The organism is Halobacillus salinus, from assembly GCF_004684905.1.
Lineage (GTDB): Bacteria > Bacillota > Bacilli > Bacillales > Halobacillaceae > Halobacillus > Halobacillus salinus.
Genome location: NZ_SRJC01000005.1, coordinates 115,344 through 160,766, shown reverse-complemented (window position 1 = coordinate 160,766; position 45,423 = coordinate 115,344). Strand labels below are relative to the sequence as shown.

The window sequence follows — 45,423 nt, the reverse complement described above, 5'->3', positions numbered from 1 at the left end:
TAGGAAATAATAGCTAGGGAAGGCAATTCAACTGCTATCAATAATTTATTGGTGTTATAGAGTTTTGATAAAGGAGTGGTAGTACAGAAGTATATTGGTATGATTGGGATTCACTAGATCTATTCTAATGAATCCCTTAAATCATTGGTTACCGTAATATTTGTAATAGTCATTCGTTTTTATTTCTCTGTCATTCAAAACGGCACCGAGAATATTAGCATTCGATTGAGTTAATAGTTCTTTTGCCTTAACAACGGCATCATTCTCTGTTTGTTTACTTCTAACCACCAAAAGAGTACCATCAACTTCAGATGAGAGCACCTGCGAGTCAGTCACTGCAAGTACTGGAGGTGAATCAAAAATTACCATATCATAAATTTGATTTGATTCTTTGATAAAGCGTGACATTGCTTTAGAGCCTAACAATTCGGATGGGTTTGGCGGAACTGGACCACTACTAACAAGATCCAAGTTATTCACTGAAGATTGCTGAACAATCGTTTTCAGATGCTGGCTACTTGATAAATAGCTGCTCAGCCCCATAGTGTTATCTAAACGAAAAGTATAATGAATGGTCGGTTTTCGCAAATCTGCATCTACCAAAAGAACTTTTTTCCCCTGTTGAGCGAACACCACTGCAAGATTTGCAGTCGTTAGCGATTTCCCTTCTGAAGGTCCCGCAGAAGTTACCATCATAGAACTTAAGGTTTCATCGACAGATGCGAACTGCAAATTAGTCCGAATGGTTCGGTACTGCTCAGCTATTGGCGATTTTGGGTTGTCACTGGCAATTAATATCCTCGGTTGTGACTGAATTGCAGCTTTTTTCTTACGTTTAAGAACCAAGAGATTCCCTCCTTATATCATTACGTCTGGCCCCTTTGCTATTCATGTATGCCAATTCAACTTCTTCTTTGCTATACGTAGACACAACGCCCATCACTGGAAGTCCTGTTGCATTTTCAATATCCTGTTCAGACTTGACAGTGTTATCAAAGTAATCAATTAACAGCGCAAGAGCGATGCCTACCATTAATCCAACTAAAATTGCAACTGAGATATTAAGAACGAGATTTGGACTTACAGGAGACGGATCTGCTGTGAGAACAGCAGGAGAAAGAATGCGTACGTTGTCTGCATTCATCAATGTTGAGATTTCATCTTGGAAAATCTCAACAGTTGTATTAGCGATTTGCACAGCTTTTGAAGGGTCAGCATCAATTACGGTTACGTCCACTACCTGTGATTGACCAGAATTGACAACCGAGATTTGATCTGATAGTTCTGCGGTAGATGTGTTTAATTCTAACTCTTCAATGACACGATCTAATATAGCTGGACTTTTAATAATCACATTATATGTATTAATAAGTTCCACGTTCGTCCTTATGTCATTGATATCATACGCAGCAGATTGCTGCTGATTGGATGATTGATTAACTATAAACTGTGTCGAGGACTGATACATAGGTGTCAACACAAAAAATGTCACCAACCCGCTTATTAAGGCCGCGCCCAAAGCAAGGGAGATGATCATGACCACCCGTTTCTTCAACACCTCGAAAACCTCTTGAAGTGATATGGTTTCTTCCATATTTGGATTTCCCTCTCTTTCCTGTCGATTTTTAATAGAGTCAGTCACATTATAGCATATGGCTACATTGTGAACATAGGTTTTCTTAACTTTAACAAAGTTTAACACGATTCCACAAAAAATCAATAGATAGCCCTGATTATTTCAACCTAAGTGTCTTGATTAATCTTCCGCTATAACACTTCACTCTTAACCACTTTAGAAACTACTATTATACAATATCATCGTTGAATTTTTATATTTCTTTAAATAATAGTAAACTACCTAACCATATTATTACTCGAAACATGTATAATAGAGTCATTAAGTAATGGAGGGAAGGTGTGTGTTGAATGAATAAATTATACGTCCTAATAGCTACACTAGGACTCGCAGCCATCTCTGCCACAATATTCTTTTCAATGAATAACGTCAAGGCAGATACTGTAGATGAAGTGTACGAAGATGCAAAAAAGGCATTCGAACAAAAGGATTACCAAGAAAGCATTAAATTATATGAACGAGTACTAGAAATGGAAGCGACCTATCCAGAGGCTCGTTTTGAGCTGGCTCAATCCTACATAGCGATCTCAAAGCGAGAGAATGCCATTAAGTTATTAAAAGAAGGAATCAATGTTCTCCCAAAGGTGTCTTCTCACTATTTGCTATTATCAGACATGTACATAGAAGAAAATCAACCAGCAGAAGCATTAGATACATTGGAAAGAGGAGAACAGTTTAATACGGATGGGGATTTCGAGAGAAAAAAGGATGATATATATAGTAAAGTCCATATTAACCTCAAACAACCCTTGGTCCAAAAAGGATACAATAGGGAGTTGTCTCTTATCTGGGAGAATGAAGAAGGGGATCAAATCAAATTGAACGGAAACTGGCGAATTGAAGATACTGATATTGGTACCCTTAGTGAATCAGAAACGGCTAATACTTGGTTGTTTTCTGCTACTAAAATCGGAACAACCGATATTACTGTACAGCGCGATTCATTCTCTAAAACTATTGAAATCGAAGTAGCGAATCAAGTGCTAAACGAGGTCATCTTTACGCCGAAGAAACTTGAGCCCCTCTCTGCTGGTGAATCGGTTACTTTAACTTATGTAGGTAAAGATGCATCTGGTAGAGAGATGGACGTTTCGCCAGAGTGGACAACAGAAGAAGGCTTAGTGGAAATCACTCCTTCTTCAACAGAGAACAAAGTTACATTAGATGCTCAGGAAGAAGGTATCGATACTCTGTTGTTCGTCTACCAGGGACTAGAGAAACAACTCAAGGTAAAAATACAAGGTCAAGAAAACATCATTGAGACGAGCGCTCAAGGGAATGGGACTGCTACCGTATTCCCAAAGAAAGATTCATATGAAACTGGAGAAAAAGTTACTTTTGAAGCAGTAGCTGATGATGGCTGGGAATTCGTGCGTTGGGAAGGTGACGTTGACATCAACGAGACGGACGACTCGATCAACAGTACTGTAGAAGGGTCCATGACAGTTACAGCAGTCTTTCAACCACTTACTTATGATTTGAACTTGTCTGTTCGCGGAGAAGGACGGATTGTACGCGACTCACTTGCAACCAGCTATGACAAAGGATCGAATGTATCCCTACGCGCACGTGCTGATGAAGGATGGCGATTTGTACGTTGGGAAGGATCTTACTCAGATTCAGAAACCGACATCCGATTAACTATGGACGCAGACAAATCCATCACGGCAATATTTGAACCCATCGAAGAAGTGGAAGATGAGGACTCTACAACAGAAACAGAACCATTCAAATACCGTTTATACCTAAGTAAAAACGGTAAAGGTAGTATCCAAAAAAGCAAATCAGGCAGTTCTTTTGAATCAGGTACGTCTATTAATATGTCAGCCATTCCGTCAGATGGTTGGATATTCAAAAAATGGAGCACTGGCAGCACATCAAGAAATATAACCATAACAATGAACGGAAACCGCTCATTGTCCGCTACTTTCGAGAAAAAGCCTGAGCCTGAACCAGAGCCTGAACCAGAGCCTGAACCAAAGCCTGAACCAAAGCCTGAACCAAAGCCTGAACCAAAGCCTGAACCAAAGCCTGAACCGAATCCTGTTACCTATTCCCTTTCCACTTCTGTCGTAGGAAAAGGAAGTGTACAAGTTTCTTCTTCTAGTGCAAAATCGGGGGACTCAATTTCAGTTCAAGCCGTTCCCTCACAAGGGTGGAAATTTACTGGATGGCATGGCGCAATTAATGGCGGTGCATCATCATCGGTTGTAATGGACCGGAATAAAAGTATTACTGCTGTATTTGAAGAGATAAACGAATAATAAGTATTTTATACTATGAGAAGGGAGCACATAATACGTGCTCTCTTTTTTTAAAGTTAATTGTATTTACATGTGTAATAAAGAAAACACCATATGCAACGTACTATAGACGAAGGCCAGCTTCATGTTTGTAGTATATAAGTTCCCGGAATGAACGTAGTTGTTTTCAACAAAATCTATAATTTATAAGTTTTCCACCGCTGTCCCCCCTTTGATATCACACTAGTTCTATAAATTACCATTAGATTGTGAAGTAATTCACAATCTAAATATTGACTTCCAGATCTGTAGAGTTCATAATATAATTGTGAAGTAATTCACAATTTATTCAGATTATTGGAGGGATTGTCATGACGAAGAAAAATGCTAATCGAGTAGCACTTATTGGTGCCGGTGCTGTTGGTAGCAGCTATGCATTTGCGATGTTGAACCAGTCTATTGCAGAAGAATTTGTTATCATCGACTTGAATGAAGATAAAGCGATGGGCGACGCGATGGATTTGAACCATGGTAAAGTCTTTGCTCCGAATCCTACAAAGACATGGTATGGACAGTATGAGGATTGCCGAGATGCGGATATCGTGGTAATCAGTGCCGGTGCGAACCAGAAACCTGGCGAAACGCGATTGGATCTTGTGCAGAAGAACTTGAAGATTTTCCACAGCATCGTTACAAAAGTGATGGATAATGGATTCAACGGTATTTTCTTAGTTGCGACAAACCCTGTTGATATATTAACTTATGCCACTTGGAAATTCAGTGGGCTCCCTAAAGAACGTGTTATCGGTAGTGGTACCATCCTTGATTCTGGACGCTTCCGCTTCTTATTAGGAGAGTACTTCGATGTCGCTCCAGGTAATATTCATGCCAACATCATCGGTGAGCATGGCGACACGGAGCTTCCCGTTTGGAGTCATGCGACGGTTGGAGGAGTGCCAGTGATGGATATGGTAGACAGAAATCCCGTGTATAGCCGGGAGGACTTGGATGAGATTTTCACTAACGTTAGGGATGCAGCTTATCACATTATTGAGAAGAAAGGTGCAACGTATTATGGTATTGCGATGGGATTGGCTAGGATTACAAGGGCTATTCTTCATAATGAAAACAGCATCTTAACGGTGAGCGCTTATTTGAATGGTGAGTATGGAGCTGATGATGTGTATATCGGTGTTCCCGCCGTGATAAACCGTCAGGGAATCCGTAATGTGGTGGAAGTTCGTTTGGATGACACGGAACAAGGGCAGTTTGATCATAGTGCGGGTGTGTTAAAAGATATTTTGAAAGATAATTTTAGTGTGATGCAATAATGGAGTTGGGGGGGACAGGGCATCTGTCCCTCTTTTTTCTGTGACGTTTCGTTAGTGTAGGGTTCTGTTTTCGTCAGATAGAAGGCGCCTCACTTACATATTGAATGAGATTAAAGGCAATTTTGGCAGATAGAAGGTCTATATCGGACATTTTGCAATTAATCACCCTGACTTTTGTCACTGAGAGAGGGGATATTTGACCTTTCAAGAATAGATAGCCACCAATTCGTCACTTATAAGTCTGGCCTAGCACTTTGTCCCTTCTTCGCTTCCCTATAAAACATCAAAAAACGGGTGACTCTATAGTAGAGTCACCCGTTTGATTACGCAGCTGGGACAAGGTGCCTGTCCCCTTATCTCAATTCAGGATCAACTGTTTTAGATAGGATGGTAGAGAATTCAGCTCTTGTAATCGGATCTTCCGGTTTGAATTCTTCTCCTCCTCGATATCCTGTTAATATTTCCTCTTTTGCTAACGACTGAATCGCTTCTGAGTAATAACGGGAATCTATGACGTCTTTGAAATCCTGCCCTTCTGATTTCTCAACATCAAATGCACGGTAGATGATCAAGGCTACATCACCTCGTGTAATGGACTCATTCGGTCGGAATGTACCGTCTGGGTATCCTGTCAGGATTCCTTCGTCTTCAGCGGAATCTATGAATCCCGAGCCATAGTTCCACGCATGAACGTCTTCGAAATTTGCACCTCTCTTCTTCCCGTCCAAATCAAGAGAACGTCCTACAAGCGTTACAACTTCCTGTCTTGTAATCTCTTTCTCTGGGCGGAAAGTATCGTCCGGGTAACCCGTAATCCATTCTTTCTCGCTCAGGTCATTAACGAAATCCAAGTACCAATCACTGTATGTTATATCTGTGAAATAACTTGTCGGGGAGTGGACAAGTCCGTCTCCGTAACTGTCATCTCGTCCCTCTTTACCAAGGTCCTCAGCTTGTTCGATCAACAACCCTTTGATTTCTTCATCAGTATATTCAGGATAAAGTTCCTGATAAAGGGCAAGTGCACCTGCTACATATGGGGAGGACATCGATGTTCCGCTCAAATATGTATAAGCGCTACTGTTTTCCCCGATGTATGTACTGTAGATTTGGTCTCCTGGGGCAACAAAATCCAAAGACTCTCCTTGGTAAGAGTAACTCGCCTTCTTTTTTTCCTCCGTCACCGCTCCGACACTGATGACATTGTCATACCTTCCTGGGAACATGACGTCATCTGTCAGTTGACCGTCACCTGTTCGATCGTTTCCAGAAGCCGCCACGATGAAAACCCCTGCATCGTGAGCTTTGTCGACCATAGTCTTTAGCGTTTTCGAAGGATACGGGGACGTCAGGCTTAAGTTGATGATGTCTACGTCATGATCGATCGCCCACTCTATTCCGGCTATGACATCCGTTTGGTTTCCTATTCCATCCGCATCAAGAGACTTAACAGCGTACAACTGAGCCGCAGGTGCTACTCCGACAGTTCCGATTCCGTTGTCTTGAGCATTAATGATACCAGCCACATGGGTTCCATGGCCATTGTCATCTTCATATGACTTTCCATCCTCAACGAAGTTGACGCCTCCAGCTATATTCAAGTCTGGGTGGTCCTGATGGATACCGGTATCAATAACAGCTACCTTCACACCATCCCCACTCAAAGAAAGCGAGTTCGATGTTGTTACTCCTGTTGCTTCATACCCCCAACTCTTTTTTTGTTGGGTCGCGTTCACTTTTCGATCTTTTTCCACCCACGCAACCTTAGGGGTGTTTCTCAACTCATTTATGTAGGAAGTATCCATGTTCACAGAAATTGCATTAATATTGTCATATGTATGTATTAATTGATGAGGCTTTCCTTCAAGAACGGTAAGGTCTATTGAATTTTCAAAACCAATCATCATTCGCTCTTCCTTCTCACCTGCAAAAGTGGCTAGTGGAAAGCTGACCACCGCAAGTAGGACGATAATGATAAAATGTCCGGTGTACTTCTTCACTGACTTCATCTCCTAAAGTATTGAATTTTACTGTGCATTCTTTAACGAACACTTCTGTTGTATTCTCTTTTAACATGCCCGTTAAACCCTTTAATAGAAAAACACTCTTATGAAACCACTTCTTCTTATTAACTACATTTCCAATTATAGTAATCCATCATCACTAAGTAAATAGATTTGTCGGTTCTTAGACTTTATCTGACTAGAATAGTTAACAGTATAAAAAAGAACTGAGGTCGGAATACATCCGACCTCAGCTTAATTGTTTCTTATTCAAGATTAGAATTTAATCTTATTTGAAACGGTCATCCTCTGCACGAACTAGGAACATCGCGAACTCTGAACGAGTCGTTTTGTTATTCGGCTTGAACGTACCATCCGGATATCCGATGGTAACCTTGTTCGCAGCCAGAGTATTGATATACTCTTGCGCCCAGTGGTCTAGTGGCACATCTTTGAATCGATCGTCTTGGCCTCCAGTAAGGTCGTAAGCTTCGACCACAATCTTAGCCATTTCGGAACGTTTCAAGTTGTCCTTCGAACCGAATGTGCCATCAGGAGAACCATTCATGATACCGGCTTCCTTGATTGCTGCAATCTCTTCGTACATGTAGTCACCTTTCTTCACGTCTTTAAATCCTGGATCTTTAGGATTGTCCGTGTCAAGGTCCAAGGCACGTACGATCATCGCAGCCGCATCAGCACGTTTGATCTTATCGTTGATTCCGAAGTCTCCGTTCGGATAACCGTTGATGACACCAGCGACATTTAATTTCTCAATCGCTTCTTTGCCCCAAAAATTATTGGAGACGTCATCAAAGTCTTTCGGTGCTTCCTCAGAACGGTAGATCGTGATCATTTTCTTCGTAACATTTCCACCAAAGTCGACGAGCTCGATCTCGAAAGTATTGCGTCCGTCTTTCAATTTGACGGTATGCTCATACGTCTTATCGATGTTTCTCATCTTGAATGGCTCTTTGAATACATGCTTGTATGCTTCATCGCCATTAACGAACAAGCGAAGGTCATCAAAGTTGTCCATCATAGAGAAGTCGAGTGTCGCTTCCGCTTTATCCGTTACATGAGGTCCTTCAACGGAAAGCTCAGGCCCTGTTGAATCTACCATGAACTTACGTTTGAAGGAAATCTCATTTCCTTGATCATCAACAGCATAGAACTCGATCTGTTTCACGCCATCTTTCTTGAACTTAAGCGTCTCTGAGAAGTTGTAACGTTTGTTTGCTTCATCCCAGTTCAGCTTCGCTTCTTTTCCATCAATTGTAAGTTTTTCTACATTCGAGTCATCTTGAACGTAACCTAGTACTTCTACTTCTTTTTCATTGGTTACCGTCAACGCTTCAGGAGTCAGCGCTGTAATAGCAGGAATCGTATCGTCTTCGCCTTGGAAAGCAGAAGCCGTTACAGCATTTCCAGCATAGTCATGCGCAACAACTTTCACATTCTTGACACCGTCCAGTTTATCGAACTTGTAAGAATCAGCGTCAGGCCCTAGAGGCTTGTCCAGAACACTGTCTCCGTTCACTACAATATCGAAGTGAGATAATCCCACACCAGAATCGATTGCATCCCATTCTACTTCGCCTTTATCAGCATTGTAGGATACTTCCAGCTCAGGTGTTTTCGTATCGACTTGGACAGGAATTGTCTTAGACTGCCATTCGGCATCTGGATAGTCGATGACGGATTTGATTTCATAGAAATATTGCCCGTCTTCTACTACTTCTCCGTCCACTTTACCATCCCATGATGCTTGAACGTATGCGTCACTTGCTGGTGCTGCTCCAGAATCATAGTAATTCTTACGCACTTCATCCATTGTGTAGATTGTACGTAGTTCATTACCGTCTTTATCCAACACATTGAATTCTACTTCCTTCGCATTACGAAGTAAGGACATGTTAGGGAATGTTTCATCGTATGATTCGTCTCCATTAGGAGAGAAAGCGATATGATCTTCTTCCCCTTCAAGCAGTGCCTCTTCACCTAGGAATGGATCGACACCAAGAATCTGACCGCTCAAAGTTAATAGAGCTGTTTGGCCATAGAATGACGTGTTTGTATCTTCATAAATCGTTCCATCTACGACAGGAGCATCGTCCCAATCGCCGTGGAATCCGACATATGGCACATTCAGTGCAGGGTTGGTATCATTCGGATCTGTGAACGTTACGAACCCTTCCACGAAGTGACCATTTTCGAATACTTCTTCTAGAGGAACATTGTACGCCCACTCAACTGTATTAGACAGGTCGATAGAAACTTCAACATCTACCTTGGAGTTCGCTGGCACAATCACTTGATAGTCATCCTTCACTTTAGAACCGTTAGTTGAAGTGACTTCTATCGGAAATTCGCCCGTAAAAGGTGCCTCTTCTGATATTGTTCCAGCTTTATAGATTCCTTGTGCTTCTCCTTGAATAGCAACCGGTAGGCCGTCATCCGGAGAGAAAGCCAAGTCTGTCTGAACCGTACCGTCTACGTTATAAACGGCACTTTCGTCACTTACGTTCTCAAGCGTCACAGTAAACGATTCTTTGTCTCCCATTTCTTTCAGAGCGACTTTACCTACGCCTGTTTCATTATCCGTTGCGATAACTGGTGTATCCATCGCTGCGTGTAAATCCATCAGTCCAGCTCCCGCTCTACGAGGAGAGTAAGGAAGACCAAACTTGAGACCGTCATTGTAGGTACCCTTGTCCATTTGAAGAGCAGATGTGTTCATCATAATATTCTTCGCGACTTGAACACGTTCTGAACCAGTCACTCCAAACTCTTCGTCAACACGTTGTAGAACGAGGGCAGAACCACCTGCGACGTGCGGAGCCGCCATAGATGTACCACTCATCAATCCGTACTCGTCATCTTGTAATGTGGAAAGGATGTTTCCACCTGGTGCTGTAATTTCAGGTTTGAAATTCAAGTTCGGCGTCACTCCCCATGAAGTGAAGCTGGACATTTTTCCGCTCTCAGGGTTTTTAGATTTCACTTCGTTACCCTGGAACGCAATTTCAACCTTTTTATCAGCTTGAATATCTTCCATCAGCTTAGTTCCTGGTTGTTCTAGAACGAATAGCTGTGGAATTTTAACGTCTGAAGTCGAAGCCATACTCACATAACCATCACGATTGTTGAAAATAATGACGCCAATTGCACCGCGTTCTTGAGCATTCAACGTTTTTGCAACGAAAGGTGCTTCTCCACGCTGGATCAGTGCAATCTTTCCATCAACGTCTACCCCTTCGAAGTCGTTTGCGTCTGGATTATCAGGTGAGTCACCAGGCACTCGACCAAGACCAGCATAAACGACTTCATTGTATCCTTCTAGTGTAGTTGGTGAGACATCACTTGCTGATAAGAATGCGACAGGGTCTCCCATTTCTCCATCGATCTTCGTATCAAAAGCACTTAGCATCAAGTATTCATTCTCAAGTGATGCCACTTGCAAAGATTCAGGTGTCAAACCTGGTGCGCCTACGACACCAGTATCCGGGTTAGAGGCAAGAGGATTCGCCCAGCCTTCACCTAATTTCGCAGAGTTACCAGCGGAAATGGCCATCATGACGCCATTATCTACCGCATTGGCAATTGCTTGTTGTTCTGGGTCATTCTCATTAACGAAGCTAGCCGTAGAGCCAAGACTCATGTTGATGACGTCCGCTCCAAGCTGAATCGCATCATCAAGAGCTTTGATATAGATGTCTCCATAAGTCGATGGCATTTCAGGATCGTTACCGAAAACCTTCATCCCGAGGATTTGAGCTTCCGGTGCCACACCTTTAATTCCACCGTTGTCCTCGTCCCCGTTCGCTCCAACAGTACCTGATACGTGCATACCGTGTTCACTAGCATCCGGGCCAAGGTCTAGGACAGTATCGTTTTCATCCGCATAGTTAAAGCCATACGGAACTTTTTCTGTGAAATACTTACCGCCTAAATCGTTAACTTTGATATACTCGTTAACTTCCTCTTTCGTTAGTTCAGGTTCCGTCTCATCACTCAAGATCATATCTCTATGATCCGGATCGATGCCGGTATCGATTACCGCGACAGTCATCCCTTCCCCTTTATAGCCATAGTCCTGCCAAGTTTGCTGGGCATTGACCAGCTCTTTACTATAGCGCATCTCAGGTTTTTCTGTCGGACGCTCATATTCATTTGTAATATGTACTTTTCCGACGTTTGATAGATTTTCGATCGCTTTAATGGATTTGTAAGGTATAGTACCGCTGAATCCATTAAAAATCGTTGTGAAGTTTTCTTCATAATCCATTGAAATCGCTGTATCTTCTATGGATTCCTTTACTTTCTCTTGAGCATCTAATGCCGCTGTACGGAGTTTCTTTTTGTTAGATTCAGATAGTTCGTTGTAGCTTTTTCCTAAGCTTTGTGCAGAATAAATAGTCGGTTTGTCTTCCAATTCGACAATGACTCGAACTTTATCGTTCGGAGCATATGTTTTTTCGTTCTCGCCCTTTTGAATGTCACCTTTTGTCACCTTGACGGCTTGCTTAGGTTCTGAATCCTGGACTTTTTTGTCGCTGATTGTACCTACTGCTGCAAACGCCGAGTTTGAAAAGGCTAAAAGAAAAATAAACATCAGGATTAAGGTCTTCTTAAAGTTCAAACTTTTTTCCTCCTCTTTTCTTCTTAGAAAAACTACGAATCTACAATTTCCACTCCTTTCCACTAGTCTCTAATCAATTTTATTCATATTTTTCTCATAATTCAATCATTTCGACATTCTTTTCAAAAAAATATGTACATAGATTGATATTTTCACAGAAAGATGACTCATTATGAATAAATATTTTTCCTATGAATCGGGTAGCTTTCAGCACTTATTTGATTTATTCCAGGTGCAAGGAACTATTCTGATTGTCACCTCATTCTATGTGACATTTTTTTCGATCTTGCGTTTGAATATGTAATGTAAGAGAGTTCTCTTTGACCTTTTGAGCACCACTGAATACGATAATGGCAGCGATACTCACTATCAGTGACCTTCCGTAGTCTAGTTCAGTGTCACATGTCAGTGAGAGAGCTTATAAGTGACCATTCTAGACTAAGCAATAACCAAATTGTAAGAGAGGAAATCTGGGAGATCTCCGGGGACAGGGACTCTGTCCCGCCACCAAACCATATAAATGAGCACAAAAAAAGGATGACTCCTTAGCGAAGTCATCCTTTCTATATCTAGGTGGGACAAAGTCCCTGTCCCCAATCTTATTTCGTCCATTCAGTGTGGAAGGTACCTTCTTTGTCGATGCGTTGGTACGTGTGTGCACCGAAGTAGTCACGTTGAGCTTGCAGCAAGTTAGCTGGAAGCTTCGCTGTACGGTAGCTGTCGAAGTATGCAAGAGCGCTTGATAGCGCTGGAACCGGTACGCCATTTTGTATAGCTAGGCTCAGCGTGTTACGAAGGTCTTGCTGGTATTTGTGTGCGATGTCCTTGAAGTAGTCATCAAGAAGCAGGTTGTCGATATCCGGTGTACGGTCGTATGCTGCTTTGATGTCGTTCAGGAACTGGGCACGGATGATGCAACCGCCTCGGAAGATGGATGCGATGTTACCGTAAGCAAGTTCCCAGCCTTTTTCTGCGGACATAGCTTGCATTTGTGCGAACCCTTGAGCGTAAGAGCAGATTTTGCTCATGTACAACGCTTTGCGGATAGATTCAATTGCTTCTTGCTTGTCGCCTTCGAACTTCATTTCTGGTCCTTGCAATACTTCGCTTGCTCGTTCGCGCTCTTCTTTCATTGCTGATACGAAGCGTGCGAATACGGACTCTGTAATGATCGGAAGTGGTGTACCAAGTTCAAGCGCGCTGATGCTTGTCCATTTACCAGTTCCTTTTTGTCCGGCTGTATCAAGAATAACTTCGACAAGCGGCTTACCAGTTTCTTCGTCCACTTTCGTGAAGATATCCGCTGTGATTTCGATTAAGTAACTGTTCAGTTCACCTTCGTTCCACTCTTTGAAGACTTCGTGAAGTTCTTCTGCAGATAGGCCAAGTACGTTCTTCATCATGAAGTACGCTTCACAAATAAGCTGCATGTCACCGTACTCGATACCGTTGTGTACCATTTTCACATAGTGACCAGCACCGCCAAGACCGATGTGCGTGCTGCAAGGTTCGCCGTCAACTTTCGCAGAAATTGCATCGAAAATTGGCTGAACTTCCTTGTATGCCTCAGCTGGGCCACCAGGCATGATAGATGGGCCGGTACGAGCGCCGACTTCTCCACCTGAGAATCCAGTACCGATGAAATGGATTCCAGTGTCTTTCAGCTCTTCAGCACGGCGTTCTGTATCTTCATAGTAAGTGTTTCCACCGTCGATGAGGATGTCGCCTTCTTCAAGGTGAGGAACAAGAGACTGGATGACCTTGTCCGTTACGTCTCCTGCTTTGACCATCATCAAAATTTTTCTCGGTTTTTCAAGGGAGTCGATGAATTCTTCGACAGTATGAGCACCTTGAATATTCTTACCTTCATTTTCTTTTACAAGTTCGTCTACACGGTCTGTCCAGTAGTCATGAATTGCTACGGTATAACCGCTGTCTTCCATATTGAGGGCGAGATTGGCACCCATAACGCCGAGGCCAATCACACCCATGTTCTGTTTTGCCATTAAACTTTCGCCCCTCTCATCTTAGTTCCATTCAAAGCCGTCGCGCTCAATCAGTTCGTGGGACGCATCTGGTCCTGTTGAACCGGCTGGATACGTATGAAGCGGTGCTTCATCGTTCGCGAAAGCATCCAATATCGGTTGTACCCATTCCCATGATAATTCAACTTCATGCCAGTGTGCAAAGAAGGTTGAATCACCGATCATGCCATCATAAAGGAGACGTTCGTACGCTTCCGGCTGATGACCTGGATGTTTGGAAAATCCGATATAGGTCGGTTCGAACTTCTCGCTGGAGTGATCGGCTACGTTCACTCTTAAGGATACACTCTCATTCGGGTTGATCTCGATTACCAACAAATTGGAAACGATACCAACATCTTTCTCCGCATCGGAGTCTTGTTTAAACTCGATGACGATACGAGTGGATTTCTGATCCATTCGTTTACCTGTACGGATGTAGAACGGGATGCCACTCCAGTGTTCATTATTGATGCATAACTTAGCTGCAAAGAACGTGTCATTTGTAGAGTCGTCTTCTACACCATCCTCATCTTGATAGCCTTTTACAGCCTTGCCAGAAACGACACCAGCTTGATACTGACCACGGATGATATTGTTCTGCAAATCTTCATCGGAGACAGGATTGATTGATTCCATGATCTCACGCTTCTTCTGCTCGATCTGATCAGATGTCAATTTACGTTCATGGTGTACAGCCGTCATCATGACTAATTGTAACAAATGGTTTTGCACCATATCACGGATAGCTCCGGCTTTGTCGTAATAAGAAGCGCGGGATCCGACTCCGACAGTTTCACTTGCTGTGATTTGTACATTGGAGATTTGTTTATGATCCCATAGTGCCTGCAGGATAGGGTTCGGACGAATCAGAGATTCGATGTTCTGCACCATCGGTTTACCGAGATAGTGATCTATACGATAAATTTCTTCTTCTACAAAGACTTCTTTCAAAGATGCGTTCAGTTCGCGAGCTGAAGCCAAGTCCGTTCCGAACGGTTTCTCGACGATCAGACGACGCCAGCCTCCCGTACGGCTGATTCCACTTGCATCAAGTTGTTTGACGATGTTGTCAATCAAGCGAGGCGCAACAGATAGGTAGAATAGACGGTTATCCGGAATTCCTAGTTCTGCTTCACGCTCTTCCATAAATGCTCTCAAGTTCTCGTACGACTCTTCTTTCATCGCATCGAAAATGAAGTAACGGAATTTATTAAGGAAGTCCTGCACATTGTCACGCAGCACGTCTCTTCTAGAGAATTCATTCAGCGCTTCGTGAATTTGTGCCTGAAGATCCTCACTTGATAATGGCGTGCGTCCAAGCCCGATGACAGAAATGGACTGTGGCAGTTTGCCATCTAAGTATAGGTTATATAAAGCAGGATAGATTTTCCGTTTGGCCAAATCACCTGTTGCTCCAAATAATACGAACGTCATGTTCTCCATGGAATGGATTCCACTCACATCTTGAAAATCTAAAGGTTTCACGGTGTTACCTCCTGTTTTTGTACACTTGTTCAATCCTTTATTAGTATAAACGATATGGATTAAATATGTAAGTAATCGACTCGGTATTTGTCGAACCTAAATAAGCGAGGTCGGGTTCACTCCCGACCTCGCTTATTATATAACTATTTCTTTATTTTTAAAACAGACCGAAAACCTTAGAATTTCTAATGTGTCGAGGTGGCTCTAAAATTAGCGGGTCACCATCCACGACGGCTTGAGCATTTTCCATCAGCATGTATTGGAATTCAGAACCTAATTTCTTCTCCACTTTTGAATAGGCTTCAGACAAACGAAAGCTCTTCTTGTCTACCCGGTGCGCATCAGATGCCACTAAATGGGCTAAGTTGTGCTCGATTAATTGATAGGACAACTTCTTCACTTTACTTCCGTGATCTCCACACAAACTTCCAGCATTCACTTGAGCGAATGCACCTTTCTTCACCAATGAATAAAGAACGTCTGGCTGTTCAAGGATTTCTTGGTTTCGTTCAGGGTGTGCAATGATTGGACGATAACCCTCAATTTGAAGGTCATACAACATTTGGTTCGCATATCGCGGCACATGGCTTGTCGGAAATTCGATCAATAAAAAGTTCGAATCACCACCAAGCGATATGATTTCGTCTTCTTTGATTCCTGTCATTAACTCTCCGTGGAGATGGATTTCTTGTCCAGGCAACACCTTCACTGGAACATTCTCTTCTTTAAGCTTCCGATTTAACTCAGAAACTTGAAGTTTTATATCATTTTTATAATTATCATACAATTCATTCCGGTGATGAGGCGTCGCTACAATTGTATCGATTCCGTCTTCCAATGCCTTCTTCGCCATTTCTATGCTTTCATTGAAGGTTTCGGAGCCATCATCGACACCTGGTAACAGATGACTATGAATATCAATCATAACTTCCCTCCTTATCTAGTAATTATTTCTGAATAATAAGCCTATTTTATCACTATTCCCAATATATTTATACTAAAACTTTTATATATAATTAGTATTAATTCGACAGAATATAACAAAAAAAGACATACTTGGGTAGTATGTCTTAGTTAATGATTATTCTAGAATGAGAATCGTCCCAGACGGAAATTTCCGACTCATATTTATCGGAGCACCGGCTCTTTAGTGGCGCGCGAAAGATCGTTGAGTCTTTTCACTTCTTTCATTGCTGTCTGGTAGCGCAGCATGAGGCCTGGATGGTTTTGGAGTTCGTCTACTTGTATTTGCACATTCAGTTTTTTCAATTGGCTTAAGAGCGCTGGGTTGACGACGTTCTTCTCTTTCATTTTAGTGATGATATATTCCATTTGTTTAATCCACTTTTCTTCCTGTGGAGGAGCAGACGGTTCCTCCTCAATTTTTTCAGTATGTACTTCTTCGTAAAATTGCTTGGCATCATGGAAGTCTTCGGCCTGGCAGGTTTCAAAGTATCGCTCTGCCACCTGTTTACTTTGGTCCAGTTTCCTTTGATCGATAGAGTTTTCTTCAGAAATCTCTCGGAATACTTCTATAAACGGTCGGTGGTTGGGATATTTATGTAGAGCACTTAAGACGGCATCCCACTTGTCTTGCCATTGCAGTTTTTTCGATTTAATGAGACGCAGCCATTGCTCTTTCTTCACTTCAATGCTGTCTTCGTCTAAATGATTCTGAGGAATAGAGGTTTCTTCCAGTACTCCCTCCAATACTTCTTTCAACTCATCAGCAGATTCAGACCAGTCTCTCTTTAATGACTGTACGAGCGTTTCATGGTTGCGGTTCTGTTTGAAAACAAACTCGTCATAACTCTCCTGCTGTATCTCATTCTTAAAGTTATTCACGTTCTCATGTAGTTTTTTTACTTGTCGAAAATGTCGAATGCTCAGCAATAGAATAATCAAGTGCAATAATGCAACATAAGCGATAATGCCTAGTTGTATGTATGACAATGTCAATTTGTTCATCCTTCCTCCATATAGAAGTTCACTTGCAATCAAACCATTCTATTCTATTTTATAAAGCATCCACTGAAAAAACAATATATCTTCTCTGATTCAACTAATAAAAAAGCCCCCATTCGCTGGCACGACTGAGGACTTCATGTTGTTCATTTATGCTTTTACAGAATTCTTCTTTTGATAATACTCCACATACCATTTCGCGAACTTAGTCAATCCTTCTTCGATGGATGTCTGTGGTTTGAAGCCAACAGCCTCTTGAAGCAAATCAGTCGATGCGTATGTTGCAGGAACATCGCCTGGCTTGATCGGCTCATACACTTTCTCAAATTCAATGTTTTCCTCAAGTGCTGTAGATAAGGCTTTTTCCAGAGTGAAGATGAAATCCATCAGTTTCTCTGGGTTGTTATTTCCTATATTGTAGACAGCATGCTGTACATCACCAGTCGGTTTAGTGCTCAATAACCTCTCAATACCAATTACGATATCATCAATGTACGTGAAGTCGCGATATAAATCATTTTCGAAGTCTCCGTTGTTGAATATCTTTATCGGTTCTTCAGCGAAATACTTGTCTGTGAAACCAAAATAGGCCATATCAGGACGCCCCATCGGGCCATAAACTGTAAAGAAGCGTAGCCCTGTCGCCGGGATATCATAAAGATGACTGTACGTGTGAGCCATCAACTCATTAGATTTCTTCGTCGAAGCATACAGAGAAACCGGATGGTCTACAAAGTCCGATTCTTCGAATGGTACTTTCTTGTTGGCGCCATAAACAGAACTGGACGATGCATAAACAAGATGGTCGACTGGATAATGGCGACAAGCTTCTAGGATGTTATAGAATCCAATTACATTGCTCTGCATATATGCATCCGGATTCTCAATAGAGTATCTTACTCCTGCTTGAGCAGCCAGATTGATGACAATATCCGGCACATTCTCTTTAAAGAGGTTTTCGATTAGCGTTTTATCAGCTAAATCCCCTTTTATAAACTTGAAAGAATCATATGGAGTCAGTTGGTCTAAACGATCATGCTTCAACTGCACATCATAATATTCATTCATATTATCCAGACCAATAACTCGGCACCCTTGATCAAGAAGTTTCTTGGATAGATAAAAACCTATAAAGCCTGCTGCACCAGTAACTAGGTATGTTTTATTTACATCTAAAGGTAGGTTACTCATTGTGAAACACCACTTCTTAGCTGACTTTTAACAGTTTTTCTTCCAATGGAATGATACTCCACTCCACTGTTCTCCATTTCCTCAATCGGATGAATATTTCGTCCATCAAATACGAGTGGTGTGCGCATCAATTCGTTGAACTGTTCCGGTTGAATTGCTTTCACTTCTCCCCACTCCGTAAAGATGAAGCATACATTCGCATCTTTTAACGCTTCTTCTACATCATTTACATAAGTAATGGATCCACGATCATTTGGACCCTCCGGATAGAGTTTGGCAAAGTTGTCAGCACCTACTGGATCATAGGCATAAATGTCGGCACCTTTCGATAACAAAAGAGGCACGTTATCTAGTGAAGGAGCCTCTCGCAAATCATCTGTACCCGGCTTGAATGTGAGCCCGAGCACAGCGACTTTCAATCCACTAAAGGTGATCAGACGATTACTCGCTTTTCTGAATAATGCGGTTTTCTGCTTGGTATTGACACCAATTGCAGCTTTAACGGTCTGAAGTTCGTAACCGTTCTGGTCAGCCAAGTAATCCAACGCCTTGGTATCTTTCGGGAAACAAGAACCACCAAAACCAATTCCTGCGTTAAGGAATTTCGAGCCGATGCGCTCGTCATAGCTCATTCCTTCTGCTACATCCTGAATATCCGCACCTACTAATTCACATAGGTTAGCAATGTCGTTCATATAAGAAATCTTTAATGCTAAGAAATCGTTGGAAGCATATTTGATCATTTCTGCCGAACGACGGTTAACAGAAACAATTGGAAGGTTGAAAGGCTCGTAAATAGCTTTCAAACGATCTTCTGCCCATGCCGTTTCAGTACCGATAATAACTCGCTCAGCGTGGAGTGTATCGTAAACGGCAGATCCCTGCGCTAGGAACTCAGGGTTTGAAGCCACTTCGACATGAACGTCGTGAACTAAGAAGTCTTGGATGAATTGATCTACTTTGTCATTTGTACCAACTGGTACTGTAGACTTCACGACTACAAGAGAGTCTTTTTCAACGTTCTCCGCCACTTGTCTGGCTGCTGTCGCAATATAAGACAAATCAGCTGAACCGTCTGGAAGTTCCGGTGTACCGACTCCAAGGAAGACAGCATCCGCATCTTTGTACGCTGAAGCATAATCCGTTGTATAATCAATCCGACCCGCAGCGTAGTTCTTGCGCATTAAATCCTGAAGTCCTTCCTCATAAATAGGGGAGACTCCAGACTTCATAACTTCCACCTTTTTTTCATCTATATCAACACAGACAACTTGGTGTCCCATTTCTGCGAAACACACACCTGCTACCAGTCCTACATAACCGGTTCCGGCTACAGCAATCTTCATAAATAAATCCTCCTCGACTTTTACTACTTTCATAAAAAAACTAGTGCCATTATAGCATATTTATACCAATTTTATCTCTTAATTTTAGGAATTGGTACGATAAATGTCGATTTAGGCAAAAATGATATACCTCTAATTATCAAAACACTAATTAACATTGCTAGTGCGAATGCAGTCGAGATGCCAAGCGCTCTTACGAAAAGATTCGGAAAGAGCTTCTCAATGAAAATCAGGACGAGCGGGTGAACCAAGTAAATTCCCATTGAGTAGTCACCAATCAACTTGAACGGTTTGAACAACATCGGCTGCTTGATGACATATGTCGATACCAAGAGTAGGAAAATCACAAACACTGGGATATAGAATAGGTTCTCGACTCTTGAAGAACTGAGTACGACACCTGGTTGGATTTCCATGAATACGAAAATGAATAGGACGAAAGCCATTCCATACACAATCCATTCGTATTTCTTGATCAATTTCAGTACGTCTTTCCAGAAGTAAGCAAGTACCATGCCGAACATGAAGAAGCTGATCCAGTTGAAGATGAACGAACGGTTCGTGATGATATAGGTCCACTCGCCGAAGATGACGCTTAAATCAGGATACATATCTTTCAACCAGAAATAGTTCAAGACGGTGCTCAATAGAAATAGCACAATCAATGCCATTCGGTTCCGTATCAACTGAAGGAACGGAAACAGAATGTAAAAGTGGATAACCGTTACGATGAAATATAAGTGGGTTCTGGCATCTCCTAGCAGGAAATAGTCAAGCGTCTGCTTCCAGTTCGGAAAGACCTCAGCACCCAAAATGATTTTGTTATAAGCAAGGTAGACGAACGACCAAATGATATATGGAGACAGAATCTTCACTGCTCTGGAGGTAACGAATTTCTTCAGTGAGAACCCTCTTTTGATGACAGAACTGGTTAGTAAAAAGGCACTTATGACAGCGAATATCGGTGTACCTAGTCTCGCTATTTGGTTGAAATACATGCCGATGTCGCTGATAAAGTGATCGACATCATAGTTCCGAGCGGACGTATGCACGAGAACGACGAGCATACAGGCAATTGCCCTGACAAAAGGTATCTCTTCAAAGAAATTTTGTTTTTTGATTTGTTCATTCATATGGTTTGACTCCCTATTGAATAGTTTTACGGAAGAATCATAGCACTATTCATGGTGTAATTCTACTAATCATGTAAATCTCATTCGAACGGATTAGTTCATTAGGTTGGAGATAGGTTGCAAAAAAGCCTGGAACGATAACAGTTCCAGGCTTTTTGTTTAAGAGTTATAGTCAGTGATCATCTTATGGACATCATTGACTTCTTGTTCAGGAATTTGCAAGTAATAGATTCCACCGATTTTCGTTCCCGAACCGGACATCTGATACGTTGTCATACTCTTTCTAGCATCGCTGTAGTTGAGAGCAAGATTTCTCATCGTTTCGAAGTCCATGTTTGTTTTCACGTTACTTCCGAGAACGTTCATAATATCTCCGATTTTATTCACGGCACCGATGTTCGCGCCTTTTTCCATGATGCCTTGAATAGCTTCACGTTGACGCCCGTTACGTCCTAGATCTCCTTTAGGGTCTTGTTTCCTCATTCGGACGAATTGCATCGTCTCTTCTCCGTTAAGCGTCAATTCACCTTCAGGGAAGTTAAAACCGGCACGGGACCATTGGAAGTCGTTTGTGACAGTGATTCCACCTAAGGCATCGACCATATCGGCTAACCCTTCCATATTGACCTTCGCATAATAGTCGAGTTCGATATCTAGGAAGTTCTCTACTGTTTGAACAGCCATATCCGTGCCCCCGAAGGCATAGGCGTGGTTGATCTTATCCAAGTTACCAGATTGAGGGTCGTTCCCTACCATTTCTGTACGGGTATCCCGTGGAATACTGATCAACTGACTGCGTTCATTCTCAGGGTCAACGGTCATGACCATTAAAGCATCAGAACGACCGACGTCCCCATCACGCTCATCTACCCCCATCAAGAGGATGTTAAGCGGTTCTCTCTTGTCGATCTTTGCTTTCGTTTGGGTTACATCTATAGAGGATACTTGCTCATGCATTTCTTTATTGACAGTCTGCTTAGCACCACTATAAACCGAGAACCCGTAAGCAAGCGTTGCTCCACCGATTACTAGGACAATCAATAACAGAATCTTCCACCAACGACCGCGTTTTTTCTTTTTTCTCTTTTCTACTCTACTCATATCTCTATTCACTCCAAATATACAAACTTATAATATGCTCTTACTTAGATGTCGTATTTTGTAATGTAAAGTATTCAAAACTACAAAATATATGAAAGCTCACAAATTCCATTTTATCATACTACTAGGCAGACGAAATAAAAAAATTGTCGGATAACATACATTCTATGGAAAATTATAACGCACTACCTTCTATTTGGCACTATTATTCTCTTACTTTCATTAAATTCATATATTTCGTGTAAAAACTATGAAATGCGAGGAAATATTCTTTTAATAGAATGCGTTTTTTCCCGGTGCGACGCTATTCTAAACCCTCGTAATCTATTTGTTACATAAATGTAAACTCATGTCGTATTATGGTGTGATATGATTTTAAACAGATTGAAAAACAGAAATTATTACACAGGAGGAACTTACGTTAATGAGGAAATTTACTTCAGTTGTTGTTGCATTTGCCACGGTCTTTCTACTATTTACACCTACATCTTTTGCTGGCGGAGGCCAAGGGGTTGGGGACCAAGTAGTAGATATTGCATATAAGTATTCGGACGCACCTTATGTATACGGTGGAACGACGCCATCAGGATTCGATTGCTCAGGTTATACACGTTATGTATTCAGTAAAGTCGGCATCGACCTGAACCGCACTTCCCGCTCCCAGTATCACCAAGGTCACTCGGTCAGCCGTTCTAATCTACAACCTGGAGATCTATTATTCTTCAACTACTCAGATGGCGGCAGTATTAGCCATGTAGGGATATACATAGGCAACAACAAAATGATTTCAGCTGAAAATCCTCGCGATGACGTAACCGTTGCTTCTATTGCACCGAACCGTTACTGGGGTGGACGTCTTGTCGGAGCGAAGCGTGTCATTCCTGATCAAGTAGAAACAGAAGCAGCAGATCCTGAACTACCAACTGGACAGTATCACGATGTACCATCTGGTCACTGGGCTGCATCTTACATCGAAAAGATGAGTAAAGACAGCATCATCAACGGTTACCAAGGTGATGTATTCAAACCAGATAACAATGTTACACGCGGTCAAGTTGCGAAAATGATGTCCGTTGCTCTTGGGTTGAACACTACGAACAACCACCAATTCAATGATATCTCAGGTCACTGGTCAGCTAAGTACGTTAACGCTATGGCAAACAAAGGTTACCTTACTGGTTACGATGATGGATCATTCAAACCTGAACAAGCTATGACTCGTCAAGAAATTGCTGTTGTATTCGAACGTGCTTTCAATCTTAGCGGTTCTGGAGCTAACTTCAAAGACGTACCATCTGATCACTGGTCAGCTGATGAAATTGAAGCAATGGCAGCGAACGATATTACAACCGGTTACGGTGACAATACGTTCCGTCCTAAAAACAACACAAAACGAAGTGAATTCTCAGCGTTCCTATACAGAGCTTTATACTAAAAAGAAAGGCGGATATCCGCCTTTCTTTTTTTGTGTGCCGAGTTTCTTCCTATTATATATAATGATTAAAGTTACACTTTGTGGATTTCAAATTCAAACACGAGAACCGTCCCCAACTTAAACCGCTCACCCCAATGACCACACACATATGCACATAGAAAAAGCGGAGGGGTTTGCCCCTCCGCTTTACTCTATTTATCTTAAATTCTCATATAAGACTTTCGACAAGACCGCTGCAAGTTCCGAGCGTTTGATTGGCTGGTCTGGTTTGTATAAGCCGTCTGCATAACCTGTTATGATCTCTTCTTCTGCGAGAGCCGATACCTCATCTGCATAGTAAGCATCTGCGTCTACATCAGAGAACGTAGCCTTCTTATTACTGTCGAATGGTCCGAATGCATTCTCGATGATGACAGCTACTTCTCCGCGAGTAATCGACTGTTTAGGTTTGAATCTATCTGACGGATACCCTTGGATAATGCCTTTGTCTGTTGCAGAAGCAACATAACCTGAGCTGTATAAGTCAGATGGAACATCCTCGAACTTCGTTTTACGTTTCGTACCATCGAGTCCTAGCGTTCTACCTACAACCGTAACGACTTCCTGACGCGTAATATCATTGGTAGGACGGAATGTCTTATCCTGATACCCTTCTAGGGAGCCGTCCTTAGCCAGTCGGTTCACATAGTCGATATACCACCTTTTACGATCGACATCCGAGAAATAGCTGGCCGGAGCTAACAGAAATCCATGTCCATAACTTGAATCGTTTCCTTTAGAACCTAAATCCTTTGCATTGTCGAATAACAATTCTTCAATTTGTTTAAATGAGTAGTTCGGATAAAGCTCTTTATAAAGAGCGATGGATCCTGCTACGAATGGGGATGACATGGATGTACCGCTCAAGTATCCATATGTACTTTCCCCTTCATCACCTACATACGTACTGCGGATCCGCTCACCAGGAGCGACGAAATCAATTGACTTTCCACCATAAGAGAAGTAAGAGCGCTCTAAATCTTGATCGACAGATCCGACACTGTAGACGAAATCGTATCGGCCAGGATACATGACGTCATCTGTCTTCTGCCCCTCTCCACTCTTATCATTGCCGGAAGCAGCTACAACGAAGATTCCTTGACTGTGTGCTTCTTTGATGATGTCCGCTAACGTTTTCGAATTGACGGTCACCTCTGATGCATAAGGTGACGTGAAGCTGAGATTAATGATATCCATGTCTTTGGCAATCGCCCATTGGATGGCTGCGATGACATCGATCTGGTTTCCTTTACCGCCTTGGTCCAATGCTTTCACTGCATACAGCTTAGCATCCGGAGCGACACCGATGGTTCCGATGTCATTCGGCTGGGCGTTGATGATTCCTGCGACATGGGTACCGTGGCCGTTCTGGTCATCGTAATCGGAACTTCCTTCCACAAAGTTCTTACCACCCGCAATATTCAAATCTGGATGATCTTTGTCGACGCCCGTATCGATGACTGCTACTTTGACACCTTCACCTGTCAGACCCAGTGACTTTGATACATCAGCATCTACTTCTGAGTACCCCCAATTGGATTGTTCCACTGAGACTTTCAGAGATCGTTCCTTCTCCACGTACTGAACCGAATTGAGAGCTTCTACGTCATCGATTTCCTCTTGTGCGATTTCCACTGCAACGGCGTGGATGGATGGATACTCATGGATGACTTCGTAATCGATGTCTTGAAGCTCCTCCAGTTGAATTGCACCGTCAAAACTGATGATCACCTTTTGTTGATCTGATGCAAACGCAATACCCGGAAGACCCAAGATGAAAACGAGAACGAGAATAGGAATCAATTTCTTCACTTTTTTCATCTCCCCATAGAATAAAAAAGCGGACGAAATGTCCGCTTTTTTTACTGTGATTGTTTCCAAGTATAATAGTCTCGTATGCCTAAAGCAATAGCTTTGCCTGCTTTATCTCGATAATAGCTTGATCCAAGCTTCGAGGCATCCGAGTCATTTGTCAGAAATCCTAGTTCTACTAGTGAAGATGGAAGAGGCGTTGCGTGAATGACACGGAACGGCGCTTCTTTAACACCTCGGTCCTTTGAACCCATAGCCGCTACAAGACGGTCTTGGATGAATTGAGCCAGCTTCTTACTCTTGTAAGCACGATCGCTCAATGCAGCGGAAGAATAGTAGGTTTCAACACCTTCTGCATATTCTGATCCAGAAGCATTTGCGTGGATACTGACGAACGTATCCGCGTTACGATCTACTGCGTAATCCACACGCTCGTTCAATTCTAGGAATGTATCATCAGATCGTGTCATGATGACGTTCAATCCGAATTGTTTCAAGTAATCTCGTGTTTCTCTTGCTACTGCTAAGTTGACATCTTTCTCAACTAGTCCGTTATCAGAAGCTCCGCCGTCATGATCACCATGACCAGCGTCGATTGCTATGAGTTGTGGAGCATTCTCATCTCTTTTCTCCATAATATAGTCCGTGTGTACCCAGGCGGTTGAACCGTTGTAAGCGATCTTCGCCCAGCTTCCTTGGTACTTATAAATCTTGACGACATTTCCTTCATACAATTTACCAACCTTATTGTAGTCCGTACTTGGCCCGGAACGTACATTTAGTACTCCAGTAGATACGACTTTCTCTGCAATTACTTCGGATTGGCTATCGACGTTGAAGTCCGGGTTCATCGCTCTTGCGACGAGGACCGCAAAGTGTTCACGGCTGATCGCTTCTTTCGGATGGTAGGTTCCGTCCCCATATCCTTCGGCAATCCCAGCTGTTGAAAGCTTATCAATGACTGTCTCCAGACTTGTATTATTCGGTACGTCTGAATAATTGATTCCACTTTCCGCATTCAGAGAGAATGCGTTGACAATTAAGTAGGCCATTTCACCACGCGTCATGTTGTTATCTGGCTTATAAGTATTATCAGGGTAACCTGAAATGACGCCTTTTTCGTACGCAGACTGTATGTATCCTGAAGCATAGAGGCTTTTACTTACATCTGGGAATGATGTACTCCTCTTCGTACCATTCAAATCCAAAGCTTTTCCGATCATAGTGGCTGCTTCTTTACGTGTCACCTTATTCTTAGGTTTGAACGTATTATCGGTATATCCAGTGACAATACCTTGGTCGATTAAGTATTCTACTTCATCGGCATAAGCATCAGGGACATCTGATAGAGAAGCTGCTGAAACGGACACAGGCAAGACGGTCAGCGCTAGGAAACTTACTAACGCAACGGCAAGAACCCTCCATTTTCCTTTAAACATATTTTTCGACACTCTTCCTTTCCTATTAAACTTCTTATTCTTACTATCGACATTATACGTGGAATTTCAACCATAAAAAAGGATTCGTTCGTACTATTTTGAAAAAGGTTTGTAAATTAGTCATTATATCCCTAGCTTACCACTGCACTATTGTCCTATTTATCATGAATTTTCCTATTTCTTCTTTTTTCGATTGTTTTTGGCAAATAGTGACTATTATTCTATCATTTTTTTTGGTAGAGTATTTTATGTAACTAAACTTAAGGAGGACGCCTTTCTAATGAAAAAGAATTTCTATATTTTTTGTCTAGTCCTCATTTTGGCTTCTATTGTCCCGCTGAAACAGGTGCAAGCCGCCGATGATATTTCGGGACACTTCTTCGAAGATGAAATGAGAACACTGATTGATGAAGGTATCTTAAAGGGATATGGCGATGGTACATACAAACCCCAGAAATCCGTCAAACGCTCAGAATTCACAGCCTTCCTAGTAAGGTCCTTGGACCTTGAGCTGGAAGCAGCAGGTGAATTATCTGTGGCCGCTATATCCGACGCTCCATCTTACAAAGATGTTAAACCTGGTCAATGGTTCTATCCTGCGGTCAACGCCGGAAGTTCCCACGATCTTATCACAGGATTCCCGGACAACACGTTCCGTCCTAGTGAAGAAATCAACCGTGAGCAAATGGCAGTCATGATGATGAGAGCTTTAGACCTTAAAGGGGTCGTTTCTGAGAAAGCAAACATCAACTTCTCCGATTCTTCTAAGATCGGAAACTATGCCAAGGAATCGGTTCAACGCCTCGTCAACCTCGAAGTATTGACTGGTAAGAAAGATTCGAACGATAACATCTTCTTCGACCCGAAAGCCCCAACTACACGTGCACAAGCTTCTGGTGTTATCGTGCGTATGATGAATGTCATCAATCCTAAGGAGGAAAAAGTGACCTATCGTACCGCTACAATTGACGAAGACGGAGGATTCAAAGTGGCAGATGAGTACGACACGTTCTCCGCTGCTAAGAAGAATGCTTCTGGCAACCAAGTCGTATTAAAAGGAAACAATGTACTGTGGGTCAACGACGGCCTAGCTGTCAGCAACAAATTCACGACCATCTACACAAGTGAATCATTGAGTTCTTCCGCAACTTATGTCACATCTGGAATCGAACTTGATTACAAAGAAGCGACAGAAGATTGGGTGAAGGTCCAAGTGGCAGACACAGTCGGTTACGTAGCTCCTGGAACGGTCAACCTTGTTCCTACGAACGCAATCGAAGACCGCTCCCACTATGTCGTTTCAAATGGTAACTTAGTTCACAAGCTTTACAACCCGATCACAGAATCCAAATCAAGCTATGTTTATGGTAAAGCTCCTTCTTTCTTAGATTCAGGAGACAAGTACTATAGCTGGAACGGAAGCACATTCTATGATGCAAGTGGTAACAAAGTCGGCACAGCTTATCAATACTTCAACCGCATGCCACTTTACACAGAAACGGATTACACGGCAGCACAACTTGATGCCTTCATCGAAGAAAAACGCCCGAACAGTCCACTTCTAGGTCTTGGAGCATCATTCAAGAAAGCAGAAGAAATGTACGGCACGAACGCTATGTATCTACTTTCCCACGCAATCTTAGAAAGTAATTGGGGAACTAGTGACATCGCAACGAAGAAAAACAACCTATTCGGTATCAACGCTGTCGATTCCGATCCATTCAAGAATGCTTACACTTACGACAGCTACGAAGACGGTATCCTAGATGCTGCGAAAGAATTCATCGTACCTGGCTACTTCGACGAATCGGACTGGCGCTATAACGGTGCTCACCTTGGAAACAAGAGTACTGGTATGAACGTCCGTTACGCTTCTGACCCTTACTGGGGAGAGAAGATTTCAAGCTACATGTACCAAATGGACAACTTCTTGAGCAACCGATTCAAAGTAGAACAAGAATTGGGCAAATATCCATTGGCTGTTACGCTGCAAGGGACGAATGTCCGCTCCGCTGCGAAAGTCGATGCCGATACGAAGCTTTATAGACTAGAAACCGGTGCTACTGTTGCTGCACTTGATGAAGTGAAAGCAGATGGCACATGGTACCGCATCGTACCTAAGAACATCTTGGACAATGACCACGATCAAACGTTCATTTACAGCCACGGTGGTTCTTACGGAACTTTGCTAGAAACATTGGATGTTGTCAAATAATCTAGGTCACAAGATAGAAAAATGGGATAAACCATATGGTTTATCCCATTTTTTATGGTATATTAGCAAGTGTATAGAAGTGAAATACAAAAGGAGCCTTACAGCGAATGAAGCAAGTTAACATTATGGGCATTCCCTTTGCATGCGTCCAGCATAAGGCGCTGATCAAGCTGCTGGATGAACACATCATGCGAAACGAAAAGTCATTTGTGATCACCGCTAATCCCGAGATTGTCATGCAAGCCCATGATGATTCGGATTATATGAGTCATTTACATAGAGCGAATTATATTACTGCAGACGGAATCGGAATTGTAAGAGCCTCACAGCTTCTCAACAATCCCCTTCCCGAGCGCGTCACAGGTTTCGATCTAATGATTGACCTGTTAGAGATCGCTAATATCAAAGGATACAAGATTTTCTTACTAGGAACTTACGAGGATGCTCTCACACGTGTGATAGAGAATATCCGCCACAATTATCCGAACATCGAAATCGTCGGCGTTCATGACGGATACTTCGCTATGGACGATTTATCAGTAAGTAAGAAAGTGAAAGAAGCAGACCCTGATTTGACCTTCGTCGGTCTCGGTGTACCGAAGCAGGAGAGGTGGATTTCTCAGAATATCGATTATTTCGATAAGGGAATTTTCTTGTGTGTCGGAGGAAGTCTCGATGTCATCGCAGGAGACGTCAAGCGTGCACCTGTCTCTTGGCAAAAGTACAATGTGGAATGGTTGTACCGTCTACTGAGTCAGCCGAAGCGCTGGCGCCGAATGACATCTCTTCCACGATTCGTCGTCCAAATCATCAAGAAAAGGTTGAAACGCACATCATGACGCGAAGACAACTTATTAGAAGTACATTGGTATTGTCCCTGGCTGCACTTATTTCTAAGGCACTAGGGGCATTTTTTCGGATTCCTTTACAAAATATCGCAGGCGATGAAGTTCTCGGGCTATTCAATATGGTCTATCCTTTTTATATGATCGCTTTGTTCTTATCTGTAGCTGGTATCCCCGTGGCGCTATCGAAGCTTATCGCGGAATCTAGACAGAATAAAGACTCAGAACAGATAAGAGACCTGTTCCACACAGCCAGGATGATTGCGATTGTCTTCGGTATTCTCAGTTGGTTGACCCTATTCTTACTGAGTGGGCCTCTTAGTAAGTTGTTCGGAGAGCCTGATGCGAAACTATCCATCATGATTGTATCGTTTACGTTATTACTCGCCCCGTTCATGGCTGTTTACAGAGGATATTATCAAGGATTTGAAGACATGACTCCAACTGGGGTGTCGCAGGTTTTGGAACAAACCGCAAGAGTCTTCCTTTCCTTAGGAGTGGCCTACGTCTTAGTACAAATGAATGCTGGATATGAAACGGTAACCGCCGGAGTAATGGCTGGAACGATCATCGGGGTGCTAGTTTCGTTCTTTTATTTATGGAGCAAGAAGCAGGCTCCTGATTTCTCTATCAGAAGACTTCCCTTTAAGAAGCTACGGCATCAAAGTCGAACGATTTTAGCCATTTCCCTACCAATCGCATTTGGTTCATTGACACTCGCTTTGATGAACGTAGTCGACTCGTTGACCATTCCTTATGTATTGAATGTGCAGGGGAAAGAAGATGCTACATATTTGTACGGACTATACGGCCGTGGGATTGTATTAGTGCAAGTGGCGACGGTCTTTGCTGCATCGGTGGTCTTGCCATTGATTCCGTCCGTATCTAAGCGTCTTGTCGACCATCAATACGACAAAATTAGCAAGACGATTCGAAAAGCGCTGACTTACACACATTTGCTCTCATGGCCAGCGGGTATCGGATTGCTTGTTTTAAGTGTTCCATTGAATATAGCGTTATTCACAAACTCCGAACAAAGTGGTGTTCTTGCCGTCATCGTTATCAGCTCTATCTTCATGTCGTTTTCCATCTTAGGAACCGGGATCCTTCAAGGACTCGGTAAGCCTTGGATTGCATCGATTATCGTATTCGGTGCCGCTCTTCTTAAGACGGGATTGAACATAATTGGTGTTTATTCGATTGGACTCCTCGGAGCCGCCTTAGCGACGTTAGTTCTATTTATGTTACTGCATGTAGCCAATCGAATCGTGATTCAGCGGACGATCACCGTCCCTTCAACCGGTGACGGATGGAAAGCAGTCATCAGCAGTATCATGATGGGGGCACTTATCGGCCTTCCGCTCCTTTGGGTGAATGTGTATGAATGGAGTCGGCTTGAGTCGATGCTTTACAGTACGGGCGCCATTTTCATCGGAGCCGTCGTGTACGCCGCTCTGCTTGTTTTATTCAAAGTGAAAGAGATACAGCCATACCTTGCGAAATGGAAAAGGAGGTAACAACCATGCATCTTGTCTTATCAGGTTATTACGGATTTCACAATTCTGGAGATGAAGCGATTCTCCGTTCTATCATTGAGCAACTACGTGAACTGCATCCTACCATTCGATTGACGGTGTTGTCTGCCGATCCTGTTCACACAAACAAGACATATCAGGTAGAGGCTGTCGACCGTTGGAAGCCATCTCTTGTCTTGCGAACAATCCGGAAAGCGGATGGTCTCTTAAGCGGAGGTGGGAGCTTGCTGCAAGATGTGACGGGGCTCCACTCTCTTCTTTATTACACCTCCATTATCCAGGTTGCTAAATGCTTTGGTAAGCCGGTGTTTGTTTATGCGCAAGGAATGGGACCTTTTCAACGGACGATCAGCAGGAAAGTTGTGAAGTTCGTGCTTGGACGGAATGTGAAGCTTACCGTTCGCGACGAAACTTCTTCTAATTTATTGAAGGAAATCGGCATTTCCTCTCCTATCGAAGTTGTGCCGGACCCTGTTGTTAGTTGGATGCCTCCTTATGTTCCTAAGAAAGATAATGTCATTACTGTAAGCGTAAGAGATTGGCCGGATAGTCATACTAGCTTCCAGGAACTCGCTCGAACGTTGGACATGTTTGTTAACGACGGATACGAGATTGTATTCGTACCCATGCACGGGAAGGGTGACGAAACGTGCTCCACAAGAATCGCTTCCATGATGAGAAGTGAAAGTATCATCCTTCCCTCCTCTCTATCAACGGAAGATAAGCAAAAGGCCATTGGTTCTTCCCGTCTTCTAATTGGGATGCGGCTGCACGCATTGGTGTTCGCTGCTGTCTCAGAGACACCGTTCGTCGCCCTTTCTTATGATCCGAAAGTGGATGCATTTGCTAATGCCTGCCGTCAGCCTACTGCTGGTCATATCAATCAAAAAGACTGGGACCATCTATCGTTACGAGAAACCGTCTTGCGCTCGATGGAATTAAAGCCAGATATCACTCATCTACAGGAGCAGGCACTGGATACAGCTGCGATGGCTATCGAATACTTCCAATCATAAAAAAAGCCGTACCCTTCTCGATCGGAGAAGGGTACGGCTTTTTTATTATCGTTTGGCTAGTAACCAAGGATTCTTTAGAATTTCTTTGTTATAGGATAGTGGCGTATCCGTTTCTTCCCCTGAATCCAGGACCGTGTTCACTACGCCTCCCGAACATTCCACAATTGCTTGTCCGGCAGCGGTATCCCACTCCATAGTAGGGGCGAAGCGAGGATAGTAGTCCGCTTTCCCTTCAGCAACAAGGCAAAGCTTCAGAGAACTACCCGCTGAAATCGTATCGACTTGATCATAGGTTTCTCCTAAGGTCGAAATGAATGCTTCCGTCTCCTCTGACATGTGAGAACGACTAGCGACAACATTCGCTTTCGTAGCTTCGGGTTGCTTTAATGGAAGTGATTGAGGATTTCGATTCCCTTCTTTCAAAACGCCAGAAACTTTATAAGCCCCTTTACCTGTCTCCGCAACGTATAGGTCATCTAGTGCAGGTGCATAGATCACTCCAGCTGTAGGACGACCATCCTCTATCAGAGCGATATTAACCGTGAACTCTCCGTTCTTCTTGATGAATTCTTTCGTCCCATCAATCGGATCGACCAGCCAGAAACGGTCCCACTGCTTGCGGTCTTCATAGGCGATGCCCTTCCCTTCTTCACTCAAAACCGGAATGTCCGGCGTGTGCTCCTGAAGCACGGACTTGATAATTTCATGAGAAGTTTGATCGGCAATTGTAAGTGGAGATTCGTCTTCTTTATATTCGACTTCAAAATCCGTTTCGTAAATGTCCATGATTTTACGTCCCGCTTCTAAAGCTGCTTGAATTACAAATTGCATGTCCAGTCCTCCAGACGTGATACTTTTAGGCATCGATATAGTCGTTCTCGCGGAGATAGTTGATGACGGATGCTACGGATTCCTCCAACGTCTGTTGGTCCGTTTCAACGACTAATTCTGGTGCATTCGGCTCTTCATACGGAGCATCGATACCTGTGAAACCACTGATTTCACCCGAACGTGCCTTTTTGTACAAGCCTTTCGGATCACGCTTTTCCGCTTCTTCAAGGGAACATTTCACGTACACTTCGATGAATTCTTTCTCATCCATCAGTTCTCTTACTTCGTCGCGGTCTTCACGGTATGGAGAAATGAAAGCTGTCAACGTTACAAGTCCTGCATCGCTCATCAGATTTGCCACTTCACCGATACGACGGATGTTCTCTTTACGATCTTCTGGACTGAAACCAAGATTCTTGTTCAGACCGTGGCGCACGTTGTCTCCATCCAAACGGTAAGAGTGAATATTGGATTCGTAGAGTGCTTTTTCTACTTCTACGGAAAGAGTAGATTTACCAGAACCAGATAATCCTGTGAACCAGATGACAGGGCTCTTGTGTCCTTTTTGTTTCTGACGAGCTTCTTTCGTTACTTTGGAATCGTGCCATGTTATATTTGTAGATTTCATATTGTTAACCTCCTATAATACCCAAAAATATACGATTGAGACGGTTGTTGCCATAACAATGAGGGTTAATGGGAACCCTACTTTGACATAGTCCTTGAATCGATAACCACCTGGACCATAGACAATCAGATTCGTTTGATAGCCAATTGGTGATAGGAAACTTGCAGAAGCTGCTACGGCAATTAACAACGCAATACCCATCGGGTTCATGTCGCTTCTAGCAGCCACCTCAAGCCCTATCGGCAGCATGATGACAGCGGCAGCATTATTCGTAATCAACTCCGTCAAAGCATTCGTCATGAAGTAAACGGCAATTATTACTGCTAACAGACCGAATGGTGCTAAACCATCAACAAGACGGGAAGCTAACCATTCTGCCGTGCCAGTCAATATGATGACATTCCCTATACCAAGTGCACTTGCGATAAGCAGTAAGACTTGGAACTGGACGGATTGTTTCGCTTCCGTCGGAGTCATCATTCTCATGATTAACATGATACCGACCGCGATGACCATCCCTTGGAAAATACTGAGCACTTGAAACGTCACTAAGCCGATCATAAGTGTCAGAAGTCCAAGTGAAATCCAACCCTCCCGCTCGTTCTTATATACATTTTCTCTTTCAATCGGTGTTGCTACATAGAAATCGCGATGTTCATGAGGAGTGCGGTTGAATTTTTCCCCTGTAACTAGGAGAAGTATATCTCCCGCTTTCGGTCTGATATCACCGATTTTCCCTTCGACTCGCTCATCATTTCGGTGAACCGCCAGTACTCCGGCATCGTAACGATCACGGAAGCGACTTTCCTTGATTGTTTTGCCGATTAAGTTCGACTGATAAGATATCACTACTTCTTGTACAGAATTCCGTTTGTTCTTCAACTTCTCAAGCGACAAATCTGTTCCTGTATCCAGCATCAAACCTTTACGGTTCTGCAGTTCTGCTATCGTGGAAATCATACCTGTAAAGATAAGACGATCTCCATCGTGAATAACAGTTTCCGGTGTGACTGGGCTAATCAAATCTCCTTCTCGGAAGATTTCAATTAAATAAAGTCCTTTGAGGTTACGAAGTGAGGCTTCTTCAATCGTCTTGCCGATATACGGAAAATCTGATTGAACGACCAGTTCACTCAAATAATCCTTCGTATTCTCATTAACCTTTTCAATTAAACTTCTATGATCTGGGAGCACTTTCGGCCCTGCCAGCACTAGATATAGGAGCCCCAAACATGTAATTGGGAGACCGACGATAGCTAGCTCGAAGAAGGAGAAACCTGCTAAGCCGTTGTCTAGCAATAGGCCATGAATCACCAAGTTCGTCGATGTACCCATCAACGTAATCGTTCCGCCGAGAATCGATGCATACGAAATCGGAATCAAAAATTTAGACGGTGATACGTCATGGTCTGATGCCCACTTACGCACAATCGGCGTCAATGTTGCTACAATCGGCGTATTGTTGAGAAAAGCCGACAAGACGGAAATCGGAACGAGTAACCTTGAGAGTGCACCACGGTTCGACTTCGCTTTTCTGAGGAAATACGTAATGAACCGTTCTACCAGTCCACTCCGTTCAAACACACTCGCAATAATGAAAAGGAGAGCAATCGTAAAGACGCCCTCATTGGAAAAGCCGACAAGCGCCTCCTCTGTGGAGACGACGCCGAGCATGATGAATAAAAACAAAGCAAAGAATACTAAAAGATCTGGCCGGGCAATTTCAAAAAATAACCCGACCAGCATCAGTAAGATAATAAAGATGACTAAAAACATCTCGAATGTCATGAGTGGCTCCTGCCTTTAGTTCTTCATTCCTTTGATCAGAACATCCGCTACCTCAGGACGAGAGAATTCTTTCGGTGGACGCTCGCCGTTACGTAGAAGTTCACGGACTTTCGTACCACTTAAGTGAACGTGGTTTTCTTTATCGTGAGGGCATGTCTTTGCAGAAGCCATGTTCTCACAAACGGTGCAGTAGAAAGCGTGCTCGAACTTGAAGATACCGATACCAAGTTCATCTTCGTACTGACTGATAAGTTCCTGTGCATCGTAAGTGCCGTAGTAGTCGCCTACACCAGCATGGTCACGACCGACGATAAAGTGCGTGCAACCGTAGTTCTTACGTACTGTCGCGTGAAGGATCGCCTCACGTGGTCCCGCATAACGCATCGCAGCTGGATAAATGACAAGACGTACACGATCATCTACGTAATAGTTCTTCAGAATTGTTTCGTAACTCTCCATACGGACATCAGCAGGGATATCATCAGACTTCGTTTCCCCTACCAACGGATTCAACAATAGACCGTCGACTGCTTCTAGGGCTGTCTTCTGGATGTGCTCGTGTGCACGGTGAACCGGGTTACGTGTTTGGAAACCGACAACTGTCTTCCAACCAAGGTCCGCGAACAGCTGACGCGTCTCTGCTGGATCTAGGTAATAATCTTCGAATTGACCGTGGCTTGGACGATTGACTAGTGTAATCGGTCCGCCAAGGTAGACGTTGCCTTTTTCGAATACTTTCTTCACACCAGGGTGTGCCTCGTCTGTTGTTCCATAGACGTTTTGTGCTTCTTTCTCTTTATCGTAACGGTATTTCTCTTGTACTTCGATGATACCGTAAGTAATACCGTCTTCACCTTTAAGCGCTACTTCTTCACCGACTTGTACTGTCTCCGCTTCTTCTTCTGTTACAGGAAGCGTGATCGGAATACTCCAAACCGTTCCGTCAGCTAGGCGAAGTTCTTCCACGACGCGTGTATAATCTTTCTCGCTCATGAAACCTTGTAGTGGGCTGAAGCCACCGATACCGATCAATTCCAGGTCAGATACAGCCCAGTTAGAAACGGTAAGTTGCTTTAACGATTCTGCTTTTTGCTTTGCTGACTCATCAACGCGGTTGATCAGTTCGCCACCGTGTGCAGAAATGGTTTGTTGTTTTAAATTCGTCATACGATAGAACCTCCATTACATTATGTTTTCTATTTTGAGTAAATATTATATCTAGATCCCACAAGGATTCTTGAGGTCATTGTAACACTTGTTGACTTGCTTTACAGCGTAAAAGGGAAATTTAGGCTCTTTCCAGTTTATCGCTTAGCAAACGCAGAACTTCTTCTCGAAGATCATCTCTACGGAGTGCAAAATCGAGCGTAGCGTCAATCAATCCTAGCTTGTTCCCGATATCATAGCGATGCCCTTGGAATTCGTGGGCAAGAACTTTCTGATTGTGCAGCAACTCTTTGATTGCATCCGTCAATTGAATCTCATTCCCTGCTCCAGGTGGAAGAGACTCGAGGATATCAAAGATTTCAGGGGTCAATACGTAGCGTCCCATGATCGCCAGGTTAGATGGCGCATCTTCTAAATCAGGCTTCTCGACTAAGTCTTCTACTTCTGTCGAACCACCTTCAGCGTATCCCTTAGGAGAAACGATACCATAGCTCGGCACCTTCTCATCAGGTACCGTCTGAACGCCAACAACCGAGCACTGTTCTTCGTCGAACACGTTGATTAATTGCTTCAAGCACGGTTCATCAGAATAAACGATGTCATCGCCTAACAGAATGGCAAACGGTTCGTTGCCGATGAACTGTCTCGCACATAGAATCGCATGTCCCAGACCAAGCTGTTCCTTCTGTCTGACGTAGTGGATGTTGGCCAAGTCAGATATGTACTTGACTTCTTCCAAACGGTCATACTTTTCTTTCTGAGCAAGCTTCTCTTCAAGTTCATACGATTTATCGAAATGGTCTTCAATCGCTCTCTTTCCACGGCCGGAAATAATCATAATGTCCTCAATTCCGGATTCAACTGCTTCTTCTACAATGTATTGGATTGTCGGTTTATCCACAACGGGCAGCATTTCTTTCGGCTGGGCTTTCGTAGCTGGTAAGAAACGGGTTCCGAGGCCTGCCGCTGGAATAATAGCTTTTTTTACTTTCACATCGGCACTTCCTTTCCAAGAGAATTAAAGATTATCGATATAATCTTCCAGCATGTCGATCATTTGCTGTTTTCCGGAAACAAATGGCTCCGGCTCGAAGTCTTCTACTGCTTCGATAGCATCTTTCAAACTTTTACCTTCTCCCCAACTCAAGATGTGCCCCTTCTCTTCAAAGACATCGACAAGTTGAAGCTGGTGGTCATCATTGTGTTCCCCGTATTTTTTCAGACGGGAAACGGCAATGACTTTCTTCCCTTTCTTGAGGGCCGTCGTGACAGATCCTGTGCCGGCATGCGTAATGACCAGCGACGCCTCTTCGAACAGCTTGTCCATTTCCGGATAGGACATGAACGGACGCATCTCCATCACGTCAGAAGAATAATCCGTGTTTCCGTTCTGAACGATGATTTCGTCTTTGATGACACCTGATTTTTTCAGAGATTCAACTTCTTCAAGCAACCTGTAAAAAGGGAGTTCATGTGTACCAAGTACGACTAGTATCAATAGATCGACCCTCCATTCACGGCTTTCGGATAGACTTTCTTCATCGACTCCCATTGCACGACGAACAAGTCTGCAATGGGATAAATCAGTTTACCAGAAAGGTTCGGTGACGATGTTTTTGCAAAGCTTTCAATGTAAATCACCTTTTTCCGGAACAACTTAGCGATGTAGCACATTGGCACGGCCGTGTGGGCGCCAGTCGTAATAATGACATCCGGACGATGTTTCAAGAATAGAAAAAGGGATTTGATAATATTGAAAGAGAATTTAAAAATGTATTTAATTGGATAGTTCCGGGCTCCATACGTCAAGAAGGAGACCGGGTGATCGTGTTTCATTTCTTTAGTTATTTCCGTTTTCTCAGTGACAAGATGATACTCATATTTCGAAAAGAGAGGCTTTAATTGGAGAAGTTGCGTTAAATGACCCCCGACTGAGGAAATCAACATGAGTTTTTTATCTTTTTTCACAATCTGTCACTCCAATCTACTCGTATAACATTTCCAAACGTTTCAGTAAGTGTTTGTGATCATGTTGAGACGCAACCGCCTCGCCATTCTCCACATAAAGTTTACGTTGTTTTTCGTTCTGCATCACGTTCATTATACCATTCTTAAGCGCCTCAGGATCCTTAGGCGGTACTAGTTCACCCGCTTGATCAGCCAAGACGACCGATAGACCACCTACGTCGGTTCCGACAACCGGTGTATGGCAAGCCATCGCTTCGAGAGCTACCAGTCCAAGTCCTTCCATATGAGACGGGAGGACGAACAAATCGGCTGCTGACATCCATCTGGACAGTTGCTTCTGAGGTACAGAGTCGCGGAAGTGAACGCCCTTGATTTCATCACGTTCGACTGTCTCCACTAGTTCCTCTTTGAAAGCTGGTTCCTTCACTTCACCAATCAGATGAAGCTGAACCTTTTCAGAAGAAAGACCTTTATATGCTTCCAGCAATTCAGCAATCCCCTTCGCCCTGATAATGTTTCCGACATAGAGAATGTGGAAATCTTCTTGATCAAGGTTCAAATCCTGCTTCGCCTGCTGCTTTGGCACAGGCTTAAAGACCTCTCTGTTCACGCCCATGCTCATGACTTCAACTTTATCTTCCTTAACACGGAAATCTGCTACTATGTCTTGCTTTAATCGTTCCCCGACAGCCACAACACCATCCGCTTCCTGTAAGGCTCGCTTCGTCTGGTTAAAAATAAACGCATTCTTTCTGGCCATCCTGTCGATGTCCCCGCCATGCGCCGTGACGATGAGTTTCGCTTTCGAAAACTTCTTCATCAATCTAGCGAGCATGCCGCTCGGGAACACATAGTGCGCATGGATGACGTCGTACTTACCTCGTCTAAATAGGAAAGTGAACAGGAATTGAAGCAGCCATGAGAGATACTTTCTTATGACATACTTCTTCCCCATTCTTGGGTCATTTATAGCTACAACATCGACTTGATGCCCATTTTCCCGCAGTGAAGCCACTTGATTGTGGACAAAAACGCCGAATGTCTTGCTTAATGGACCGGGATACATATTCGTAATGACACAAATGCGTTTAGTACTCATATAATCTCCCCTAATATCCTTCAGTTTTCAGACTGTGGAGCGTACGTGCATGTAACAGAAAGGCGAGCATCGGGAAGAAGAACAGGGTGAAGACGTCCATCTCCCAAATGTTATACACCATCCCAGCAGCAAACGCCCCGAGCAGCACACTGACCATGACGGAAGAGAAGTGACTGTTGTTCTTGTGTTCCTTTGCCGTTCTGTAAAGCATGTGCAGCAAATATACAGCAAATAATAGAACCCCGATGGCACCAGTTTGTACGATAATCTGGATGTACTGGTTATCCGAATAGAAACGGCGTTCGATTTCATAGTCTTCGTAAATCGGTGAACCATATGAGAGGGTCGCAGAATCTCCAAATGTTGCAAATCCAGTACCCACAATCGGATGGTCCTGATAAATATCAAAGCCTTTGTTGACGATATACAATCGACCTAACGCCCGGCTCGACTCCAATTCTTCTTCATCAAACGTTCCGCGCAAACGATCACCCAAGGATTCGTTCGATCCTTCAATTTGACGCTTTTGCTTCTGTTCTGTTCCGAAGTTCGACCCTTCCACATACGCCGTGATCATATTCGTCGGAAGTCCGATTAAGACGATTCCAGCTACGAGAACGACTGCCCAGTGCACGAACCGCTGCCAATTTCTCGTCATGATCAAATAGACAACCATCGCTACTCCGAGAGCGATGTATGTTCCTCGTGAATACGTCAGGAACCATACACCCATAATGGCAACAAGGGTAATATTCAAGAAAATCTTCATGTAACGGGAACCGAGTATTTGGTCTTTCAAGTGCACAATAGCAAGGTAGCTAAAGGATAAATAAACGGCCAACATGTTGGGGTTTCCAACCAAGCCATAGATGCGTCCTGCGTTCTTCGGCGAAAGCCCTAAATCAACCCATGATTGAGGAAGGAACAAGGTTCTCAAGGAAAGCTTTTCGACTAGTCCTTGAATGACGATGGCGATCGATGTGATTAACACAAGCCATGCGGCACGCTTGATATCCTCCTGAGAAACCTTGATTCGTTTCACAATATAGTAAAGCAGATAGAATAAGACGAATGCTCTAATTTGAAAGATAATCGCTGTGATCGATACGTCATTGAAGAACGCAACGACTGCACCGATTGCAAGAAATCCGAAATAAGCATATTCGAACCATTCGAACTTGAATAGCGACTTCCAATCTTTACGGTACCAATAAAACACTTTCAATAGAGAAAACAGGATGATAATATCCCCTATCCCTTTTAAAGCCGGGTTAAACTCTATGAGGAAATTCCGTACAGGGAAATACAGAAACAAAAAGGCCAGCGCTGCTTTGGTATTCCATAAAGCAAACAGACCAAAGCCCAACGTAATAGCCAGTCCGACGATTTGATTGTCGAATGCCGCTCCAATGACAAGGGCGAGGATGGATAACGGGATAAATAGATACTCTTTGTTGCTAAGCGACACGTTGCTCACCTTACCTTTTCTATAATCATATTTCGGGTAAGAGGAAGACAGATTCTATCTCCCTCTGAATTTATCAATTATCACTGTTGTAGTATGTGTCCTTAGGGCAAGGATGACTACTGTGTAGATGATGGCACCGATCAAGCTGATGACAACGATGAACAACAACGGTGCCCAGGAACTGAACAATGGCCCCAGCAATAGGAGACCTGCCACCATGGCTCCGGTTGCGACGAGGATTTTACCGTACTCGACCGCGATGAACTTCAGATTAAGCCCGCCGATCAGCCTCAGTAACAGTAGGAAAGAACCTCCTACATAAACGCCTCCCATGACTGAGGAAGCAAGCGGAATACCAAGGTACCCCATCCACTGGGTGAACACATAGTTGAATACAGCGTTCAACACGATAGCGACTCCGCCGATCACCAGGATGAGATGGCCTTTCTTAAGCGAGTAGAATCCTTTGTTGATGACGTTATGAAGACTGAAAAAGAATACGGATCCTGCATAGTAATACGCAACATAAGTTGTCGCTTCGGATGCTTCCCCGCTGAATTGTCCGCGTTCGAACAGCACTTCCACTATTTCAGGCATCAAGAACATCATGCCTGACAGTGCAGGTGCCAAGATAAAGAACATCGTGTTCATTCCTTGTTCGATGCCTCTTTTGAACAGTTTCTGGCTACCGTCCGCTGCCGCTTTCGACAATAACGGGAAGATGATCATTCCGATTGTCATGCCGATCATCGCCTGTGGGAACTGGACGAGGTGGCGGGCATAGTTGATATAACTGATCGTGCCTGCCCCGAAGTAGCCAGCGAAGACATTATCAACCGTCAAGTTGATCTGCCCTACCGCTACAGTGAGCGCGACTGGTACAAAGACGATATAGAAGTCTTTCACTTCTTTGAAATCGAGTCGTGCTTTCAGACGCGGGAACTGGCGGCTCCAAAGCAGGAACACTTTCACTAATAGCGATAATATCGCACCGATTAAATAGCCGTACGCCATCGAATAGACGCCCAGTTCCTCTGCGAAAAACACAGGTCCTAATACGGAGAAAGCGACGACGATGACTTGCGTCAACACAGCAAGCGCAAACCGCTTCTGCGAATCGAAATACGCCTCGAGAACGGAGTTCAACGCGACAAACAGAACAGAAATGAAGAAGATGACTGTCGTTATGACAGCAATTTGTTCTGTTTCCGGACTGAACTCAGGGTAAAGAAGCGGAATAACAACACCGGCAGTCCCTGCGCCGAGAATCGTAATCAACAGGCTGATCCAGAACGTCCCAGTGAAAACTTGGTTCATATGGTGGCGTCCCTGTCCCTGTTGCTCAGCTTCTATGTAGCTCGGCACAAAGGAGTTCTTCATTCCGATGCTGAAAAACAAAAAAAGCATGTTCGGAATTGTGAAAGCAGCCAGGAAAGCACCTGCTGCTTCACCGTCCCCGAAGTAATAGGCCAAGACGACGTCCCGGCCCAGTCCTGATACTTTCAATACTAATGTCGCTAGTAGAAAAAGAATACTGGCAATTCCTAGATTTCTCTTCATGCATAATCCTCGCTTACATCTTGCTGATGATGTTTAGGTTGATAGCTTATCATTGATATTGCAATTGCTGCAGTCTTGTCGAGCACAGTTCCTGCACCTTCACCTGGTCTGGCTCCGACATTTGACGTTTCCATTTACCGATGGAACTGTCGTTGATCGGTTTATGCAGGTTGGTATGGTGAGCTTGGTCGGCATCTCCCAGTTGGTCGAGGCCCTTGTTGTTATCAAGCATATCCTCTTTAAACTCCAAGCCAAGGAATGAACAGATTTGCCTCATTTCACGCTCTGGATAGCGAACCAGGTCTTCGTAGTGCACTTCATGGTATCGCTCATGGCCTACTTTTCGACCGAAGTTACGTGCGATATCGATACTCAAATTCCATCTTCTAGCCGCTTTATCGACGTCGTCGTAGAGCCCAGCGTTCACATAGGAATTCACGACATCCCGTCCATCACGGATGATATGGATGAACTGACTCTGTTTATAGACTTGATTGATTGGTCCGAGAGAGAATGTGTTGATCGGTGTTTTGTCACCCCAGCGTGTAGCTTCAGGCTTTTTCACTGATGCATAGTGCATATAGAACAAGTTCAACAATGTTTCCAAATTCCGCTCTTCAGCAGGCAGACGGATCGCCTTCTGATAGAAGGGCTGCAAATCGATGCCCCACATCGAGAAGCCATGGTGTCTCTCAAATACCGAGCAGAACACGCCGCACAAGTCTTCCCATTCCATGAAACGATACATTTTGAATTTGCGGATCACTTCCCCTAAAACGAAACTCTCCGGTGGAATAACAATGCTATCGTCTTTCGTAAGCATCGTACGAAGAAGTGTATTCCCGGAACGTCCGGAACCGATTACGAAAAATGGGTCGTGCTGATCCTTCTTCGAATTGACAGGGTGGGATAACGTGACGGTGTTCTTCGCCACTTTCCCCCAGTCATAGACGGAATGGAGAATCGGATATTTTCTGGACTTCTGTTCTGCCCAGTCGCGTACATTGGATTTCATAACTCAACGTATCCTTTCCTATTGTTCTTGTTTGGACTTTTCTTCTTTTTTATTGCGTTTCTCTGAAGATGGTAGAGATTTGGTGACCATATCGATAAGTGGTCGTTTTCCTTTCTGAACGACACCCGTCATTTCTGCGAACAAATGCAAAAGAATCAAAATAACTACTGTAATCCCTAGTGAGACGATAAATGGTGTAAGGGAGAACAAGATTGCTAACACCCCGAACAACGCACTGAATCCGTAAATGATCAGAACAGTCGCTCTATGGCTGAATCCAGCGTTCAAGATTTGATAGTGGATGTGCTTGTTGTCCGGCATCATGATCTTCTGTTTGTTGATCATGCGGCGCAGGATCGAGAACAAGGTATCAAACAACGGAATCGCAAGAACGATGACGGGGATGATGAAGCTGAATAGCGTCACATTCTTAAACAGTCCTACTGTTGATATCATTGCCATCGAGTATCCTAAAAATAACGAACCTGTATCCCCCATGTAAATACTAGCCGGGTTGAAGTTATGGAACAGGAACCCGATGTTACTGCCGATCAAGATGACACATAGATAGAAGATCGCAATCTGCGGTTCGATTGCCAACGCCATCACGGCGATACTTAATAAGGAAATAGTCGTGACACCGGTCGCCAGCCCGTCCAGGCCGTCTATCAAGTTGATCGCATTCGTAATACCGATAATCCATAGCACTGTTACAACGAACCCTAGCACCCCATTCAATTGAATGATTCCGATGAACGGGATACTGACGAAGTCGATTGTCACGCCTGCTATGACCGGAATCAACGTTGCCATCAACTGACCAGTCAATTTGATAATTGGTCGTACTTGATAACGGTCATCTAAAAGACCCGTTAATACGATGATTACCCCACCGACTGCAATCCAAATGAAATTCGGAATATCAGGCCTCACAACAATAAGACCCGCTACAACACCACCGAAAATAGCCAAACCGCCCATCCTCGGTGTAATCTGTGTATGAATCTTTCTTTCTTCCGGATGGTCCATCATCCGCCATTTTTTTGCAAGTTTTATTACGGGAAAGACCAGCACGTAACTGACGATCAAAGAAACCACCAGTCCGAGGGTCATATTCAGTCCTATATTCATAAAATCTATTCACCAACTTTTAAGTTTCATAGGCTTACATTATATCACAGGAGTATCAGCGTAGCATGTTAATCCTCGTTACATTCACGTTTCAAAACGCGCTAGTTTTACATAGATATTACACTTATTTTAAGCGCTGAAACAGGATATTTAACCCAGTTCCCTTATCTATCTCTCTTTAATCTGAATGGTATGATTTCAAACTAAACAAAAATAAGAGCCTTCTACGGCTCTTATTTTTCGACATGAGACATATCTAGTTTTGTAATCAGTTCATTAATGACTTCTTGGGACGTGTTCAACTCGGAATTCTCTGTTTGGCTGATGAT

Annotated in this window: 34 protein-coding genes (1 of these 34 cut by a window edge); 7 read left to right on the top strand and 27 right to left on the bottom strand. The window is 43.4% G+C overall.

From position 1 onward, the window contains the following. Positions 1–141 precede the first annotated feature (141 nt). Together E4663_RS16320 and E4663_RS16315 are read right to left on the bottom strand one after the other, a co-directional pair. Positions 142–846 carry a CpsD/CapB family tyrosine-protein kinase gene (locus E4663_RS16320; protein WP_135328405.1) on the bottom strand — a complete coding sequence of 235 codons (705 nt, stop codon included), beginning with the start codon at positions 844–846 and terminating at the stop codon, positions 142–144. Then, positions 836–1,594: a YveK family protein gene (locus tag E4663_RS16315; protein WP_135328404.1), complete on the bottom strand. Its 759-nt coding sequence runs from the start codon at positions 1,592–1,594 to the stop codon at positions 836–838. The genes E4663_RS16320 and E4663_RS16315 overlap by 11 nt, the downstream gene beginning before the upstream one ends. A 332-nt stretch (positions 1,595–1,926) precedes the next feature. On the opposite strand from E4663_RS16315, the gene E4663_RS16310 reads away from it, so the two are divergent. Then, complete coding sequence (locus tag E4663_RS16310) at positions 1,927–3,900, top strand: InlB B-repeat-containing protein (protein WP_135328403.1); 1,974 nt, start codon at positions 1,927–1,929, stop codon at positions 3,898–3,900. Positions 3,901–4,250: 350 nt separating this feature from the next. Continuing rightward, positions 4,251–5,210, top strand: a complete 960-nt coding sequence (locus E4663_RS16305) for an L-lactate dehydrogenase (RefSeq protein ID WP_135328402.1) — start codon at positions 4,251–4,253, stop codon at positions 5,208–5,210. Between the two features lie 353 nt (positions 5,211–5,563). Here E4663_RS16305 and E4663_RS16300 read toward each other — a convergent pair whose 3' ends face one another. The 10 genes from E4663_RS16300 to E4663_RS16255 form a co-directional block, all read right to left on the bottom strand. Further along, complete coding sequence (locus tag E4663_RS16300) at positions 5,564–7,210, bottom strand: S8 family peptidase (protein WP_158290522.1); 1,647 nt, start codon at positions 7,208–7,210, stop codon at positions 5,564–5,566. A gap of 292 nt (positions 7,211–7,502) precedes the next feature. Continuing rightward, positions 7,503–11,855 (bottom strand): S8 family serine peptidase, encoded by a 4,353-nt coding sequence (locus E4663_RS16295; protein WP_135328400.1) that lies wholly within the window; start codon positions 11,853–11,855, stop codon positions 7,503–7,505. Between the two features lie 599 nt (positions 11,856–12,454). Further along, positions 12,455–13,861 carry an NADP-dependent phosphogluconate dehydrogenase gene (gndA, locus tag E4663_RS16290; RefSeq protein WP_135328399.1) on the bottom strand — a complete coding sequence of 469 codons (1,407 nt, stop codon included), beginning with the start codon at positions 13,859–13,861 and terminating at the stop codon, positions 12,455–12,457. Between the two features lie 21 nt (positions 13,862–13,882). Continuing rightward, positions 13,883–15,325, bottom strand: coding sequence for a glucose-6-phosphate dehydrogenase (zwf, locus tag E4663_RS16285; protein WP_135328409.1), 1,443 nt, complete (start codon positions 15,323–15,325; stop codon positions 13,883–13,885). A 199-nt stretch (positions 15,326–15,524) separates the two neighbouring features. Next, entirely contained in the window at positions 15,525–16,292 is a 768-nt protein-coding gene (locus tag E4663_RS16280; protein WP_135328398.1) for a tyrosine-protein phosphatase, read from the bottom strand. Between the two features lie 203 nt (positions 16,293–16,495). Beyond that, complete coding sequence (locus E4663_RS16275; protein ID WP_135328397.1) at positions 16,496–17,335, bottom strand: hypothetical protein; 840 nt, start codon at positions 17,333–17,335, stop codon at positions 16,496–16,498. A gap of 147 nt (positions 17,336–17,482) precedes the next feature. Beyond that, positions 17,483–18,523 carry a GDP-mannose 4,6-dehydratase gene (locus E4663_RS16270; RefSeq protein WP_135328396.1) on the bottom strand — a complete coding sequence of 347 codons (1,041 nt, stop codon included), beginning with the start codon at positions 18,521–18,523 and terminating at the stop codon, positions 17,483–17,485. Then, positions 18,520–19,869: a UDP-glucose dehydrogenase family protein gene (locus tag E4663_RS16265; RefSeq protein WP_135328395.1), complete on the bottom strand. Its 1,350-nt coding sequence runs from the start codon at positions 19,867–19,869 to the stop codon at positions 18,520–18,522. The genes E4663_RS16270 and E4663_RS16265 overlap by 4 nt, the downstream gene beginning before the upstream one ends. Positions 19,870–19,940: 71 nt before the next feature. Further along, positions 19,941–21,002 carry an acyltransferase gene (locus E4663_RS16260; protein ID WP_135328394.1) on the bottom strand — a complete coding sequence of 354 codons (1,062 nt, stop codon included), beginning with the start codon at positions 21,000–21,002 and terminating at the stop codon, positions 19,941–19,943. Between the two features lie 159 nt (positions 21,003–21,161). Beyond that, positions 21,162–22,103 carry an LCP family glycopolymer transferase gene (locus E4663_RS16255; protein WP_135328393.1) on the bottom strand — a complete coding sequence of 314 codons (942 nt, stop codon included), beginning with the start codon at positions 22,101–22,103 and terminating at the stop codon, positions 21,162–21,164. A gap of 424 nt (positions 22,104–22,527) precedes the next feature. Between E4663_RS16255 and E4663_RS16250 the strand changes: the two genes are divergently transcribed. Further along, positions 22,528–23,538, top strand: a complete 1,011-nt coding sequence (locus E4663_RS16250) for a C40 family peptidase (RefSeq protein ID WP_135328392.1) — start codon at positions 22,528–22,530, stop codon at positions 23,536–23,538. Between the two features lie 195 nt (positions 23,539–23,733). On the opposite strand, the gene E4663_RS16245 is transcribed toward E4663_RS16250, so the two are convergent. Then, positions 23,734–25,389 carry a S8 family peptidase gene (locus E4663_RS16245; RefSeq protein ID WP_158290521.1) on the bottom strand — a complete coding sequence of 552 codons (1,656 nt, stop codon included), beginning with the start codon at positions 25,387–25,389 and terminating at the stop codon, positions 23,734–23,736. A 50-nt stretch (positions 25,390–25,439) separates the two neighbouring features. Next, positions 25,440–26,828: an N-acetylmuramoyl-L-alanine amidase gene (locus tag E4663_RS16240; protein WP_135328390.1), complete on the bottom strand. Its 1,389-nt coding sequence runs from the start codon at positions 26,826–26,828 to the stop codon at positions 25,440–25,442. A 280-nt stretch (positions 26,829–27,108) separates the two neighbouring features. Between E4663_RS16240 and E4663_RS16235 the strand changes: the two genes are divergently transcribed. The 4 genes from E4663_RS16235 to csaB all read left to right on the top strand — a co-directional run bounded on the left by E4663_RS16235 (position 27,109) and on the right by csaB (position 32,439). Next, entirely contained in the window at positions 27,109–29,043 is a 1,935-nt protein-coding gene (locus E4663_RS16235) for an S-layer homology domain-containing protein (protein ID WP_135328389.1), read from the top strand. Positions 29,044–29,150: 107 nt separating this feature from the next. After that, positions 29,151–29,882 carry a WecB/TagA/CpsF family glycosyltransferase gene (locus tag E4663_RS16230; RefSeq protein ID WP_135328388.1) on the top strand — a complete coding sequence of 244 codons (732 nt, stop codon included), beginning with the start codon at positions 29,151–29,153 and terminating at the stop codon, positions 29,880–29,882. Continuing rightward, positions 29,879–31,405, top strand: a complete 1,527-nt coding sequence (locus tag E4663_RS16225) for a putative polysaccharide biosynthesis protein (protein WP_158290520.1) — start codon at positions 29,879–29,881, stop codon at positions 31,403–31,405. Before E4663_RS16230 ends, E4663_RS16225 begins: the two co-directional genes overlap by 4 nt. 5 nt (positions 31,406–31,410) lie before the next feature. After that, positions 31,411–32,439: a polysaccharide pyruvyl transferase CsaB gene (csaB, locus tag E4663_RS16220; RefSeq protein ID WP_135328386.1), complete on the top strand. Its 1,029-nt coding sequence runs from the start codon at positions 31,411–31,413 to the stop codon at positions 32,437–32,439. A 45-nt stretch (positions 32,440–32,484) separates the two neighbouring features. Here the strand turns inward: csaB and cysQ are convergent, their stop codons facing one another. The 13 genes from cysQ to E4663_RS20290 form a co-directional block, all read right to left on the bottom strand. Beyond that, positions 32,485–33,270, bottom strand: a complete 786-nt coding sequence (gene cysQ, locus E4663_RS16215; protein WP_135328385.1) for a 3'(2'),5'-bisphosphate nucleotidase CysQ — start codon at positions 33,268–33,270, stop codon at positions 32,485–32,487. A 25-nt stretch (positions 33,271–33,295) separates the two neighbouring features. Next, on the bottom strand, positions 33,296–33,898 hold the full coding sequence (gene cysC, locus E4663_RS16210; protein WP_135328384.1) for an adenylyl-sulfate kinase: 603 nt from the start codon (positions 33,896–33,898) through the stop codon (positions 33,296–33,298). Positions 33,899–33,910: 12 nt separating this feature from the next. After that, the gene (locus tag E4663_RS16205) at positions 33,911–35,686 is read right to left on the bottom strand and encodes an SLC13 family permease (protein WP_135328383.1); all 1,776 of its coding nucleotides are present in this window, start codon (positions 35,684–35,686) and stop codon (positions 33,911–33,913) included. 15 nt (positions 35,687–35,701) lie between these two features. Continuing rightward, positions 35,702–36,853 carry a sulfate adenylyltransferase gene (gene sat, locus E4663_RS16200; protein ID WP_135328382.1) on the bottom strand — a complete coding sequence of 384 codons (1,152 nt, stop codon included), beginning with the start codon at positions 36,851–36,853 and terminating at the stop codon, positions 35,702–35,704. A gap of 121 nt (positions 36,854–36,974) precedes the next feature. Next, positions 36,975–37,847, bottom strand: a complete 873-nt coding sequence (gene galU, locus E4663_RS16195) for a UTP--glucose-1-phosphate uridylyltransferase GalU (protein ID WP_135328381.1) — start codon at positions 37,845–37,847, stop codon at positions 36,975–36,977. Positions 37,848–37,871: 24 nt separating this feature from the next. After that, entirely contained in the window at positions 37,872–38,351 is a 480-nt protein-coding gene (gene pssE, locus E4663_RS16190; RefSeq protein WP_135328380.1) for a PssE/Cps14G family polysaccharide biosynthesis glycosyltransferase, read from the bottom strand. Beyond that, positions 38,348–38,800, bottom strand: a complete 453-nt coding sequence (pssD, locus tag E4663_RS16185; protein WP_135328408.1) for a PssD/Cps14F family polysaccharide biosynthesis glycosyltransferase — start codon at positions 38,798–38,800, stop codon at positions 38,348–38,350. Before pssD ends, pssE begins: the two co-directional genes overlap by 4 nt. A gap of 37 nt (positions 38,801–38,837) precedes the next feature. Continuing rightward, the gene (locus E4663_RS16180; RefSeq protein WP_135328379.1) at positions 38,838–39,920 is read right to left on the bottom strand and encodes a glycosyltransferase; all 1,083 of its coding nucleotides are present in this window, start codon (positions 39,918–39,920) and stop codon (positions 38,838–38,840) included. A gap of 10 nt (positions 39,921–39,930) precedes the next feature. Further along, positions 39,931–41,397 carry an O-antigen ligase family protein gene (locus E4663_RS16175; RefSeq protein ID WP_135328378.1) on the bottom strand — a complete coding sequence of 489 codons (1,467 nt, stop codon included), beginning with the start codon at positions 41,395–41,397 and terminating at the stop codon, positions 39,931–39,933. A 45-nt stretch (positions 41,398–41,442) separates the two neighbouring features. Further along, positions 41,443–42,948: a murein biosynthesis integral membrane protein MurJ gene (gene murJ, locus E4663_RS16170; RefSeq protein ID WP_135328377.1), complete on the bottom strand. Its 1,506-nt coding sequence runs from the start codon at positions 42,946–42,948 to the stop codon at positions 41,443–41,445. Positions 42,949–42,997: 49 nt separating this feature from the next. After that, positions 42,998–43,963 (bottom strand): sulfotransferase family protein, encoded by a 966-nt coding sequence (locus E4663_RS16165; RefSeq protein ID WP_135328376.1) that lies wholly within the window; start codon positions 43,961–43,963, stop codon positions 42,998–43,000. Positions 43,964–43,981: 18 nt separating this feature from the next. Beyond that, positions 43,982–45,094, bottom strand: coding sequence for a glycosyltransferase family 4 protein (locus tag E4663_RS16160; RefSeq protein ID WP_135328375.1), 1,113 nt, complete (start codon positions 45,092–45,094; stop codon positions 43,982–43,984). 233 nt (positions 45,095–45,327) lie between these two features. After that, positions 45,328–45,423, bottom strand: partial view of a hypothetical protein gene (locus E4663_RS20290; RefSeq protein ID WP_277752123.1) — the 3' portion only. The gene runs 30 nt beyond the window's last position; the window shows 96 of its 126 coding nt (coding positions 31–126); the start codon falls outside the window, past its right edge; it ends in the stop codon at positions 45,328–45,330.

Coding starts and splice junctions, on each gene's coding strand:
- pssD (WP_135328408.1), bottom strand. CDS start 38,800: ATGTTGATTTCCTCAGTCGGGGGTCATTTAACGCAACTTCTCCAATTA.
- E4663_RS16305 (WP_135328402.1), top strand. CDS start 4,251: ATGACGAAGAAAAATGCTAATCGAGTAGCACTTATTGGTGCCGGTGCT.
- E4663_RS16270 (WP_135328396.1), bottom strand. CDS start 18,523: ATGAGTAACCTACCTTTAGATGTAAATAAAACATACCTAGTTACTGGT.
- zwf (WP_135328409.1), bottom strand. CDS start 15,325: ATGGAGAACATGACGTTCGTATTATTTGGAGCAACAGGTGATTTGGCC.
- E4663_RS16230 (WP_135328388.1), top strand. CDS start 29,151: ATGAAGCAAGTTAACATTATGGGCATTCCCTTTGCATGCGTCCAGCAT.
- E4663_RS16240 (WP_135328390.1), bottom strand. CDS start 26,828: ATGTTTAAAGGAAAATGGAGGGTTCTTGCCGTTGCGTTAGTAAGTTTC.
- cysQ (WP_135328385.1), bottom strand. CDS start 33,270: ATGCAATTTGTAATTCAAGCAGCTTTAGAAGCGGGACGTAAAATCATG.
- murJ (WP_135328377.1), bottom strand. CDS start 42,948: ATGAAGAGAAATCTAGGAATTGCCAGTATTCTTTTTCTACTAGCGACA.
- E4663_RS16255 (WP_135328393.1), bottom strand. CDS start 22,103: ATGAGTAGAGTAGAAAAGAGAAAAAAGAAAAAACGCGGTCGTTGGTGG.
- E4663_RS16280 (WP_135328398.1), bottom strand. CDS start 16,292: ATGATTGATATTCATAGTCATCTGTTACCAGGTGTCGATGATGGCTCC.
- csaB (WP_135328386.1), top strand. CDS start 31,411: ATGCATCTTGTCTTATCAGGTTATTACGGATTTCACAATTCTGGAGAT.
- gndA (WP_135328399.1), bottom strand. CDS start 13,861: ATGGCAAAACAGAACATGGGTGTGATTGGCCTCGGCGTTATGGGTGCC.
- E4663_RS16265 (WP_135328395.1), bottom strand. CDS start 19,869: ATGAAGATTGCTGTAGCCGGAACCGGTTATGTAGGACTGGTAGCAGGT.
- E4663_RS16160 (WP_135328375.1), bottom strand. CDS start 45,094: ATGAATATAGGACTGAATATGACCCTCGGACTGGTGGTTTCTTTGATC.
- cysC (WP_135328384.1), bottom strand. CDS start 33,898: ATGAAATCTACAAATATAACATGGCACGATTCCAAAGTAACGAAAGAA.
- E4663_RS16315 (WP_135328404.1), bottom strand. CDS start 1,594: ATGGAAGAAACCATATCACTTCAAGAGGTTTTCGAGGTGTTGAAGAAA.
- E4663_RS16205 (WP_135328383.1), bottom strand. CDS start 35,686: ATGACATTCGAGATGTTTTTAGTCATCTTTATTATCTTACTGATGCTG.
- E4663_RS16260 (WP_135328394.1), bottom strand. CDS start 21,002: ATGAATGAACAAATCAAAAAACAAAATTTCTTTGAAGAGATACCTTTT.
- E4663_RS16225 (WP_158290520.1), top strand. CDS start 29,879: ATGACGCGAAGACAACTTATTAGAAGTACATTGGTATTGTCCCTGGCT.
- E4663_RS16235 (WP_135328389.1), top strand. CDS start 27,109: ATGAAAAAGAATTTCTATATTTTTTGTCTAGTCCTCATTTTGGCTTCT.
- E4663_RS16165 (WP_135328376.1), bottom strand. CDS start 43,963: ATGAAATCCAATGTACGCGACTGGGCAGAACAGAAGTCCAGAAAATAT.
- E4663_RS16310 (WP_135328403.1), top strand. CDS start 1,927: ATGAATAAATTATACGTCCTAATAGCTACACTAGGACTCGCAGCCATC.
- E4663_RS16180 (WP_135328379.1), bottom strand. CDS start 39,920: ATGAGTACTAAACGCATTTGTGTCATTACGAATATGTATCCCGGTCCA.
- E4663_RS16275 (WP_135328397.1), bottom strand. CDS start 17,335: ATGAACAAATTGACATTGTCATACATACAACTAGGCATTATCGCTTAT.
- E4663_RS16250 (WP_135328392.1), top strand. CDS start 22,528: ATGAGGAAATTTACTTCAGTTGTTGTTGCATTTGCCACGGTCTTTCTA.
- sat (WP_135328382.1), bottom strand. CDS start 36,853: ATGACGAATTTAAAACAACAAACCATTTCTGCACACGGTGGCGAACTG.